We start from the raw sequence: 52,470 nt of genomic DNA on the forward strand, positions 1-52,470 counted from the left end.
CAGTCGCGCTGGACGGCCTCGCGTGGGCATCGCTCGCAATGCATCGATGCCGACTTCATCGAGCACCGCCTTCCACGTGTACGCGGTCTGCCGCGCCACACCCACGGCGTGTGCCGCTTGCGCAGGCGTCTTGCCCGCCAACAGCATCCGGCCGGCTCGCAAGCGCCGCCGCACCGATTCGTCCAATCGTTTTCTCGCCATGCTTCGCACCCAATTCTTGCCAAGTATCGGTACAACGCATGAACGGCTCAACGGTTGTCATGATTTACGGAAAGATCAATAGGTTGCGTGCGGCGGGATCGACGTGATGAGCAGTGGCGGTTCGATGGATGTCGCATGACTTTCCGGTCTTCCGCCGAAGCGCCGACTCGGTAACGCTCTGTTGAACAGCAGACTTTCTGCCACCAGCAGAAGTGGGTGATCAGCGCGATCGCCGTGCTTGACGATTGAGATTGGTTCAACCATCATGGGCTACGGCCAGCTCTAGGCACTGACGTCCGTCCGTGTTTGAACCTTGCCATAGCCAACTCCAGGAGACCCCATGTTCTACCGCCAAACGCCTGCGTCGCGTACGGGATCGTCAGGTGGCTGAAACCGAAGCGTTGCATGCACTGCGCCCGTTTCTGCGCAACTGGGTTTGGGAACACGGGCGGGTTGGAACCCGTTACCTTGACTGCACGCAGGGCGAGGTTCGGTTCGACGAGGGAAAGAAAGCGCATTTCGCCAGCGAGACACATCTCTACGTTTCGCTGCTCAAGGACGCGGCAGCGGCGGCAAGTGTGGCGCCCGTCATTCATGAAGGTGGGTTGGTTCGCTTATTGCGCGCCGCCCAGCAGGGACGCCCGGCCGAGGCGGGTTCACCGGCGGAAGTGCAGCGCGCGGTTCAGGACTGTGTCGAGTTGGCCGTCATCAGCGCTTATCAGCGCGACGCCGAAGAAGCCCGCACGCGTTACGCGCTGGAGCCCATGTTCGACGACGAAATTCGTGCCGCGGTCATCGAAGACGTGCGGCGCATCTGGGTCGGTGTGCGTGAGCAACTCTTGCGCTACGACTTCACCATTTTCCACGGTCTTCCGCAGCCCTTACTGATCAGCGACGCCCCATTCATCGACTGGCGGATGCGCGCCAAGCCGGCGTTGCCGTTGGTCTCCATGCCGCTCGGGCCGCACAGCCTGCTGGTGGGAACACCTTCGGCCCGGACCAGCCGCAGCGCACCGCTGCTGTGGAAGGAAGCGCCGGTCATGGGCCCGTTCCGCGATCACAATCAGTACCAGGTCGATAGCGCACGCCGCTGGCTGGTCGCCACGAGCGACGAGATGCTCGTCGCGATTCAGCCGCGCTTCGCACCGTCTGTTCGCGCCGATGCCGAATTGACCAGCAGGCCGACGAACGCGTGATCAGGAGAGTTCGCCCGGCACGTCCGTCACCACGAAGTCGGTGCTGGACAGCACCTGGTCACAGCGAAATCGGCACATCGCTCAAATGCGTGTCAGCCCGCACACTCAGATCACTTTGGCTGGTCCGTGCAGGCTGCGGATCGCCACTTCTGGGGCGGTCGCCACGATCTTGAGCAAAGCAGCCGCAGGACCGGTCGGGGTACGCCGATGCTGCTCCCAGTTCTGCAGGGTCTTGACGCTCACGCGCATGAGACGGGCGAAGTCTTGCTGTGACAGTCCGGTGTGCTCGCGCACCTGGCGCACATCCTCCGCTTCCAGCACGATGCGCCGACTTGGTTGCGCCTGGCCGTTGGTGATGGCTTTGGCCTCTTTGAGGCTTTGCACCAGGTCGTCGAACAGGGTCTTGTCCATGATTAGATCTCCTCGATGAACTTGCACAGGATGGCCAGCTCGACATCACTCAGGTCATCCTTCTCGGACTTGGGATAGGCCACCAGCATGAGCACCTGGTGCGCATCGTGCCGCCAGTAATAGATGGTTCGCATCCCGCCGCTTTTGCCGCGGCCCGGCAGGGCGTAGCGCAGCTTGCGTAGTCCACCACCGCCCACGATCAAATCGCCCCGTTCGGGGTTCTCCAGGATCAGGTTCTGCAACCCACGATAAGCACATCCGTGAGCCGCGCTGTGATCTGGCGCGTGAAGGTCGGGGTTTCGATGAACTCCATATCTAATCATACGCCATTGACGTACTTTCTGATGCAACAGCCGCCTCATCAACGCAGCTCCCATATTGCTCATGAATGGAGGTTGGCATCAGATGGATTGCGACAAAATTGCGACAAACTACCAAAATTACCTATGTAATCTATCCATTGAACTACGGCGAGGCAGGCGGCGATTGTAGAGGGCCGTGCTTGCCAAGCGCGGCGTTGTGCGCGCTCGCCAGAGCCTGGCTCAATGCTGACTTCACGGCCCCGGACAGGGCGCGGCGGTCGGTGTTTTCAAGTGCGCTCAGGAACTGGATCTGGACGCGCAGCGGCCCGGCGCAAGCCATGCGCCAGAGGGTGCCGAGCATGGTTTCGTCGCCCACATAGGCCGGAGCGCGGGCATAGCGCCCGCTGCGCGCGTCGAGGTAGCGCAGCAGCACGGGTTGCACCGGGGTGCAACTGCTGACGGCGGCCTGGAACAGGTTGGCGTGCAGCGGCAGGATTTCGCGGCCGTCGGACGTGGTGCCTTCGGGGAAGACGCTGAGGCGCTGGCCCTGGCGCAGCGCCTCGGCCATGTGGTGCATGACGCGCATGGCGTCGCGCGGGCGTTCGCGCTCGATGAACAGCGTGTCCGCACCGCGCGCCAGCGTACCGAGCAGGGGCCAGCGGTCGATGTCGGACTTGGCGACGAAGCGGGTGGGCTGGATGGCGTTCAGGGCGATGATGTCCAGCCACGAGACATGGTTGATGGCGAGCAGGCAGGGCGGCGGCTGCAGCTGGCCTCGCGTTTCAATCTCGACGCGGCACGCACGCAGCATGCGCTGCGACCAGTCGCGGATGGCGTCTTGCTGCTGTTGCGGCGTGCGCATGGAAAAGCGCCGCAGGCTGATGACCCCGCGGGTCATCAGCACGGCGATGCGCAACAGCATCCACACCAGGCGCAGCGCGCCCATCATGCGGCGGGATCGGGGTGGGTTGCAGCGCCAGAGGGTGTGTTCTGCGCGCCGTGCGGCGGGTTGTTGCGCTCATTGCGCAACGCGTTACCGGCTGGAGCATCGAAGATGATGCGTCCGTCGATGATGGTGGCGCGTACCCGGCCGCTGAGTTCCAGCGTGGCCAGTGGGGTGTGTTTGATGCCGCTGCGCAATTGCTCCGGAGTGGCATGCCAGCGGGCTTCGGGGTCGACGACGATGAGTTCCGCCGCCGCACCGGGCTGCAGTTGCAAGGGCGCCAGCCTGGCGGCCGCGGCGGCGCGGCTGGTGGCAACCGCCAGCGCCTGGGGCAGACCGAGCCGGCTTTGCCGCGCATAAGCCAGCACGGCGGGCAGCAGCAGTTCGAGCCCGGTGGCGCCGGGCGTGGCCTCGGCGAAGGGCAGGATCTTGTCGTCGCTGCCCACCGGGGTGTGGTCGGAGCACAGCGCGTCGATGGTGCCGTCGGCCAGGCCTCGCAGCAGCGCGGCGCGGTCGGCTTCCTGGCGCAGCGGGGGGTCGAGCCGCATGCGGGCGTCGAAATAGCCGATGTCCAGGTCGGTGAGCAGGAGGTTGTGCATCGACACGTCGGCCGTCACCGGGAGTCCCTCGGCCTTGGCCTGGCGCAGGAGTTCCACGCCGGCGGCGCTCGACAGTTTGCTGACATGCACGGCGCAACCGGTCGCGCGCACCAGCTCGAACAGGGTGTGCAGGGCGATGGTCTCGGCCATCACCGGCACGCCCGCGAGGCCCAGGCGCTGGGCGTAGGCGCCGCTTGCGGCCACGCCGCGGCCGAGGTGGGCATCCAGCGGGCGCAGCCAGACCTTGTAGCCGAAGGTGCTGGCGTATTGCAGGGCGCGGTAAAGCAGTTGCGTATCGGCCACCGGCATGTCGGCCTGGGACAGCCCGATGCAACTGGCCTTCACCAGCGAGGCCATTTCTGCCAGGCGTTCGCCTTTGAGCCCCACGGTGAGCGCGCCGAGTGGATACACCCGTGAGCGCTTGATGCGCCGCGCCCGCCAGCGCAGCATTTCCACCAGGCTGGGTTCGTCGAGCACGGGGTCGGTGTCGGGCGGGCAGACCACGCGGGTGACGCCGCCGGCAGCCGCTGCCGCGAGTTCGGAGTCGAGCAGGCCCGCGGCTTCGCCGCCGGGCTCGCCAAGACGGGCGCAGAGGTCGACCAGGCCCGGCATGATCAGGCAGCCGCGGGCGTCGATGGTCTGGTCGGGCACGAAGCCCTCGGGCGCGCGGCCGACCGTGACGATGGTTTCGCCGGCGATGGCGACATCGCCTGCAGCTTGCAGGCCGCTGGCCGGGTCGATGAGGGTGCCGCCGCGGACGAGGATGTGATGGGGATGGGTCATGGCGGCCTCAGGCGCTGGCGTTGGCGATGATGGACAGCACCGCCATGCGCACGGCGATGCCGAAGCGCACCTGCGGCAGGATGACGCTCTGGCCGCCGTCGGCCACCGACGAGTCGATTTCTACGCCGCGGTTGATCGGGCCCGGGTGCATGACGATGGCATCGGGCTTGGCCAGCGCCAGGCGCTCGGGCGTGAGGCCGTACATCATGTGGAACTCGCTGGCCGAGGGCAGCAGTCCGCCGGACATGCGTTCGTTCTGCAGGCGCAGCATCATCACCACGTCGGCGTCCCGCAGTCCCTCGCGGATGTCGTGGCACACGCGTACGCCCATCGGGCGCAGGTCGCCGGGCACCAGGGTTTTCGGTCCCACGGCGCGAACCTCCGGCACGCCCAGGGTGGTGAGGGCGTGGATGGCCGAGCGCGCCACGCGCGAATGCACGATGTCACCGACGATGGCCACGGTGAGCGCCGTGAAGTCGGGCTTGTAGTGACGGATGGTGGTCATGTCCAGCAACCCCTGCGTGGGATGGGCGTGGCGGCCGTCGCCGGCGTTGACCACATGCACATGCGGCGGGGTGTGCTGGGCGATGAGGTAGGGCGCGCCGCTCTGGGCGTGGCGCACGACGAAGATGTCGGCGTCCATCGCCACCAGGTTGGCGATGGTGTCGAGCAGGGACTCGCCCTTGGAGGCGCTGGAGCGCTGGATGTCGAGGTTGAACACGTCGGCCGAGAGCCGCTGCGCCGCGATCTCGAACGTGGTGCGGGTGCGGGTGGAATTCTCGAAAAACAGGTTGAACACGCTCTTGCCCCGCAGCAGCGGGACTTTTTTCACCTCGCGGTCGCCGAAGCTGACGAAGCCCTGGGCGGTGTCGAGTATGCGCAGCAGCACCTCGCGCGGCAGGCCTTCGGTGCTGAGCAGGTGGCGCAACTCGCCGTGGCTGTTGAGTTGGGGGTGCATCGTGTTCAAGCCTTGGACTCCAGGCGAAAGGCCAGGCGCATGGCCTCGGCCCGGGTTTCGTCGCGCTCCAGCGCCAGCATGTGGGCTGCGGGCAGCTCGATGTGGGCGGCGCAAAGCTGGGCGCAGATGGGCAGCTCGCGCCCGCCGCGGTTCACCAGCACGGCCAGGTCCACGCGTGCCGGACGGCCGAAGTCGTACAGCTCGTTGATCGCCGCGCGGGTGGTGCGGCCGGTGTAGAGCACGTCGTCCACCAGCAGGATGGCGCGGTCGTTCACGTCGAAGGGCAGGGTGGTGCGGTTGGCGCTGGGGTGCAGGCCGCGGGTGGCGAAATCGTCGCGATGGAAGGTGGACGAGACCACGCCGAAAGGAGTGGACAGCGCCAGATCGGCATGCAGGCGCTCGGCCAGCCAGGCGCCGCCGGAGTAGATGCCGACGATGGCGGGCTCCGCGCTTTGCCGCACCGCCCAGACGCGCACCAACGTCAGCAGGTGCGCGTAGAGGGCTTCGGCGTCGGGCGGGTTGGGCATCGTCATGGCGTGGCTTGGAGAAATTGTTCCAGAATCAGGCGGGCGGATTCCGCATCCACATCCTGCGCGCCGGCGTCTTCGGCGGCACGCGAGGTGTAGCGCTCGTCGACCATCGCCACCGGCAGTTTGAAGCGGCCGTGCAACTGGTTGGCGAAGCGGCGTGCCTGGGTGGTGCGCAATTGTTCTCCGCCTTCGCGCGACAGGGGCAGGCCGACGACGAGCTGCACCGGCTCCCATTGCGCGATGAGCTGGCCGATGGCGTCGAATTTGGCCTCGCGCCGTTCGGCCCGCACGCTTTGCAGCGCCCGGGCGCTGGCGGTGAGGGTGTTGCCGATGGCCACGCCGATGAGCTTTTCGCCGAAATCGAAACCCATGACCACGCCGGCAGCGGCAGGCGGGCTGCCGCTGCCGGCGGCTGCCAGGGTCTCAGGCATGTCCGGCCGTTTGCGACAGGCTCAAGGTGGAAATGCCCATCAGCGACATGGCTGCCTCGAAGCGGTGCTCCACCGGAATGTCGAACACGATGGCGGCATCCGCCTCCACGGTGAGCCAGCCGTTGTGGGCGATTTCGTCTTCCAACTGCCCGGCGCTCCAGCCCGAGTAGCCCAGGGCGACGAAGAAGCGCGCCGGGCCATCGCCCGCGGAGATGTGCTCCAGCACGTCCTTCGAGGTGGTCATCTGCAGGCCGCCGGGGATGGGCAGGGTGGAGGCGTAGCTCTTGTCGGTGGGGTCGTGCAGCACGAAACCGCGTTCGGTTTGCACCGGGCCGCCGTAATACACCGTCTGCGACGCGAGCTGGGGTTGGTCGAGCGGCAGGTCGACGCGGTCGAACAAGTCTTTCAGGGCGATGTCGGTCGGGCGATTCACCACCAGGCCGAGCGCGCCGCGCGATGAATGCTCGCAGACATAGATGACGCTGCCGGAGAAAGGGGAGTCAGCCATGCCGGGCATGGCGATGAGAAACTGGTGACTCAGATTGGAGGCGTCGGCACGGGGATTCATGCCGCCATATTATCGCGGCGCACGATTGCCAAGCAGGCTACAACCATCATGTCCATGCCGCCTCCCCAGACCGCTTCCCAGGTGCGTGGGCCCAATCTGGTCTGGCTGCGGCGCGACCTGCGGCTGAGCGATCACACCGCCTTGCATCGCGCGCTGGCGCAGGGCGCGCAAGTGGCGTTCGGCTTCGTGTTCGATACCGACATCCTCCAGCCCTTGCTGCAGCAGGGCGCGAAGGCGGATCGGCGCCTGACCTTCATCCACCAAAGCCTGCACGAACTGGACCTCGCCTTGCGCCAGATGGGTTCGGCCTTGCTGGTGGAGCACGGCCGGGCGGTGGACTGCATCCCGCGCCTGGCCGCCCGCATTGGCGCGAGGGCGCTGTACGCCAACCGCGATGATGAACCCAGTGCCGTACAGCGCGACACCGAGGTTGCCGGCCTGCTCGCCGGCCAGGACGTGGAGTTTCACGGCGTTCACGACCAGGTTCTGCTGCAGCCCGACGCGCTACTGACCGGCCAGGGCAAGCCCTACAGCGTATTCACGCCCTACAAAAATGCCTGGCTCAAGCGCGTGGGGCCGCAAGACCTGGCGGCGCGCGACGTGGCGTGCCTGCCGCATCAGCTCTGGCCCGTCTCGGCAGCGCAGACCATGCCAAGCCTGCACGAACTGGGCTTCGCGGCCGCCAGCTTGCCTCCGGGCCTGCTTGCAGGGGCCAGCGGGGCGCAAGCCCAGTTCGCGGACTTCCTGCAGCGCATCGACGCTTACGCCCAGGCGCGCGACTATCCCGCCGTCAAGGGCACGAGCTATCTGTCGGTGCATCTGCGCTTTGGCACCATCAGCGTGCGCGAACTGGCGCGCGAGGCCTGGCAGCGGGCGCAGGCCGGCAGCCAGGGAGCTGCCACTTGGCTGAGCGAGCTGATCTGGCGCGATTTCTACGTCCAGATCCTGCACCACCGCCCTCAGGTGGTGGGCCATGCCTTCAAGCCGGAGTACGACCGCATCGTCTGGGACGACGCCCCCGCCTTGCATGCCGCCTGGTGCGAGGGCCGCACCGGCTACCCGCTGGTGGACGCGGCCATGCGCCAACTGAACACCACGGGCTTCATGCACAATCGGCTGCGCATGGTGGCGGCCAGCTTTTTCACCAAGGACCTGGGGCTGGACTGGCGCCTGGGCGAACGCTATTTCGCCCTCAAGCTCAACGACTACGACCTCTCGGCCAACAACGGCGGCTGGCAATGGGCGGCCTCCACGGGTTGCGACGCGCAGCCGTATTTCCGCATCTTCAACCCGGTAGCGCAAAGCGAGAAATTTGACGCCCAAGGGCGCTTCATCCGGCGCTACGTGCCCGAGCTTGCGGGCCTGTCGGACGCGGACATCCATGCCCCGTGGTTGGCCGCGCCGCTGTCGCTGCAACAGGCTGGCGTGCGGCTGGGCGTGAACTATCCCACCCCAGTGGTGGACCATGCCGAGGCCCGCGCCCGCACCTTGCAGCGCTATGCCGTGGTGAAGGACAAAAGCCGGAGCTGAGTTGACTTCGCTCGAGGCGGCAGTGCACGCCGCTGTGGCACGCCGGCCAGGCCTGCTCCAGCGTCAGTGCAGCAGGGTCTGGGCCATGTAGCGCCGAATCAAGCCCAGGAGTTCGTCTTCCGAATAGGGCTTGCCGAGGTAGTGGTTCACGCCCAGTTCCTGCGCGTAGTTGCGATGCTTGTCGGCAATGCGCGAGGTGATCATGATGACCGGCAGGTGGCGGGTGCGTTCGTCGGCGCGAATGTTGCGCGTGAGGTCGAAACCGTCCATGCGCGGCATTTCGATGTCGGTCAGCACCACGTCGGGCAAGGCGCCCTGCAACTGCTCCAGCGCGTCCAACCCGTCTTTGGCCAGCACCACGGTGTAGCCGTTGCGGCTGAGGAAACGCTGGGTGACGCGGCGCACGGTGATGGAGTCGTCCACCACCAGCACGGTGTTGCCGGCAGCGTGCGCCGGCACGGCAGGAGCGGCGGTCCCGGCAAGAACAGGCGTGAAGGACGATGGCGACGGCGCCGTGGGTGCAGGCGCTGCCGCGGTTTGCGCGCTCGCGGCCTGTGCCATCAGGCCCACAGCTTGTTCGCCATAAACCGCGGCCAGCGCAACGGGGTTGTAGATCAGCACCAGATTGCCGTTGGGCAACACGGAAATGCCGGCCAGACCGGGCACGCGTGAGAGCTGCGGCCCCAGGTTCTTGACCACCACTTCCTGGTTACCCAGCACTTCATCGACTTGCAGCGCCAGGCGCTGCGCCGCACTGCGAATGAGCACGATCGGAATGGTGCGGCCGGGGGCTTCGGTGCTCGCACCCGAGTCGGCCGTGAGGGCGCCGAGCCAGAAGAAGGGCAGATCCTGGCCGGCATGCAGCAGTTGCTGGCGTGCGGCCGCGGCTGCCACATCGGCCGGTTTCAGACGCAGCACCAGGTCCACGAGACTGGCGGGAGCGGCAAACACTTTGGTGCCGGCGCGCAGCAGCACAACCTGGGTGACGGCCGTGGTCAGCGGTAGCACCAAGGTGAAGGTGCTGCCCAGCTTGGGCTTGGATTCAAGCTCGACACGGCCACCGAGGGCGCGCGTGTCGGTGCGCACCACGTCCAGCCCGACACCACGCCCGGCGATCTCCGAAGTTTGCTCCATGCTGGAAAAACCGGGACGGAAAATGAGTTCGCGCAGGTGGGCTTCGTCGGCAGTCTCGTCGCTGCCGAGCAGGCCGGTGGCGCGGGCCTTGCGCTCGATCGCGGCATAGTCAAGCCCGGCGCCATCGTCGGCGATGGACACCACGACTTCGCTGCCTTCCTGGCGCAGCTTGAGCGTGATGGTGCCCGCAGCCGGCTTGCCCGCAGCTTCGCGCTTTGCGGCGCTCTCCAGCCCGTGGGCCACGGCATTGCGCAGGATGTGCTCGAAGGTGCCGGCCATGCGGTCGAGCACGCCACGGTCGATTTCGATATTGCCGCCGAGGATGTCCAGGCGCACGGGTTTGCCGGCGTCCTTGCCGGCCTGGCGCACGGTGCGGTACAGCCGCTCGGAAATGCTGTCGAACTCGACCATGCGGGTGCGCAGCAGGTCGCGTTGCAACTCGCGTGTGAGCCGTGCCTGGCGGGCCAGGTTGTCGTCGGTGGATTGCAGCGTGCGGCTCAGGGTGGTCTGCACCAGCGCCAGGTCGTTCACCGACTCGGCCATCATGCGGGTGAGTTCCTGGAAGCGGGTGAAACGGTCGAACTCGAGCGGGTCGAAGTCGCGGCCATCTTCGCGGGCGGATTGCGCGCGCGCCGCCATTTGCGCGTCGGCCTGCAACTCGATGTCGCGCACCTGGGTGCGCAGGCGTTCGAGGTTGTCACCGAGGTCGCGGGTGCTGGAACGGATCAGGCCGAACTCGTTGTCCAGGCGGGAGCGGGCAATACTGACCTCGCCCACCTGGTTCACCAAGCGGTCGAGCAGGGCGGCACGCACGCGCACCGGCTGCGCGGCGACCCGGCCGGCACTGGGTGCGGCTTGCGTCATCGCCAGAGGCTGGGGTGCTGCCCTGCCTTCTGGCGCATTGGATGTGGATGCTGCGGCCACCTTCGCCGCCGGCGGCGAGGTTTGGGCAGCGGCCGCTGCAGACGTGGCGTGCAGAGCCGCAGTGGCCTGCTCCACGGCTTCATCCTGCAAGCCCTGCTCGATGTGAATCTCGCCCAGTTCGACTTCGCCGCGGCTGCTGGCTTCACGCAGGCGCTCGAAGCGGGTGTTCATCGCGTCTTGTCGCGCGATGAGTTCGATCAGGTCGGACTCGATCAGCGCCTCGGTGTCCAGACTCAGCAGAGCTTCGATGTCGGACTCCAGGCTGTGCGCCTGGTCGCCGAGCGCCATGGCTCCAGCCATGCGCGCACTGCCCTTGAAGGTGTGCAGCAGGCGCATGGCCTGCTTCGGCGCGGCAAGGTCGCGCGGGTTGTTTTCCCATTGCCGCAGCGCAGCTGAAAGTCCAGGCAGCAACTCGGAAGCCTCATCCTCGAAGATGGGGAAAAGCTCGGGGTCGATGCTGTCGCGCTGGGTGGGGTCGGCGGCGGCCGTCATCGTGCTTTCAGAGGGCGCCATGGGCGCAACTGCGCTGCCCAGCTCTTCCAGGGCCTCGGCAAGCTCGCTTGCCGCAATGGGCGCCACGTCCCCAGCGTGCTTCGTCACCGCCACATTCGCTTCCACATCGGCATGCGCGGTGCTGTCACTGTCATCAGCGCCATCGCCGCTTTGCGCCGTGCTGGCTTCGTGCGCGTCAGCCTTGGGTTGGGCGCCGAGATGCTGCATACGGTGCACCAGCGCTTGCAGTGCCTCGACCATATCTTGCTGGGCTGGGCGCAGGAAACCTGCAGCGAACTGGTGCAGCAAGCGGCGTATTTCTTCGGTGGCTTGAACCAGCAGTTCGACGTCCGCCGATCCAAATGCGGCAGGGTGGCCGTGCTGCAAGCGCAGCGCCTCTTCCATCTGCTCGGCCAACTGCCCCACGCTTTGCAGGCCCACGGTACGGGAACTGCCGCGCAGTTGGTGGGCCAGGGCGGTGACGTCTTCAGTCACGAGGCTGGATGGCTGCAATGACCAGGCGGCGATGTCGGCGCCGAGCCGGCGCACCAGTTCGTCGGCCTCGTTCAAGTAGATGTTGTAGAGCGGGATGGGGATGCGCAGATCGCCGACGACCTTGATGTTCTCGTCCGGCGTCGGCAGGGTGGGACGATGGACGTCGAGCGTGTAGACCTGCGCCAGCGGTGCGTCAGGCGCATGGGGGACATGGGGCGGTGACGTGGGCTGCGCAGCATGGGCAGCGGTTTGTGCCGCGTCGGGTTGTTCCGCGTTTGCGGGGCTGGGCGTGTCTGCGGCCTCGCCGGCAGCGTCGGGCCGATGGACGAAGGTCGCTGCTTGCGGCGTGAGAAGATCAGTCGGCGCGGGCGTCCCATCAGCGGGCGCGGTCGAAGGTTGTGCATCGAAGCCAGGCGCGCTGGGGAACAGACGGTCGAAGGCCAGCGCATCAAGTTCCTGCATTTCAACCGTGCCAGAGGCTTCGCTTGCTGGCGTGGCGCCCCCATGGTCATGGCCGGCGGCGGGCTCCGCTGGCTTCAACGCCGGGGCCTCGGCAGCTGTGGGAGTGAAGTCGAGATCCAGGAGCGCGGCGTCAGGCAGGTGCAGATCGAGCGCCGGCAAGTCCGGGGGTTGCAACTGCAGCGCAATGTCTACGGCTTGCTGCTCCGGCTGTGCAGGCGCGGTCCACGGCGTCAGCTCGAAGCTTGCCGATGCGTCGGTGAAACCATTCGCCTCAGCGACGGGCATCGGCACGTGGGCCGCAACCAGGTCTTCGACAGCGTCATCCTCTTCAACAACGGGAGGTAAGCCTGTGGACCAGGTATCGACAAAGTCGGGATCGGGAATCTCGACCTCGGGCATTCGTGCTTGTGCTTCAACCGGACTTGCGGCGCTGGCCATTGCCGTTGCCGCTGCCAGCGGCGCCGCAACGGCGGCGCCTTCCGCGGGCAGCCCGCGCAGACGGCGTGCCGCGGCGCGGATGGCGCTGCTCGAATGCTGCGCAGCCGTGCCCGTGCGCAGGGCACGCGTCCAGGCGTCCAGCTCGGTCAAGGTGTGCTGCGCGAGTTCGAGCGCGGGGGGCGTGATGGGCAGTTGCTCCGCCAGCACCTGGTTGAAGACCTGTTCCAGCGCCCAGGCGGCTTCGCCGAAATCGGTGAGCCCGACCATGCGCGAGCTGCCCTTGAGTGTGTGGAAGGCGCGGCGCACGGCTGTGAGCGTGCTGTCGTCGGAAGGATTGGTGGAGAGCTGGGCCACGCCAATCTGGCCTGCGGCGATGACTTCGTCAGCCTCCTCGAGAAAGATGTCGAGCAGGTCGTCGTCACCATCTGCGCCACCAGGCTCTGTGGGGGCGTCGAAGCTTGGTGCGGCCGGCGCGTCGGGCGCCGCAGTGGCGGGTGTGACCGGTGCGGCCGTTGCAACGGGTGTGGCGGCATCTGCTGCTTGCGTCCATGGGGCGCGCAGCAGCTCGGCCGCGGCCGAGACATCTTGCCCCGGGCCGAGCAGTTCGCGTGCCTGCGCCAGCTTGGCTGACAGGGTGCTTTCTTGTGCCAGCGCGGCCTCCATGCGCAGACGCTCGAACTGGCCGGCAGCTTGCGCGGGGTCGAGCCCGTGGTCGAGCGCGTCGGCGAGTTGCGTCGCCTGGTGCTGCAAGTCCTGGTGCGTACTGGGCGGTGCGGTGTGCGGAGTGCTGGGAACGATGGCGCGCAATTCGCCGCTCTGCGCATCGAAACTGAACAGGGATTTCGCCAGCTCGGGCTGGTACACCAGCATGTCGACAAGAAAACCCAGGGTGCCGATGTTCCCGGCGAGGCGATCGAACACGCCTCGGGGTTCGCGGGCCTGGTGCTCGTCTGGGGGACTGAGCATGAGGTCTTCAACCGTCTGGCGAATATGCCCCAGTGCGTGGGCCGCAACGTCCATGCCGAGCACGGACAGCACACCCCGCATTTGCGCCAGCAGCTTGGGCACGGGCGCGAGCTCCGACTGGGTGGCCGGATCGCGGAAATAGGCGTCGAGCAGGCGCTCGACGGTGCTCATGTCGTGGCGCAACTCCTGCACCACCGTCCCCATCGTCTGGCTCTCGGACGACTTGCGGTAGAGCTCTTCCATCCATGGTGCGAAAGTGCCGGCGGCCACGCCTTCGGCACTGCGGTCGAGTCGGCGAGCGAGTTCGCTGGCACGCTGCAGGAATTCAGCATCGTCAGCCTGGAAATGGCCGAACGAGGCTTCCAGGAACAGCAGGGCGGTCGCCACCTCGAGCACTCGCTCGGGAGTCAGCAGGTCGCGGCGCTCGGAGACGGTGCGCACCATGTGCTCGATGGCGGCGGTCAGGGACTCGGCGCCAGGGGCGATCTCGCGCAGCGCCTGTCCCAGCAACTGGGTGCCTTCCACCAACTTGCCGACGCGGGTGAAATCTTCGTTGCTGAGCTGCGACCAACCCTCCTTGACCAGCCCGATACGCTTGCGCACTTGCTGGATGAGTGATGGATCGACCAGGCCGAAGTAGGTGCGCTGGTAGTCCACGACCCCTGCAACGGAGAGATGCATGCGGGCCTGGATGGCGCCCAATGTTTCAACTCGCAGGCCTTGTGCACGCGCCTTTGCCAGGGCCTGGCTGCAGAAAAAGAGCAGTTCATGGGCGAGGCGCCTGGATGGCTGCTGCTGCCCGGCCATGAGGCCCTTGAGCTGCAGATTGAGCCGGTTGCACAAGCGCTTGGCGTACAGGTCCACAGGCAGTAGGCCCAGGGCCAGAGCTTCAAAAAAGCCCTCGGCCAACCACCACAGGGCCTGCTCATGCCCGCTTGCGCTTGCCGCGGCGCGCTGCGCCACGGATTGCAGCGCGCGCGCCGTCTGAGGCAGATCACGCTGGCGCAGCAGGTCGAGCAGGGCACGCTCGTAGTTGGTGCGGTCGTCGGGCTGCAGCATCGGGCTTGCCGCCGTGACATCAGGCAGATCGGGCCAGGTCCAGTCGATGTCCCAAAGATCGGCCGGATGGGCGGTCTCGCCACCCGCCAGTTCCATCAGGGCGTGGTACTGCTTGAACAACTTGAGCGCCGGTTCCCGCTTGCCGCTGCGCTGGGTTTCAAGGTAATCGAGGAGGGCGTACAGGCCGGATTCGAGCGTGGCCTGGACCGAGGTGTCGAAATCGGCCGGTTGTTCGATGAAACGTGTGAGCACCCGCTCCGCCGCCTGGGCCAGGCGCGCCGCCGAAAAATAGCCGAGCAGGTCGATGGCCCCCGCGGCCTGGTGCACCTGATGGCGCGCCTGCAGCAGATGACCCGCTGCGGGCTGGGCGTCGTCGCCCTGGGCCAAGCTGCGCAGTTGCAGTTGCTTGCGCACCGCAGCTTGCGCGGCGAGCAGGTTCTCGCGCACTTGCTCGATGACCCAGGCCAGGGGCCCGGGGTCCGGCTGCGGGGAGGGAAGCGGTGTCGAGACAGCGAGGTTCATGCCTTGGGGCGCGCAGGAAGGAGATCGTTGGACGGGCTGGAGTTGGCAGGCAGGATGCGGCGGATCAGGCGATCTTGAAGCGTGACACGGATTCGCGCAGCGCCTCGGCCACGCGTGCCAGTTCGCCGACCAGGTCGGCGGTGGAGCGCGTGCCCTGGCTGGTCTGCTCGGTCACGGCGAAGATGTGCTGGATGTTGCCGGCCACCTTGTTGGCCGACTGCGCTTCGGTCAGGGTCTGCTCGGAAATGCGCTGAATCAGCTCGGCAAGCTGTCGCGACACGCGGTCGATCTCGGTCAGCGCCGTGCCGGCGTTGTCCGAGAGCTTGGCGCCTTCCACCACGCCTTGCGTGCTCTTTTCCATGGCGGCCACGGCGTCTTGCGTATCGGTCTGAATCGCGCGCACCAGCGCCGAGATCTGTTTGGCGGCTTCGGCCGAGCGCTCGGCCAGACGCTGCACTTCCTCGGCCACGACCGAGAAGCCGCGGCCGGCGTCACCCGCTGAAGCAGCCTGAATGGCGGCGTTCAGCGCCAGCACGTTGGTCTGTTCGGTCAGGTCGGAAATCAGCTCGGTGATTTCGCCGATTTCCTGCGACGATTCGCCCAGGCGTTTGATGCGCTTGGAGGTGTCCTGGATCTGGGTGCGGATGGCGTTCATGCCGTCGATGGAATTGCGCACCGCCTGCAGGCCCTGTTCGGCGGCGGTGAGCGACTGGCGCGCCACGTCGGATGACCGTTGCGCCTGCGCCGAGACGGCATTGATGCGCTCGGCCATATCCAGCACCGACTGGCCGGTTTCACGAATTTCCACCAGTTGCTGCTCGGAGGTCTTGAGCAGGTTGCCCGACGTGGTTTGCGCCCGTGATGAGGCGTAGCTCACCTGGTCGGCGGTGGATTGCACTTGCGACACCAGATTGCGCAACTCCTCCACGGTGTAGTTCACCGAGTCGGCAATGGCGCCGGTGATGTCCTCGGTCACGGTTGCCTGTTGAGTCAGGTCGCCTTCAGCCACGTTCTGCAGTTCGTTCATCAATCGCAAAATGGCCGACTGGTTGGCCTCGTTGGTGCGGCGGGCATCGAGCTCCTGGCGTTCGGCCAACTGGCGCTGCATCTCGGACTGGTTCGCGCGTTGACGCGTTTCCTGCACATACAGCCTGGCCAAACCAGCCAGCGCCAGCAGCGCCAGCACCCCCATCGCAATCAGGAATAACAGGGCCTGTGTGCTCACGCCGGCATGTGACGCGTAGTCACTCTGCAAGGTTTGCAGCTTGGCCAGCAGCGGCACCGAGTCTTTCACCACCGAGGCTTGAGCAATGCGCGCGCTGCTCAAGCCCTGCAGATTGGACAGAATGCCGGTGGTGAGCTGGCGGGTCTCGCCGAAACGCTTCACCAGGTTTTGCAACTGGGCGCGCAGTTGCGGGCTTTTGGCGGCGGTCAGCTGCAAATTGGGGTCGCCATCGAGCAGACCTTTGGACAAGTCGTTGAAGGTGTTCAGATCCTTGCCGAGGGCGAAAACAGCCTCGGGGCTGACGCCTTCGAAGGACAGAAATTCATTGGCTGATTTGCCGATGCGCTGGGTCAGCATATTGAGCTGGCTGGCCGCGGCGATATTGGCCGCCGGCGCGTTTTCCTGCAGCATCAGCGATGAGATGGTTTCGGTCGTTTCAAGCAGGCTGTCGGACTGCCGGTTCACGGCGCGCAAGGACTTGTTCGTTTGTGTCAGCACCGGTTCAAGCTTGACCACGGACAGCGCGTTCTTCACCATGCCGTCGACCAAGGGTTGAATCGCGGCCAGATCTGAACTGGCAGCTGGATTGCCACCGCCAAGCGCTTGGAAGTCGGTGCTCAAAGCATTGGCACCCGTCTTGAGTTCACCGAATGAGCTCTCCGAGCCCAGCAAGGATGCACTGATGGACTTGGCGACAAGCTGCGACTGCATCATGGCGTCGCCGGTGGTATCCAACAACTTGGCCGAACTGGATGCAACACGCAAAGTGACCGCCAGGCCCAGGCCGACGAGGATCACAGCGACGATGAGCAGCAGGACCAGCACGCGCTGCTGCTGGGGCAAGGGCAGGTGGCCGATCACGGGAAGTGCGTTTTGCGTCTCCTGATGTGGGCGCTGTTCTTGCGTGTCCTGATCCATCTGGACAGTTGACGATATGGAGACGCTGGATTCGGCGATGGCCGTGGGGGCCTCGACGGGGTTTTTGGAACCGAACAGGGGAAACAGGGCCATGGGAACTCCGGCGTTACGTCTAGTGTGAAATGTGAGCGGGGAAGGCAGTCGGGCAGTCAGTGGCGGTCAGTGCATGGGCGCGATGCGGAGCACCTCGCACTAGACCACGGCAAGAAATCGGGTGTCATCCGCCAGCAAGGCCAGGTTCAGCTCGCGCCAGGTCAGCCCCGAGGCGTCGAGCAGACCCGGGCCGAGCCAAGGCTCCGTGGCGGCGGGCGAGTGCTCGTCCATGACGAATTGTCCGGGGGTGCGCAAGCCGGCAAGTTGATCGACCAGGAGCACGGCGTTGATTTCGAGCTGGGGTGTGAACTGGATGTAGCGGCTTTGGGCATTGCTGCGCGGGCTGCTGGCGAGGCGCGCACCGAGAAAAGCCGCGAGGTCGACCACGCCGCACAACACGCCACGCAAGTTGACCAGGCCGGCGAACCAGGCTTGAGCATGCGGCAAAAGCATGGGTGGCTCATAAGCCGAGATTTCGCCCGCTTGCGACAAGGGCAACAAGATGCGCTGCTGGCCAGCGACCACAGCCAGCCAGCGTGACTCGCTCTGCGTCAACTGCGCGGCCTGCAGGCGCGATGCAAGCTGGCTCTGGAATTCGATCAGACTGCTGCGTGCCATGTCTTGGACTGAGGGGCAAGGGCGTGTGGTGGGCGCGGCTCAGGACAGCGCCATGATCTTGCTCAACAGATCATGCGGGTCCACGGGCTTGGTGACGAAGTCGCGCGCGCCCTGGCGCATGGCCCAGAGTTTGTCGGTCTCCTGGTTCTTGCTGGTGCAGATGATGACCGGAACCTCGCTGAACGCCGGGTTGCGGGTGATTTGGCGCGTGAGCTGAAAGCCGTTCTGGCCCGGCATCACCACGTCCATCAGAATCAGATCGGGCTTGTCGGCTGCCAGCGCACTCATCGCCTGCTCGCCGTTTTCGGCGGTGCTCACGGTGTAGCCGTTCTTGCTCAGCAAATCGGACAGAAAATAAAGCTCAGTGCGGGAGTCGTCGACGACCAGAATTTTTTGGATGCTCATGGGTGTGCGGCGTTGGCGCCTGAGGGAGTGTTGCGATATTGATCGACCGCCTGGAGCAGTTGGTCTTTGGTGAAGGGTTTGGTGAGATAGGCCTCTGCGCCCACCATTTTGCCGCGAGCCTTGTCGAACACACCGTCCTTGGACGAAAGCATGATCACCGGGATGCCTGCATGGCGCGGGCTGCGCTTGATGATGGCCACGGTCTGGTAACCGTCAAGGCGCGGCATCAGGATGTCGCAAAAGATCATGTCGGGCAGGGTGTCGTTGACTTTCGACAAGGCGTCGAATCCGTCTTCCGACAACAGCACCTGGTAGCCAGCCTGTTTGAGGAAAATTTCCGCGCTGCGGCGGATGGTGTTGCTGTCATCGACCACCAACACCTTGAATGAACCATTGGCCGTGCTCAAGCAGGGTCTCCAGAGAATATGCGGTGATGTGAATGCACAGAAAACTGCACGCAGGAGTCAAGACGTGCAGCTGCTTGAAGTTTGAAGCTAGATCTGCACCATTTCGAAGTCATCCTTGCGCGCCCCGCATTCCGGGCAAGTCCAGTTCATCGGGATGTCTGCCCAGCGTGTGCCAGCGGCCAGGCCACTTTCTGCATGTCCTTCTTCTTCGCTATAAATAAAGCCGCAGATCAAGCACATCCAGGTTTTGTAGTCAGGTTGTGTCACAGCGTATCGCCCTCTGGCATAAGATTCAATCATTCTATGAAGAGGTTGTGCAGGGCTGTGGCGTCTTGCATACCAAGCGCGGCTGTGGGTTTGGCCGCCCCCGTTTGCTTCATCACCCGAACCCATCATGCCCAATCCGACCGAAGCTCCCGAATCTCCACCAGCCGTGATGGCCTTCAACGCCGCCGACCCCAGCGGTGCCGCAGGGCTGGCGGCGGACCAGGCGGTTTGCGCTGCCGTGGGTTGCCACGCTCTGCCGGTCACCACGTCCATCTGGGTGCGCGACACGGCCGAGATTTTCGACATCGTCGAGATCGAGGCCGACGCCGTGATCGAGCAGGCGCGCGCCGTGCTGGAAGACGTGGAGCTGGCCTCCTGGAAAGTGGGTTTCCTCGGCAGTGTCGAGGTGGTCAGCGCCGTGGCCGAACTCCTGGCCGATTACTCCCAGGTGCCGCTGGTCACTTATGTCGGCAATCTGCAGGTGTTCGACGAAAGCCAGGCCGAGGAATACATCAAGGCCATGCAGGAACTGGTGCTGCCGCAGACCCGCGTGTTGTGCGGCAACGTCACGGCCCTCACCCAGTTCCTGTTCCCCGACGTCGAGCGCGAAGAGCCGCCCACGCCCGAGGCGCTGATGCATCAGGCGCAGGGCATGGGGGTGCAATACCTGCTGGTGACGGGCATTCTGGTGCCCGAAAACCATGTGGAGAACGTGCTGCTGAGCCCGCGTCGCCAGTTGCTGCGCGAGCGCTTCGAGATGTTCGATGCGGGTTTCTCCGGTGCCGGCGACACGCTTTCGGCCGCCGTGGCGGCGTTGCTGGGCACGGGCGCCAAGCTTGACCAGGCGGTGCATGAGGGGCTGGAGTTCCTCGACCAGAGCCTGGATTTCGCCTACCGCCCGGGCATGGGCCATCTCGTTCCCGACCGTTTTTTCTGGGCTCAGACCAGCCCCGAGGCCGACGACGATTCCATCTCTCCGGTGGGTCTGCAGTAAGCCTCCTGCTTCGTCCTTTCTCTCCCAATCAGCCGCCCGCCCCGGGCGGCGTTTTCTTGCAGTCGCCATGTCCAGCAACGCCCAACTTTTCGACCGCGCCCAGCGCACCATTCCCGGCGGGGTGAACTCCCCCGTGCGCGCCTTCCGTCAGGTGGGCGGCGTGCCGCGCTTCATCGACCGCGCCGAAGGCCCGTACATGATCGACGCCGAGGGCACGCGCTTCATCGACTACATCGGCTCCTGGGGGCCGATGATCGCCGGCCACGCCCATCCCGAAGTCATCGAGGCGGTGCAGCGCGCCGCCACGCGCTCGCTGAGCTTCGGCGCACCGACGGCCGACGAAATCGACATGGCCGAAGCCATTTGCAGGCTCATGCCGGCCGTGGAAATGGTGCGCCTGGTGTCCAGCGGCACCGAGGCCGGGATGAGCGCCATCCGCCTGGCGCGGGGCTTCACCGGGCGCGACGCCATCGTCAAATTCGAGGGCTGCTACCACGGCCACGCCGACAGCCTGCTGGTGAAAGCCGGCTCTGGCCTGCTCACGTTCGGCAACCCGAGTTCCGGCGGCGTGCCGGCCGATCTGGCCAAGCACACACTGGTGCTGGAGTTCAACAACATCACGCAGATCGAGGCCTTGTTCGCAGCGCGCGGGCATGAGATTTCCTGCGTCATGGTCGAGCCCATTGCCGGGAATATGAACTTCATCCGTGGCTCGAAAGCGTGGCACCAGCGCCTGCGCGAACTCTGCACCGAGCATGGCGCGCTGCTGGTGTGGGACGAGGTGATGACCGGCTTTCGCGTCGCTTTGGGCGGAGCGCAGCAGGTCTACGGCATCAAGCCCGATCTGGTGGTGATGGGCAAGGTGATTGGCGGCGGCATGCCGCTGGCGGCTTTCGGTGGCCGCGCCGATGTGATGCACAAGCTTTCGCCGCTGGGCAACGTCTACCAGGCTGGCACGCTGTCGGGCAACCCGGTGGCCGTGGCCGCCGGCATGGCGCAGTTGCGCATCATCCAGCGTCCCGGCTTTTACGACCGTCTGGCTGCCACCACCCGGCAACTGATGCAGGGGCTGGACGCCGCGGCGGCGCGTCACGGCATCACCTTCCGCACCGACAGTGAAGGCGGCATGTTCGGCTTCTATTTCGCCGACACCTTGCCGCGCAACTACCCGGACGTTGCCGGCGCCGATGTCGAAACCTTCAAGCGCTTTTTCCACGCCATGCTCGACCGCGGGGTCTATCTCGCTCCCAGCATGTACGAGGCCGGCTTTGTTTCCGCCGCGCATGGGCCGGACGTCATTGCCGCCACGCTGGACGCAGCCGACGCCGCCTTTGCGCGACTTGCCAAAACCTGAGCGCCGCTGCCCGCGCTTCAGCGCGGAATCTGCACCTGGTAGGCGCGCGCGGCGATCACCCCGGTGCGGCCGTTGATGTAGGGACCGTACAAGTGGTTCTGGAAAAAGCGCGGCGCCGGCAGCATCACCGCCAGGCGCGCGGCCTGCCAAGGTGACAGCCGCGCCGCCGACACATGGAAATAATGCTGCGCGGCCGCTTCGGCACCGTAAATGCCCTCGCCCCACTCCACGCTGTTGAGGTAGATCTCCAGGATGCGACGCTTGCCCAGAATGCCTTCGAGCATGTAGGCGATGACCAGTTCCTGCGCCTTGCGCACATAGCTGCGCTGCGGTGAGAGAAACAGGTTCTTCGCCAGTTGCTGGGTGATGGTCGAACCGCCGATGATGCGGTGCAGACGCTCGTCGCGGCGGCTGTGGTTTTTCTGCCAGGCTTGTTGAATGGCCGTCCAGTCGACGCCGTCGTTGGTCAAGAATGTGGCGTCTTCCGAGGCCACGGCCGAGCGCTTGAGCCAGGGGCTGATGCGGTCGTAGGGTACCCAGTCGTGCAGCCAAGGCGCATCGAGCCAACGCTGGGCCGCGCTCAGCCTGTCTTGGCGCCCAGCCGGCTGGGGTGACGCCCCTGGGTCGCCCTTGAGAATGCGCAACTGCGCGGCGCGCATGAAGGCCGTGCTCGACGGCGGGATCACCGTCCACAGCGCAATGCGCAACGCGAAATAGCCCTGCAGAACGACGACGGCCCAGAAACACAGCCACAGGATGGGGCGCAAGCTGGAGCGTTTGGATGACTCGGCCATGGCAGGGCAGGTGCGTGTTTGCGAGAAGTTGGGGATGCAAAGGGGGCGGTCAGTCCGAACGCCCGCGCAACTCGGCCTGCAGCGTGGCCAGAACCGGTGCGGTGTCGGGGCGCACGCCGTGCCAGAGCCAGAAGCTCTCCGCCGCCTGTTCCACCAGCATGCCCAGGCCGTCTTGCGCCTCGGCACCGGCCTTGCGGGCCTGGGCGATGAAGGCTGTGGCTTGCGCGGCGTACATCAGGTCGTAGGCCAACATGCCGGGGCGCAGCACGCCGGGCGGCAGTTCCAGCGTGGCGCCGCCCAGGCTGGACGCGGTGGCGTTGATGACGAGATCGAACCCCGGCGCGGGCTCGGTCACGGCCGCGAGCGCCACGCCATGTTCGCGGGCGACGCCGGCATGGCGCGCGACCAGAAGGTGGGCTTTGTCGGCGCTGCGGTTCCACACGGCAATGGCTTGCGCGCCGGCCTCGATCAGCGCGCCCAGGACGCCGCTGGCGGCGCCGCCCGAGCCCAGCAGCAACATCGTTCTGCCCGCGAGCGGATGGGCTTCAGCACTGCCCGCCTGCCGACTTCCGGGCGCGCGCGTCAAGATGCGTGTCAGGTCACGCGCCAGGCCGATGCCGTCGGTGTTGTCGCCCCAGAGTTCGCCGTCATCGCCCCAGCCCAGGGTGTTGGCGGCCTCGGCCAGGGCCGCGCGTGGCGACAGGCGGCGGGCAGCGCGCGCGGCCTCGAACTTGAACGGTACGGTGACGTTGCAGCCGCGCCCGCTCTCGGCACGAAAGGCCTGCAGCCCGTGCGCGAAGCCGTCCAGCGCGATCAGGCGCTTTTCATAGTGCAAGGACAGCCCGCATTGCGCCGCGAACAGCGCATGGATGCGCGGCGACTTGCTGTGTTCCACCGGGTTGCCGAGCACGGCGTAGAGGTCGGGCAGGTGCGTGGCGATGGGCATGGGTGTGCGCGGGGTCGGGCTGCTCATGGCGCGGGGCTGCCGTCTTGCCCCGGCTGAGCCTGCATGTGGGTTTCCAGGCCGCCTTCACGGGTGAAGTCGAAGCCGGCGACGATGACGAGCTGATCGGCATCGCGTCGCATGGCGGCGTTGAAGCGGCCGTAGGGCTGGGCTGCGTTGACGATGGCCCGCGCCATGCGGTCGAGCTGTGGGTTGCCCGAGCTGCGCACCACCTCGCTCTTGGCCAGCCGTCCCGAGGCATCCACGGTGATGGCCATGATGAGCTTGCCGTAGAGCTTGCTGCCGTCGCGTTGCGGAAAATCGATCGTGCCCAGATGCTCGATTTTCTGCCGCATGTGGTCGTAGTACAGCGCATACGGCACGCTGCGGGTGTTGGGGCCGACGAAGCGGCGGCGCGGCTTGGCGTTTTGCTGGTCGATGTGGCGCTCGATGGCGCCGAGCAGGTCCAGCAGGCGCTTGCGCTGATCTTCCAGCGCCTGCGCAGCCGCCGGCTTGGTCTGCTGCGCGGCCAGGCGCTGCAACTGCACCATCTGGCTCTTCACCTGGGTGATGAGTTCACGCTGCTTCTGCTCGTCCTGCGCCAGCGAGCGGCTCTGGTTTTGCAGCGCGTTGCCATCGACCACGGTGGCCGTTGCCGGCAGCGGCGTGGTGGCCAGGCCTTTGGCCGCGTCACCCCCGCCGGCGAGGTTGACCTGGGCCAGCGCCTGCGGTTTTTCGGGGGCTTCGGTGGACGACTGGTTGACCAGCACCACCGACAGCGGCGTGTCCTGGAACATGCGGTTGAAGGTCTCGGGCGCGCCCACCTTCAGCGCCAGCAGCGCCGCGTGCGCCGCCACCGAAATGAGCAGCGCCCACTGCAGTTTGCCGAGATGAATGGCGCGGAGCGAGGACATGCGCAAGGGGCTGGCGGGGAAGGGCGGGTGACGCTGGCCGCGGGGGCAGATCGGTGAGGTGGCCGGCTGGATCAGGCAGCGGCGGAGGCAGCGCCCGGCTCGGCTGCAAGCTCGGTTTCAACCTCGGCTTCGTCCACGGCCAGATGCAGGCCCGTGGCCAGGGTGGCGGCGTCTTCTTCCTCGGCCGGTTCATCCACCGGCGCCGCTTCACCGACGGCGGCCGACACGTCGCGCAGCACCTCGACCACCTTGCACGGCTGCTCCAGCGTGATGAGGTCGGGCTGGCCGAACTGCACGCGCACGCGGGTGCCGCGCGGCTGGTCCTGCGCCCCCAGCGCCTGCAGCACCAGCGGCAGGCCGTCCACCCGCACCAGCCCGTCGCGCAGCACGGCGGCTTCGCGCTCGGCAATGCCTTCCTGCTGCAAATAGCGCAGGGTCCAGTAGCGTTCCATGCCGTTCTGGAAATCGGCATAAGCCTTGTAGGCGTCTTCGAACGCGCCGACGATGGCGAACAACTGCGCGTCCTTCGGCTTGTAGGGCACGGCCAGCAGGGCGGTGCGGCCATGGCGCGCGGCGGCGATGATCTGGCCCTGGTTCACCAGGTCGGTGTAGCGCCGCAGCGGCGAGGTGCACCAGGCGTATTGCGCCACGCCCAGGCCCTGGTGCGGCGCCGGCTTGGTGCCCATGCGGGTGCGCAGGTTGGCGCCCATGCCGCTCTGGCTGCGGTAGATGCCGGGCAGGCCCAGCTCGGCCAGCCAGCCGCCCCAGGTGGCGTTGGCCAGAATCATGAGTTCGGCGACGATGAGGTCGAGCGGCGCGCCGCGGCGGCGCGGCACGATGTCCACCCGCGCCGCGTCTTCGCCCTGCTCCAGGCCGGTGACGCGGAAGCTGTAGTCCACCCCGCCCGGGCGCTCGGGCCGGCCACGCACCGCTTCGCGCCCGGTCTTGAGTTTGTTCGCGATGCGCCACAGCAGCGCCAGCTCCGTGGCGAAGGCAAAGCTGGGTGCGGCGCCGACGCCATTCAGCGCATCTTCCGTGACTTCGGCGTCCAGCAGGTCGTGGCGCAGATTGGCGGCAATGGGCACGCGCTCCACCCGCGTCTCGTGGCTCTGCATGGCGAGGTTCGCGTCCAGCGTGACATACAGGCTCACGGCAGGGCGGCTGCTGCCTTCGGCCAGCGTGAAGCTCTGCACCAGCGCGTCGGGCAGCATGGTGATTTTGTCGCCGGGCATGTAGACGGTGGACATGCGCGCGCGTGCCGCCTGGTCCCAGGCGCTGTCGCGCGCCAGGGCCAGCGCCGGCGCGGCGATGTGGATGCCGAGCACCACGCCGCCACCTTCCAGCGGCTGTACCGACAGCGCGTCGTCGATCTCGGTCGTCGCCGAATCGTCGATGGAAAACGCCTGCACCTCGGCCAGCGGCAAATCCCCGGCGTCGGCCGCCGGCAGCGGCAGGTCGGCGAAGCCGGTGCCCTTGGGGAAATGCTCCAGCAAAAAGCGCTGCATGTGGAAATGCCAGGGCGATGCAATGGCACCCGCCGCGCGCAGCAAATGCAGCGCGCCATGGCCGCTCTGCTTCACCGCCAGCGCCAGGGTCTTGTATTCCACGCCGTTCTTGTCGGGCTTGAACAGCAGGGCGTAGAGCTTGGCGGCAATGGCTTCGGGGCAGTGGCCGTCCACCAGGGCTTGCGCATCGGCCTCGATCTGCCGTTGCTGCGCCTCCTTGCGAGCCATGCCGGCCAGCGCCGCCTGCACCGTCTCCTGGCTGGCCTTGCGGAACAGCCCCTTGCCACGGCGCTGGAAGTAGTGCGGCGCGCCATGCAGGCGCAGCAGCACGGCGGCCTGCTGTTGCGGCGTGGGCTTGCCGCCGTAGTAATCGGCCGCCGCCACGCCGAAGCCGAATTCGTCTTCCGGCGCGAACTCCCACAACAAGTCGAGCTCGATGCCGTCCTGCTGCGCCTGCGCCCAGGCCAGCAGTTCATCCGGTGCGGGCGCATCGAACGGCAGCAGCGCCTGCTGGGCCTTGATTTTCTGGCGTTTGCCGCTGGCCAGTTCCACCTGCATCGAGGTGTCGGCCTGGCTCATGATGCGGCCGGTGGCGAGCTTGCCGGCGTCTTCGAAAAGGATGTAGGTCACGTGGGTTGGAATGGTGAGGGTCACGCCGCGTCGGCATGAATGCCGAGAAAATCCAGCACGGCGTCGAGATGATGCGTGGCGTAATCCGTGAGCGCGTGGCCGCCGTGCGGCACGATGCGCAAATGGCCGCCGGCGTAGCGCGCGGCCATTTCGCGCCAGTCGAGCACTTCGTCGTCCTGCGCGATCACGGCAAGGTAACGCGAAGCCTCGGGCACGGCGCTGGCAAGGTCGCCGACTTCCAGCGCATGGAGTTCGTGGACATGCGCCGCCGTGAAATGAAACGCTGATTGCGGGTCGTGCCAGGCCGTGAGCTCGCCAATTTGCGAGCGCAAATCACGCGCCGGGTTCACCGCAGGGTTCAGCAGCGCGGCGCGGGCTTGCAGGCGGTGCGCCAGATACGTGGCGTAGAAGCCGCCCAGCGAACTGCCCACCAGCGCCAGGCGCCCCGGCGCGACACCTCGCACCAACGCCAGCACCTCGGCCATGGCCTGCGCCGGGGAGGGCGGCAGTTGCGGGCACAGCCATTGCACCGGCCCCAGCCCGCGCGCGCGGCGCTCGTTTTGGATGGCCTGCAGGCGCGCGCCGGTGACAAGCGCCTTGGCCGACTGGGGCGAGGAGCGAAAGCCGTGCAGATACAGCAGATGGGAGGGTGCGGGCATGCGGGAGTGTTCGCGCGGGTGTGCCAGCGCAAAACCCGCAATGCTAGCGGCTGGAAACCAGGGTTACGGGGCTGGGTGTCGGCCCGGAGGGCGGGCACCGTCGATGGTGCCCTGGGCTCTCCTGAGGAAGCAGACGGTCAGCCGTCGTTTCCTCAACTCCCTTGGGGGAAGGGCGCCCTGGGGGCTTGGATCAAATGCTGCGCGAAAGCGGCTGGATGGTTGCCGATGTGGGCGGCGTCCCTGCCGATGGGCTCGGGGTCTGTGCGTCGTCCTGCGGCCAGTCACGGATATAGGCCTTGAGCATGCGGTTCTCGAAGTCCTGTTCCTGCACCACGGCGCGAGCCACATCGTGGAAGGAAATCACCCCGAGCAGGGTGGTGCCCTCCATCACCGGCATGTAGCGGGTGTGGCTCTCCAGCATCAGGCGGCGCAACTCGTCCAGGCTGGTCAGCGGGGTGCAATGCACCGGCTCGCCCAGCATCACGTCGGCCACCTGGGCTTCGCCCGGCTGCGCGCCGGCCAGCGCGGCAATGACTTCGCGGAAGGTGAGCATGCCCGCCAGATGGCCAGCCCGCATCACCACCAGCGAGCCCACATCATGCTGCGTCATGGTGCGGGCCGCTTCGAGCAAGGGCGTATCCGGCGCCACCGTGAACAGCGCGCCGCCCTTGACCCTCAAAATATCGCTAACTTGCATGGCTGTCTCCTCGTCGCTGCATCTGCCCGATGGCTATGCAACCAATATAGTCCAGCCAGCGGCAGGCTTCCATGGGGAACAACGTTGATGTGCCGGTTAGCGGCACCTTGTCGTGCTCGGTGCCCAACCGAGTCAGCCAGCATTCATGCTTGGGTGCGGGCCTCGTTCCTTGCATGAGGTCTTGCCACGAGAGCATGTCTGCTTGCAGGGCCGGGCGGCGTGATGCTCCGCCTAGACAGATCGGCTTCGCCCAATGCTTCGTACTTCTCAAAACTCGCTTGCACGACATATGCAGATCGTGAGCCATCGAGAATGGGAAACGAGAACGACAAATTGTTGATTCAAGGCGCCGGCGATTCTCGATTCAAGCGTTCTCGGAAACGGTGGTTTTCAATAGTTTTTTGAAGGCTCAGTTGCCGAATAGCGGACGACTGTGCGGCCTAACGAACTAATTCACCGGTCTGTCTCGGCAAGCCGCGCCAAGCCGATGGAACGATGGGTTGGTCCACCTGCTCATTTGCGGATTTCGATTACAGTGTCTGGTCTCTTCTGTAAAGGCTGTGCGGTGCCTCCTGGTGCTACGCACTTGAAATCCAACTCTGTTGATCCTAGTTGGGCTAGCCGCGCTGGGGTCGTAGTTACCTCCAAAGTTTGGACCTCAAGACCCTTCGCTCGGCAAAATTCATCGGCCTCACGATAGACCTCTGCTTTGTTGGTTAGTGAGACGCCAAGGCCTGGCATGCCATCCTTCTTGCCAATCATGTATGAATCCTGACCCGTTGGAATGACGCCTGTGCTCTGGCAACCGGAGACAACAAATGTTGTCAATATGGTGAAAAGGTAGGCGAGTCGTTTCATTTTGGCTAATCGTGGGTTTGCGGTCATTGCTTGATAGGGACTTCGGCCCATTCGGCGAACTGCGGCTTGTAGAGGATTATTCTCTCGAACGGTGAAGGGAATCGAGAGTCTGGGTCTGGCCATTGAATGCCTTGATCTTGTGCGCTATCGAAGAAGTCAACAACGAGCAGGAGCCAGAAGGCGTTGCACGGCACGTATGCACGAAGCTTGTCATGCTTCGCGGTAGCAACTGCGGCGACACGAGATAGTGAGAGACTGGGCACGGTGTAGCACTGAGATGCGCGCCAGACTGCGTCAGGGTACTCGACTGGGTTGTAATAGATGGAGCAGACCTCTGGCATGTGTGCGAGCAAGGTCCGACTAACTGGACCGGCAGGCGACCTCTCAATTGGTTTCGCTGCTGCGGCTAAAGCCGATGCCAGTGCTTTGGGACTCGTGATCGGATGTGTTGGATCGAAGGAGATCGTCAATTCAATCTTCCGGCCTCCGGCGGCCAAGTACTGGGCCTGCGCTTCCTGTAATACCCTTTTTCTGAAGCGGCGCTGTGCTTGCTCGCTGCTCGAATCGCCACCGTCCGAAAGGTATAAGTTCGCGATCTCGACGCCAAGCTTGCGCGCACCGTGAATGATGACGTCGGGCTTGTCGGTGTACTCCACGCTCCCTGCCGGGAGAGGGAAGTGAGCCCTGAACTGCTCAAAGTAGCCGCGTTCGATGGCTTGGTTTGAGGCGCGGGTCATGGATGACGGCTAACGTTTGGCATTACGCCCGCGACCAGGAAATGAGATCAGTGCGACTCGGACGCGCATTTGAAAACAACTTGGTTATTTTGAGGAGTCCACATTTGAACACCGGTGGACTTGGTGTTTAGCGCGACTGCGTGTAGACCTTTACCGGCACAAAACGCATTTGCGTTCTTAATGCTTTGTGCCAAAAGCTCCCCATCATTTTTGAATCCGCCGCGAGCATTCAACGAAATCATGTAGCGACCTTCGCCCATAGATACAGGCGCGGTCGTCGTGACACAGCCACACAACAACAATGTAGCGGCCGAAAAGATAAGCGCTTTGGATTTCATTGTTCGTTCGGCTCCGCTTCTTCAGAATTGTTTATAGTGCAGCACGCGACAATACGCTCAACGTAATGCATCCAGAAAGCCTGCTGGATAAGCCGAAGGGTGCGGAATATTTTTGTCATCGCTTGCTCCGGGAGGTGGCTTGAAGCCAGGGTTTCAGGCCGATTGACTGCAAAAATACAGGTATAAACAAACTGCCAAACAACGCCACGCTGGTTCTTGAGCGTGGCCCGCGTCAAGGGGCTTCGCAAAAACGACACCTTTTGCACCATTCTGTCTCATCATTCTACTTCTCAAAATGGTGATTTGTGTAGAGTACTAGCCTGCTTGGCGATTACTTGGAAACACATTTGAACTGAAGCGTGGCGCTTCCTTCCCGCACAAACGGAATGGCGCCACTTATTTTGGCGTTCACGGTTTCAATGGTCTTTCCTGTGCGCGCGCAATATGCGTTTGCTTCTTTATAGATGTCTGCCATAACGCCATTAGGCGTACCGAAGATGCCGGCAGCGCTCTGCTTTGAGATCATGTAAGTGTCGCTATCTATGGGAACGACCCCTGTGGATGCGCAACCAGCGAGCGCGATTGAAATGAAAAGAATTGTGTAGATGAATCTAAATTGCATGAGTTGTCTTTCTTGATTTTTTGGTGTCGAATGGCAGCGGATCATAGGAGGGCAGCAAAAAACGAGACCTTTTGCGCCATTATGTCTGATAAGCAGTTTACAAAGATTAGCACAAAAACTACCATTATTCGAGCCAGATGCTTGATCCTATCCGATTCATCGTTCATAACACAACACAATTCACATCGCATGCATTGTTTCCCAGAGGCATCGCCAATGCTCTGGCAGCGTGAGCGGTTTGAACCGGGTCCATCGGGACGAGGTCGAGCATCCGGAGTGCCGACTATGGCTTGCAGCGCGCTATCTTTCAGGCCTTGGTCCAGCCGCTTGGACACTCAGGAGTTCTCCCATGCAATGCCTAGTTGACGGCAGCGCCGTTCATGTCGAATACACCGAGCCGACGGTCATCGCGGGCGCTGCGGCGCCCATCGCCATCGTGCTCTTGCATGGAGCGGCGAACGATCACCGCGCCTGGTTGCCGGTTGCGCCCGGGCTGGCGCGGGCGGGGTATGCGGTGTATGCGCCCGACCTTCCCGCGCATGGCGGCAGCGGCGGGCCGCTTTGCACGGACGTGGCGCAAATGGCCGCTTGGGTGCTGAAGTTGTTGGACGCCTGCGGTCTGGAGCGCTGTGCACTGGCGGGGCACAGCATGGGTTCGCTGGTGGCGCTGCATGCGGCGGGGCTGGCGCCGCAGCGCATCGGCCATCTCGCGCTGGTGGGCACGGCATGGCCGATGCGGGTGGCGCCGGCTTTGCTGGATTCGGCGCAGAACCAGCCTGATGTCGCTTTGCGCAATATGGCCATGTGGTCGCACAAGCAGCAGGACGGCCAGCCGCTGCAGCCCGAACTGGTGCAGCAAACCCTGGCGTTGATGCAGTCGGTGCAGGCTGGCTGCGCCCAGGGCAATGTGCTGGCCACCGATCTGGCCGCCTGCAACGCCTATGCCGACGCGCCGGACATGGCGGCGCGGGTGCGCGCGCCAGTGGCCTTCATCCTTGGCGAGCACGACCGCATGACGCCGACAAAAGCCACGCAGCGCCTGCGCGAGGCCCTACCCCAGGCCCGGGTGACGACCCTGGACGCCGGCCACGCTTTGATGAGCGAAGCGCCGGCCGCCGTGGTGCAGGCCTTGACCGCGTTGCTCGCGCAGGCTGCGGAGCAGCGCTGATTCACGGTGGGGGTTGCGCGAGGGGGCAGGTCATCAACCCACCCGGCGCGCGTCGTTTCCGCCCCCCTCCCGCCCCCTTCCCGAATCCGCACAGCTTCAGCCAGCCGCAGCCTTGCCCGGATTCCACCCCACATGCAGCACCAGGGCCAGGGCCGAGAACGCGGCGCCGGTGAGCACCACAGCGGGCCAGCCGCCCAGCGCCCAGGCGTGGCTGGCGGCGAAGGTGCCGGCGGCACCGCCGATGAAGTATTGCGTCATGTACACCGCGTTGATGCGGCTGCGCGAGGCTGCGTCGAGCGCGTAGATGCGCGTCTGGTTGGCGATTTGCGCGCCTTGCACCCCGGCGTCCAGCACCACCACGCCCAGCACCAGCCAGATCAGGCCGTGGCCGCCGAAGGCGAACAGCGCCCAGGCCGCGAGCACGCCCACCAGCGCCACCAGCAGCACACGGCGCGGGCCGCCGGGGTGGTCGCAATGGCGGCCTGAAACCGGGGCGACCAAGGCACCGGTCAGCCCCAGAATGCCGAACAGGCCGGCCGCCGCAGGCCCGAGACCATAGGCCGGGCTGCCCAGCAAGGGCGTGAGCCCCACCCAGAACACACTGAAGGCGCCGAAGAACAGGCCGCCGGTGACGCCGGCCGCGCGCAGCTCGGCATGCTTGCGGAACTGGCCGAGGGTGGACGCCACCAGATGGCCATAGCTTTGCGCCGTGGTGTCGTTCGCTGGCAGGCGCGGCAGGGTGCGCCACAGCATGACGAGCGATGCGGCGTTGAGCAGAGCCGCCAGCGCGAAGACGGCACGCCAGCCAAGGGCCTGGCCCACCAGCCCGCCCAGCACCCGGCCGCCGAGGATGCCCACCAGCAGGCCGCTCATCACCAGGCCCACGGCGCGGCCGCGCTGTTGCGGCGGCGCCAGGTGGGCCACCAGCGGCACGATTTGCTGTGCGATGGACGCCATCAGCCCCACGCCGAGGCTGGCCGCTGCCAGCAGCGCGATATTGGGCGCGGCCGAGGCCAGCAGCAGCATGAACACCAGCGCCGCGCCCATGCCGAGAATGACGCGGTGGCGGGGGTAGCGGTCGCCCAGCGGCCCCAGCCCGATGAGCCCGCAGGCGAAGCCCACCTGCGTGGCGGTGGGAATGGCGGCGATGCCGGCCACCGTGGTGTGGAAGGACAGCGCCAGTTGCTCCAGCAGCGGTTGCACGTAATAGATATTGGCCACGGCCACGCCGCAGGCCAGGGCCATGAGGGGCAGGAACAGGCGGGGCAATTCCGGGGTGTGGGGCGTGGCTTGGGCGAGGGTTGGGGAGGACATGGGTCTTGGGGCGGCGACAGTCAGGTGCTCGGCGGCGATGGCAAAGGGCCGATGGGCGCCAGGCGATGGGTAGCCACCCGTGGGCTTCAAGCGCAACCGGCGGGTGAGAGCGGAACGGTACGTCGATCAGCCTAGCGCCCGGGCTGAGTGTGAGCAGATGTCAATCCGAATTCCCCGCCTCTCCGGGGAGATGCAGATCGCGTGCCACGCGTTGGTCGATTTGCCCCACCAACGCGGCTTCGACACCGATCAGGTTCAGGCGGCGCAGCAGCGGGTCGGGCGTCGTGTCCGCTTCGGGCGTGATGGAACCGGGCACAGGGTTGGCGCGCAGGGGCACGGGCATCGCCACAAGTGTTGGCGCAGCCTTCAAACCGAGCTGCTGCAGCACCCAGGCGCGGGTCGGCGCAATCAGGGTTTCGATCGCCTCCGGGCTCAGGCGCCGGGTGCGGCGCGCGCGCAGCACGCGCATGGACGCCAGGTGGGCCGCGAGCAGGTAGCTGTGGGTGATGAGCCGCGCCAGCTCGCGCAGGGCGCGGCGCTTGGCGACGGGCTCTTCCAGCATGCGGCTGTACAGCCCGGTCATGGAAGCCAGGGCGTCGAACAGGCGCTTGCGGGCGATGCGAAAGGCGCCTTCGTCCTGCTGCTGCGCTTCGAGCACCGCCAGGGCATAGTCGCGCTGCGCCTGCATCAGGCTGGAGAGCTGGCGCGGCACGTCCTGGTATTCCCAGCGCGGCAGCACATAGCTGAAGCCCCAGGCCAGGGTGGCGCCGATGAAGGTGTCGATCAGGCGCTGGTCCACGAGAAAGCGAACGTCGCCTTCCAGCAGCCGCGCCAGCAGCAGCGACAGCACGCTGGCCGCCATGGCGGTGAAGCGGTAGTTGGTGGTGACGAAGGTGCGGGCGAAGGTCAGCGCCAGGAATAGCGCGGCGAGCAAGGCGGGCAGGCCCAGGTGCAGGTCGAGCAGCACGGCGGTGAACAGGCAGCCGAGCAGCGTACCCAGCAGCCGGTCTTTCAGGCGCTGGCGGGTGACGCCGTAATTGGGCCGCAGGATGACGGCGATGGTCAGCAAGATCCAGTAATCGTGCGCCTGATGCACGAACAGGCTGCGCGCCACCACCAGCCCGCACAGCAGCGCCAGCCCCAGACGCACGGCGTGGCGGAAGATGGGAGAGCCCCAACGCAAGTGGGCGCGGATCTGGCGTGGGTCGTAGCGCCAGGTGCTGACGAAGGGGCGCAGGTCCGGCAGGGACGGGAGCGCGCCGCCGTCGCGCGCCGCGTAAGTGGTTTGAAGGGTGGCGACGAGGGCGTCGATCTCGCGCTGGGTGTTGAGCAGCGAGGCCAGCGCGGAGCGCGCATGCGCCAGTTCGGCCGTGTTGCTTCGCGTCAGTGTCGACGCTTGTTGCTCCGCCCGTGCCCAGCGCGTGGCGTCCAGCGGCCGGGCTTCATTGCGACGGCTGTGCAGCATGGCCAGGGCCAGGGCGGAGAGCGCGTCGGCCGTTTGCAGCGTGCCGGCCTGCAGTGTGTCCAGCACCTCGGTGCCCTCGAACTGGCTGCGCAGCAGGGCGGAGTCGGTCTGCGCCGCGAGCTGCGCCTCGAACAGATCGAGGGACTCCAGCAGCATGCGCGTCCAGAGCGCATCGCTCGGCTTCCTGCCTTCGCGCAGCACCAGATCGCGTGCCGATTGCAGCGCGTCGTTCACCGCGCCTTGCAGCACGGCGGCGCGGCCGTAGGCTTCGTCCTCGGCCATCTGCCGGGCGTAGAACTGGCTTTGCCAGCGCATGTAGGCGGCCAGCGCGTCCAGCACTTCGGCCAGCGCCTGCTGCTTGGTGCGGCTTTGCAAGATGCGGCCGAGCGCCAGCGCATAGGCGGTGAACAGCAAGCCGCCCAGCACGAACAGCGCCACGCCCAGCAGCAAGGTGTGCAGGTTGGGCGCCGGCGGCACCCCGAGCGTGATGACGGTGATGAACAGCAGGCTGAAGCTCAACGCCAGCGCCCGCTTGCCCCACAGGCTCACCAGTCCGGCGCCGAAGCCCAGCAGCGGCACCAGCAGCAACTCAACCCAGGGATGGCCGACGCTGGCCCACACCAGCAAGAAGCACAAGGCACTGCCAAAGGTGGAAAACAGCAACTCGAAAGCCTTGACCCGCATGGGCGCCGGATTGTCGGCAAAACAGATGGTGAGTGCCCCGGTGCCCAGCAGCACCGCCATCTGCATGCCGCCGGCGGCATAGCCCAGCAAGCCCAGCGCCAGAACACCTGTGGCCGAGACCAGGCCGCTGGTGAAGTAGCGGCTGAAGACAACGCGACTGAGCAGGGGGATGGGGTTCATGCGGCCAAGCATTTTGGCATGGCCCAAAGCTTAGGGCGATGCGCACGAGGGACTTGTTCAGCGTCGCCTTAGGATCTATCCGTCGATCATATGGATGGTCAATGGCACTTTGCGGAAAGCGAGGATGGCGGCCGCAAGGTGGTTGAGCGCGAGGAAGCTGCGTTCAAGCTTGTCGTCGCGCACGAACCGTTTGCGCAAGCGGTTGAACCCGCCATGGCAAGCCTCGACCTCCCAGCGCCTGGCTTGCTTCTTTGGATCGCGCCGTTCGCGGCCGATCGGTTGGCCGGCTTCACGTTGCCCACACCCGGGGCGGGCAGGGCGGCAGATTCCAGGCGATGTGGCGCCACGCTGCCCACACCTCGCGCAGCAGCGCCGCCACGGGCTCGATGCGGTCGGCCAGCACGCGCAGCACCACCACTTGCGCATGAGGCGCGGTGGCTCCGGCTGGCAGTGCAGCCGGCTGGGCTTGCGCGAGCTGGCGCGCAGCGTCCAGCAGGGCGTCGCGGCGCTGCGGGGCGATGGGGCTGCCGGCGGCGAAGAACAGGGTGCCCAGGGCTGCGCGCCCGCTCAAACCGCCCGGGCTTTGCAGTAAAACCGCGTCGGCAGCGGCGATGCGCCCGCGTTCCAGCCACACGCCCGGCAGTTCCAGGTGCTGCACCATCTGCCCTTGCTGGAAGGGTTTGCCGGCGGCGGGCAGACCCAGGGCCAGCATGTCCCAGCCGAACATCTCGGCCCCCGCATCCAGTGTGAACACGGCGCGGTTTTCCGCCAGGCAGGCATCGAACGCCAGGGTTTCCAGCGGCAACCATTCCAGCCGTCCGCCCGCGCGCACACACGCCTGGACTTGCTGCACCGCCGGCTGGCCCAGGCTGCGGTAGAAGCGGGTGGCCCCCGGCGTGGTGACGAGTGCATGCGCCTGCGCTTGCACGCTCAGATCGATGTCGATGCGGTCGCCGCCCACCAGGCCGCCGGGCGGATGCACCAGCACATGATGGCAAACCCCCGGCCCTTCGGGATACAGCGCCGCCAGCACCCGCACCGCGCCGCGGTGTTGCGCGTGGCCGTTGCAGCGCCCAAGCGTGGCGGTGTAGCGCAGGTCGAGGCTGGAAGCCCAGACGGCGGTGGCCGGGCCGGGCTGTTGCGCGGCCGGATGGACTTGGGGAAGTGGCGCGGGTGGCTTGGCGGACATGGGCGATGGCAGCGGGCTGAATCAGCGCCGGGCTTGCAGGAATCTCTGGTCATGGGCCGGGCTTCAGGAGCCAGGACTGTGGCTCGTGCGGCGAGGTGACAGGGTTTGAAATCGGGCTTGTGCAGGGCCATGATCGCACAGGCCGAGGCCGGGCTTGAACAAACTGTGACTTTCGTGAACCAGTTCACGCTGCCCTGCATTTCCTTCGACAAGCGGACTGATTCGCCGTCGGATCGTCCCCATAATGGAAACCACCAACACCGTGCCTTCGCCGCATCCTGCCGCAAGGGCTAACAGCCCACTCACCGAGATTCATGGACGACCCCGCCACCCTGCCGCTGCTGCCAACCGTCCCTCGGGCGGAGGCCCGCGCAGCCGCGATGCGCAAGCCCTCCGCGCCGACCCTGGCGCGCCTGGGCTGGCGGCTGATGGCGTCGGCTGCGGGCCTGTTCGCCACGCTGGTGGGGCTGTGGTTGTGGTCGTCGTGGGAAGCCACCCGGCACGACCTGGAGCAGCGCAGCGAATTGACGGCGACGCTGCTGGCGGTGAATGCCGAAACCACGTTTTTGCGTATTCAGGACGATTTGCAGCAACTGGGTGACACCCTGCAAAACCGCGGTGCGCTGCATGACCCCGTGGGGATGTTCATCGCCCTTGACGCCTTCAAGTCGAGCCACCCCGAGCTGGGCGGCGCAACGGTGTTCAGCCCCGACGGGCAAATGCTCGCCAGCACGGCCAGCCGTCAGGCGCGCAGCCTGCCCAATGTGCTGCAGGAGCCGGCCTACGCCGGCTATCACGACGATTTCAATCTTGCCCTGGCAACGCAAGGCTTGAGCGTTGGCCGGCCCCAATACGGGCTGCTGCTCAAGCAGTGGTTCATTCCCCTGCGCTATGCCGTGCGCGGCGCCGACGGCCAGGTGCGCTTCGTCGTGCAAACCAGCATGTTGCTGGAGCGCCAACAGGCCCTGTGGCGCGGCTTGCCGACGCAGCCCGGCGTGGCCATGGGTTTGCTGCGCACCGATGGCTGGCTGATCAGCCGTTACCCCGATCAACCAAGCCATGTTTCCATCTATGGCCAACCCGCCAAAGGAGCGCTGGTTCGAGCGTTGCGCAGTGCTGGCGACGCGCGGCGGGGCATTTACGCCGGCAAGACTGCTGACGGCGAGCAGCGCGAGGGGGCCTGGGCGCGGCTGCGCGATTTCCCGATGGTCGCTTTCCTGTCCTACACGCACGACGAGGTGATGCAGATGTGGTGGGCCGATGTTCGCACCCCGCTGCTCGCCCTCGGCGGCATGCTGGCCCTGCTGATCACGGCCTACACCTTGCTGTTGCGCAGCTTCGTGCGGCGCATGGTTCGCATCCGCCGGCAAATGGATTTCGTGCGGGCCGAGGAACTGCCCAGCAGCGGTGTGGCCGAGATCGATGCGCTGCTGCGCCAACTCGTGCGCAGTCGCGAGCACATGCGCCGCTTTGCCCGCAACCGTGAAAAAACCCTGCTCGAAGCGGCACAGGCCGGCACCTACACCCGCTCCCTGCGCGACGGCGTGCTGGTGGCGGCCGACTCCAGCTTCGCCCGCATGCTGCAACGTCCGGTGCGCCGCCTGATCGGGCGCGAATGGGATGAGTTGTTCAATACCGTGGACGAGGTGCCAGTGGGTGAAGCCATTGGCGATGCCAAGACCCAGAAGCGGGGCGGCCGCCGCCTGGTCTGGACCCGTGGCTTGCATGGCGAAACCATCTGGTTGTCCCTGGCCGAGCATGCCGAAACCACGGCACAGGGCCATAAGGTGATCCATGGTTTGGCCATCGACGTGAGCGAGCGCGAGAACCTGCTGCGCGCGGTCGAGCGCCAATCCCAGCGCCTGCAAACCCTGTGGGAGCTGGCGACGGGTTCGAGCGTGGAAGACCCGGGCGCCGAAGCCGGCGACGCCATCTCGTACATGCTGGCCCAGGGGCGCGATGCCCTGGACATGCAGGCGGCCATCATCTGCCTGCGCCTGGGCGACGAGTGCCACATGCTGTACGTGCAGGACCTGCATGGCCGCTTCCGCCAGGGCCAGACCCTGTCGGCCAACCATCCGCTGTGCGCCTGCGACGACCACGAAAACGGCGCTTTGTGGATTGCCGACACCAGCCTGCATCCCAACCTCGCCGCGACTGCCGGCGTGCGCTCGGTGATCCGTTTGCCCCTGGTGCAGGCGCACCAAACCCTGGGTTGCCTGCTGCTCCTGGGCGATGAGCCCCAGGGCGAGGAATTCGATCCAACCGACCGGCAGTACGCCGAGTTGCTGGCCGCCTGGTTCGCCCGCGTGCTGCACGACCGCAACCAGCGCGACACCTTGCTGGCGCAGGCTTATACCGATGGCCTGACCGGCCTGCTCAACCGCCGCGCCGCGCAACTGCGCCTGGACGAAGCTCTGCAGTCCATGCGCCGTGGCGGCCAGTCGTTCAGCCTGGCGCTGTGCGACCTCGACCACTTCAAGCTGGTGAACGACGAATACGGTCACGCCGCCGGCGACGCCGTGTTGCGGCAGCTGGCCAGCACCCTGCGCCAGGGCGTGCCACGCGGCGGCTGGGTCGCACGCTGGGGCGGCGAGGAGTTCCTCATCATGCTGCCCGGCCTGGACACCCAAGCCGCCAGTGCCGCGATGGACGTGCTGCGCCAACGCGTCGCGCAGCGTCCCTTCCTGGTGTCCGAACGCAGTCTGCACATCACTCTGAGCATCGGCATCGGTGGTTTGCAGGGCCCGCAGGACGAAGTCGTGCGCGTGCTCACCGAAGCCGACGACAGCCTCTACGAAGCCAAGCGCCAAGGCCGCAACCGCATCATCACGATGCGGTAAGCCGCGACCAGCGGGTGTGCCCGCGCGCACCCGCGCGCGGCGAACGGCCTGCCGGCCTGCGAGCCGGCAGGCCCCGAGTGCGGTGGAAGGCTGTTGCAGTGCCTGCGCACTGCCGCGCGACGCAGCGGTCGTTTCAGTTCTCGTCCAGACCCTGGCCCGCCTGCGCCTGCAGCCAGCGATACAGGGTCTTGCGGTCCGCCCCCAGCATCTCGGCCACCACGGCGGCGGCGCGTGATGCTGGCAACTCACGCGCCAGTCGCAACAGCCAACGCTGCGCCTGCGCGTCCATCGGCTCGGCGTCGCGGGCGGCTTGCAGCACCAGCACGAACTCGCCTTGCACGCGCCGCGCATCCGCCGCCAGCCAGCCCAGCAACTCGGCCGGGCTCCCCGGCACGATGGCCTCGAACTGCTTGGTCAATTCCTTCGCCAGAATCAAGTCCGGCGGCTTGGGCAGGGCGGCTGCCAGTTGCGCCAGTTCCTCCAGGCTCTGAACGATGCGATGCGGCGCCTCGAAGCATACCCAGGCGCGCGGCGAGGCCAATGCCTCGCGGTAAAAGGCCGCACGTTGTTGCTGTGTCGCCGGCACATAGCCGGCGAAGGTGTAGCCGGCGTCCAGGTCCAGGCCCGAGGCGCTCAATGCCGTTGTCACGCTGCTGGCGCCGGGCAACGCAATCACCGCATGGCCGGCCGCGCGCGCGGCACGCACCAGCACCGCGCCGGGGTCGTTGATGCCGGGTGTGCCGGCGTCGCTCACATAGGCCACACGCTGCCCGGCGGCCAGCAGCGCCAGCATTTCGGCAGCGGCCGTCTGCTCGCGGTGGCGGTCGGCCCGCAGCAGGGGCTTGGCCAGGCCATGGGCTTGCAACAGGCGCTGGGCCATGCGGGTGTCTTCCGCTGCCACCAGGTCGCAGCGTTCCAGCATGGCCAGGGCGCGCAGGCTGATGTCGGCAAGGTTGCCGATGGGCGTGGCCACCACCAGCAGGCAGCCCGGCGGCAGCGACTGGCCCGCGCATAATTGCCGCGCCGCGGCCAGCGCCGCAGGCGCGCCGTGGTCCGCTGGCGATGGGGAAATGGGCATGGAGGATGTGGGAGACATGAGGCAAGACCCGGCAAAGCCCGCCACCCGCCCGCCAGGACAGGTGGGCGCCCTGGCGGAGGATGCGGCCTGGAACTACCTGCAGCGGCAGGGGCTGCAAATGGTGGAGCGCAATTATCGGGTGCGCGGCGGCGAGATCGACATCATCGCCCGCGATCCCAAAGGCCCGCTGGTGTTCGTCGAGGTCCGCGCACGCGCCAGCGCGGCCTTCGGTGGCGCCGCCGCCAGCGTGGACGCGCGCAAACGCGCCCGCATCCTGCTGGCCGCGCGGCATTACCTCATGCGCTTTCCCGGCGAGATGGCCTGCCGTTTCGACGTGGTCGCCATCGAAGGCGGGCAGCTGCACTGGATTCGCGACGCCTTCGATGCCGATGGTTGAGGGCTGGCCTGTCAGCTTGTTTCAAGTGCAAGCGAGTACACCCGGCACTGACAGAGCGACGCCGGCGCATGGGCTTGCATCCGCCAAGCCATCCGGACCCAGGGAATAATGGAGGCCTTTGCTTTTCTTCCTGGTACTCGAACCATGCTTGAACAACGCATCCAACAGCAGTTTCGCGAGAGCGCAGAACTGAAGCAGCAGGCAGCCGCCCTGATGGCCGAGCCTGTGGCGCAGGCCGTGGCCTGCATCGCCAATGCGGTGAGCAACGGCGGCAAGGTTCTGGTGTGTGGAAACGGTGGCTCGGCTGCCGACTCGCAGCACTTCGCCGCCGAGCTGGTGGGCCGCTTCGAGCGCGAGCGCATGGAGCTCGCGGCCATTGCGCTGACCACCGACACGTCCGTCCTCACCGCGCTGGCCAACGACTTCGGCTTCGACCAGGTGTTCTCGCGCCAGGTGCGCGCCCTGGGCCAGCCGGGCGATGTACTGGTGGCCATTTCCACCAGCGGCAATTCGCCCAGCGTGCTGGAGGCCGTGCGCGCCGCGCAGGAGCGCGACCTGCTGGTGGTGGGCCTGAGCGGCAAGGGCGGGGGCCAAATGACCGCGATGCTGCGCGAGCAGGACGTGCATCTGTGCGTGCCGCACGACCGCACCGCGCGCATCCAGGAGGTGCACCTGCTCATGCTGCACTGCATTTGTGACGGCGTAGACTGGACCCTGATGGGCGACCCGGAGGATTCCAATGACTGACCGCACGACTTTCCGCTTGAGTACATGGTTCAACGCCGCATGCCGCAACGCGGGCCGCGTGTCTCGCAAGATGCCCTTGTCCCGCGCCGGCCTGGTGCTCATGGGCGCCATTGCCGCCACCCAGTTGCAGGGTTGTTTCATCCTGGGCGCCGCCGCCGTGGGCGGCGCTGCGCTGGTGGCGACCGACCGCCGCACCGTCGGCGCCCAGCTCGAAGACCAGACCATCCAGGTCAAGGCCGCATCGCAGATCAGCAATGCCCTGCGCGGCAATGGCAATGTCAGCGTCAATTGCTACAACCAGCAGGTGCTGATCACCGGCCAGGTGCCGACCGAGGCCTACAAGCAGCAGGTGCAGCAGATCGTGGCCGACATTCCCAACGTCAAGGCCGTGCTCAACGAGGTCGTGGTCGGCCCCAATTCCACCTTGGGCCAACAGGCCGAAGACACCTTCATCACCTCCAAGGTTCGCGCCTCGTTCATCGACGACAAACAGCTGTACTCGCAGGCCTTCAAGATCACGACTTCGGCCGGCGTGGTGTATCTGCAGGGCATCGTCACCCAGGCCGAGGCCGATCAGGCCAGCGCCGTGGCCAGTGCGGTGTCGGGCGTGAAGAAAGTGGTGACCCTGTTCAACATCATCACGCCGCAGCAGCTGCAGGGCATCTACAAGAACACCTCGCAGACCCCGGTCACGCCTCCCGGCAATCCGCCCACAACTCCGGCAACGCCCTGAGCAGGGCCGCGTGCGTGTGGCGCCCGCGGCCGTCTTTTTCTCTTCCACCCAGGTGAACTTCCCATGAGCTTGCTTCACGTTCCCGCAGGCAAAAATCTGCCCGACGATTTCAACGTGGTCATCGAAATTCCCGCCGGCGCCCCGCCGGTGAAGTACGAGGTCGACAAGGCCAGCGGCGCGTTGTTCGTCGACCGCTTCATGTCCACCGCCATGCACTATCCGTGCAACTACGGCTACATCCCGCAAACCCTGTCGGAAGACGGCGATCCGGTGGATGTGCTGGTGGTCACCCCCATTCCCCTGGTGCACGGCTGCGTGGTGCGCTGCCGCCCGGTGGGCATGTTGAAGATGACCGACGAGGCCGGCCCCGACGCCAAGCTCATCGCCGTGCCGGTGGACAAGCTGCTGCCCATGTACCGCAACATCCACAAGCCCGAAGACCTGACGCCGGAATTGCTCAAGCAGGTCGAGCATTTCTTCAACCACTACAAGGATCTCGAAGCCGGCAAGTGGGTGAAGACCGAAGGCTGGGCTGACGCCGACGCCGCCCGCGCCGAAATCAGCGCCAGCGCCAAGCGCTACAGCGAACACGCCAAGGGCTGACGCCTTGCGCACCGTCGCGCACACGCAACGGGCACATGACGGGTGCTTGACGTGCGCATAGCGGGCACATCGTGGGCCTAAGGGCATGAGTGCCGCTACTGCACCGAACAACGCCAGCAACGCCGCCGCCCGCTCCGGCCTGATGCTGGCGGCCAGTGCGGTGCTCGGTCTGGTGCTGATGAACAGCCCGCTGGCCGCCCTCTGGCAGGGTCTGCTGCAAACCACCTGGGGCGTGCATCTCGGCCCGCTGCATCTGGTGGAAAGCAATCTGCTGTGGATCAACGATGCGCTCATGGCGCTGTTCTTCCTGCAGGTGGGCATCGAGATCAAGCGCGAATGGCTGTTCGGCGCCCTGGCCGACCCTCGTGCCCGCGCGCTGCCGGTGGCCGCCGCACTCGGCGGCATGGTGGTGCCGGCGCTGGTGTTCGTCGCGCTCAATCTTGGCGACTCGGCGGCCCTGGGCGGCTGGGCCGTTCCCGCTGCCACCGACATCGCTTTCGCTCTCGGCCTCATGGCCTTGCTGGCACGCGGCTTGCCGCCACAGGCACGGGTCTTCCTCACCGCGGTGGCGGTGCTCGACGATCTTGGCGCGGTGCTCATCATCGCCGCGTTCTACACCGCGCAAATCTCGGGTGCCATGCTGGCCGCCGCGGTGGCCACCGCGCTGCTCATGGTGCTGCTGCAAGGCTTCGGCGTGCGTCGCGCCTGGCCCTATCTGCTGCTCGGCGTGCTGCTGTGGCTGTTCGTGCTCAAGTCCGGCGTTCATGCCACCGTTGCCGGCGTGCTCACCGGCTTGCTGCTGCCGCAGACCCGCGCGGGTGGCGCCGGCGCCAAGGTCGAGCATGCGCTCGCACCCTACGTCTCCTGGCTGGTGCTGCCGCTGTTCGCGCTGGCCAATGCCGGCGTGGCGTTGGGAGCATCGGGCCTGGCCTTGCTGGGCCATAGGGTGACCTGGGGTGTGGCGCTGGGGCTGGTGCTGGGCAAACCCGTCGGCATTCTCGCGGGCGTGGGTGTGGTGGCGTGGCTGGCCGACGGCCTGCCGCGTGGCTATTCCTGGCGCTTGATGGCTCCGGTGGCCGCGTTTTGCGGTGTGGGCTTCACCATGTCCTTGTTCATCGCCGGCTTGGCTTTCAACGCCGATGCGCAGGAATTCGACGCCGCCAAGATCGGCGTGCTGCTGGGCACGGTGCTGGCGTTGGCGGCCGGGGCGTTGATTGCGCGCCGGCTCTACCCGGCCGCCCCTCGCGCTGCCTGAGGCTCGCGTCATGCCACATGCCGATCCGCCCGCGAAAGCCGCCGAACTGCTGCGCCACTGGTTTGGCGAGGCGCCGCACGACGTCCAAGCCACCTGGACGGCGCGTCGTGCGCTGTGGTTCGGCAAGGACGCCGCTGTGGACGCCGACATCCGCGCCCGTTTCGGTGCCTTGCAGCTGCAGGCGGCTGCGGATGCGCTGGCGAGTTGGGCGAACTCCCCGCGCGGCGCCCTCGCGCTGCTCCTGCTGCTGGACCAGTGCCCGCGCAATCTGTTTCGCGCCACGCCGCGGGCCTTCGCCACTGATCCGCAAGCCCTGCGCCAGGCGTTGGCGATGGTGGACGCGGGGGACGATGCGCGCCTGTGGCCCATCGAGCGCGTGTTCGTTTATTTGCCGCTCGAGCATGCCGAGGAGCTTGCGGTGCAGGAGCAGTCGGTGGCCTTGTTCGCCGCGCTGCGCGACGCCGCGCCGCAAGTCAACCGTGCGCGCTTCGAAGACTTCCTCGATTTCGCCCAGCGCCACCACGCCATCATTGCCCGCTTCGGCCGTTTTCCGCATCGCAACGCCATCCTCGGCCGTGCCAGCAGCCCGGAAGAACTCGTCTTTCTCCAGCAGCCGGGTTCGGGGTTCTGATCGGTGGGGTGCAATCCCGCGAGACTGGCGCGGTCGTTGCGCAGGGCATGCTCGGTGCGGCCTATACTTGGCTTTGCTTGTCGGAGTGCCGTGCATCGGAAGTTGCCTGGCTGAGATCGCAACACTGCGAAATCCGCTGAACCTGATCGGGACCATCCCCGCGTAGGAAACCAAGTCGCCCCATGCGCTTCGGCAGGCCAACCACTCCAGGAGGCCACCATGTCCGAAGTTCGCCGCGCCGTCGATCCCGAGCGCCTGTCCAGCCGCATCACCCGCACTCCGTTTCCGGCCTCGAGCAAGGTCTACACCGAAGGCCCGCAAGGCGTCAGCGTGCCCTGGCGTGAAATCGCGCTGTCCGACACCTTGATGCAGGAGTCGCCCACCGTCACGCGCCTGCTGAAAAACGCGCCGCTGCGGGTGTACGACACCTCGGGCCCCTACACCGACCCGCAGGCCGCCATCGAAGTGCGCGCCGGCTTGCCCAAGCTGCGCGCCGCGTGGATCGCCGCCCGCGCCGACACTGAACAGCTCGCCGGCCCCAGCAGCACCTTCGGCCAGCAACGCGCGCACGATCCCGCCACCGCCGCGCTGCGCTTCGCCGCGCCTCCGGCGCCGCGCCGCGCCAAGCTTGGGGCCAACGTCAGCCAGATGCACTACGCGCGCCAAGGCATCGTCACCCCCGAGATGGAGTACATCGCGCTGCGCGAAAACCTGTTGCGCGCGCAGTTGCCCGACACCCTGACGCAGAACGGCGGCCAGCACCGCGGCACCTGGTTCGGCGTGCGGCATGAGATTTCCGGCGAATTCGTGCGCCAGGAAGTGGCCGCGGGCCGCGCGGTGGTTCCGGCCAACATCAACCATCCCGAGATCGAGCCGATGATCATCGGCCGCAACTTCCTCACCAAGGTCAACGCCAACATCGGCAACTCGGCCGTCACCTCCGACATCGAGGACGAGGTGGACAAGATGGTGTGGTCCATCCGCTGGGGCGCCGACACCGTGATGGACCTGTCCACCGGCAAGCACATCCACGAAACCCGCGAATGGATCGTGCGCAACAGCCCCGTGCCCATCGGCACCGTGCCCATCTACCAGGCGCTGGAAAAGGTGAACGGCGTGGCCGAGGACCTCACCTGGGAGCTGTTCCGCGACACGCTCATCGAGCAGGCCGAGCAGGGGGTGGATTACTTCACCATCCACGCCGGCGTGCTGCTGCGCTACGTGCCGCTGACGGCCAACCGCATGACCGGCATCGTTTCGCGCGGCGGCTCCATCATGGCCAAGTGGTGCCTGGCGCATCATCAGGAGAACTTCCTCTACACGCATTTCGAAGAGATCTGCGACATCATGAAGGCTTACGACGTCACCTTCTCGCTGGGCGACGGCCTGCGCCCCGGCAGCATTGCCGACGCCAACGACGAGGCGCAGTTCTCCGAGCTGCGCACCCTCGGCGAGCTGACGCAAATCGCCTGGAAGCACGACGTGCAGGTGATGATCGAAGGCCCCGGCCACGTGCCGCTGCACATGGTGGCGGTGAATGTGGAGGAGGAGCTGAAGCACTGCTTCGAGGCGCCGTTCTACACCCTGGGTCCGCTGACCACCGACATCGCCCCCGGCTACGACCACATCACCAGCGCCATCGGCGCGGCCAACATCGGCTGGGCCGGCACCGCCATGCTGTGCTACGTCACGCCCAAGGAACACCTCGGGCTGCCGGACCGCAACGACGTCAAGCAGGGGCTGATCGCCTACAAGATCGCCGCCCACGCCTCCGACCTCGCCAAGGGCTACCCCGGCGCGCAACTGTGGGACAACGCCATTTCCCGCGCCCGCTTCGAGTTCCGCTGGGAAGACCAGTTCCGCCTCGCGCTCGACCCCGACACCGCGCGCGCCTTCCACGACGAGACCCTGCCCAAGGAAGCGGCCAAGACGGCGCATTTCTGCTCCATGTGCGGTCCCAAGTTCTGCTCGATGAAAATCAGCCAGGACATTCGCAGCGCGGCGCAGGCGCAAGTCGCGGCGGGAGATCTGAAGCAGGAGCTGGCGCGCAAGGCCGAGGAGTTCCGCAAGACTGGAAGCGAGATCTATCTGTGAACACCACGCCGGGCCGCGCCGAGGCCTCCCCTCCCCAACCCTCCCCACCCTGTGGGGAGGGAGCGCTGGAGCCTGCTTCGCGCAGCGCGGTGCTCACCTCCCCCACCGGTGGGGGAGGCCGGGAGGGGCAAGCTGAAGTTGCGCGCAGCGGTGTGCTCACCTCCCCCACTCGTGGGGGAGATCGGGAGGGGCAAGCTGAAGTTGCGCGCAGCGGTGTGCTCACCTCCCCCACTGGTGGGGGAGGCCGGGAGGGGGAGGCGCCCCGCATCGGCATCGCCGGCGCGGGACTCGCCGGCCGGCTGCTGGCCTGGCGCCTGCTGCGCGCGGGCTATGCCGTCGAGCTGTTCGACGCCCACGCCCGCGCCGACCGCAGCAGCGCCGGTCCCACCGCCGCGGCCATGCTCTCGCCCACCGCCGAGCTTGCGGCGGCCGACGCGGACATCCACGCCCTGGGCGTGGCCTCGCTGTCCATCTGGCCGCAGTGGCTGGCCGAGCTGCACGCGCAGACCGGGCGCGAGGTGTATTTCCGCCGCGAGGGCACGCTGGTCGTGGCGCACGCCGCCGACCGCGGCGCGCTCGACCACTACGCCGCGCTGCTGCGCGCCCACCTGCCGGCAGGTGGCGAGGAGGCGTCGATGCAGACGCTCGGCGGCGCGCAGATTTCCGCGCTCGAACCCCTGCTCGCCGCGCGCTTCGCGCAGGGCCTGTTCCTGCCGCAGGAAGGCCAGCTCGCCAACGACCAGCTCTATGCCGCCCTGGCCGCCGCGCTCGACGCCGGCCTGGCCGCCTGCGGCGGCGCCTGGCACGAGGGCGCGGCGATCGACGCCGTGGAGCCCGCCGCGCTCGTCGACGCCCAGGGCAGGCGCCACGGTTTCGACCTCGCGGTGGACTGTCGCGGCATCGGTGCCAGGAACGGCGTTCCCGGCCTGCACGGCGTGCGCGGCGAGGTGCTCACCGTGTTCGCGCCCGGAGTGAGCCTGCGCCGCCCGGTGCGGCTCATCCATCCGCGCTACGCCATCTACGTCGCCCCGCGCCCCGGCGGGCAGTTCGTCGTCGGCGCCACCGAGCTCGACAGCGAGGACGCCGGCCCGCCCACGCTGCGCTCCACGCTCGAACTCGGCAGCGCCCTCTACAGCCTGCACCCCGAATTCGGCGAGGCCCGCGTGCTGCGCCTGGCCGCCGCCCTGCGTCCGGTCTTGCCCGACCACCATCCCGTCGCCGGGCCGGATGCGAGCGGGGTGTGGCGCATCAACGGCCTGTTCCGCCACGGTTACCTCATCGCCCCCGCGCTGGTGCGGCAGGTGGAGCAGGGCATCGCCGAGCTGTTGGGCAGGCCCGGCCCGCAGGAGGTCTTGCGCCATGCCGCCTGAGTCCGCCGCGCGCACCCTCTGGCTCAACGGCCAGGCCGTGCAGACGTGCGCAGGCACGCTGCACGCGCTGCTCGCCGAGCGCGGGCTCGACGCCGCGCCGCGCGCCTTCGCCTGCGCCGTCAACGGCGCCTTCATCCCGCGCGCGCGCTGGGCCGAACAGCCGCTGGCCGCGCAGGACCGCATTGACATCGTCGCCCCGGTGGTGGGCGGCTGAACCGAGGAAGATTGGCCATGGACACCGACATCACAGCCCCCGAACCGCTGGTGCAGACCAGCTTGGGCCAGCCTGCGCCGCGCAACTTCCCACCCGGTGGGGGAGGCCGGGAGGGGCAAGCTGAAGTTGCGCGCAGCGGTGTGCTCACCTCCCCCACCGGTGGGGGAGGCCGGGAGGGGCAAGCTGAAGTTGCGCGCAGCGGTGTGCTCACCTCCCCCACCGGTGGGGGAGGCCGGGAGGGGGAGGACCGGACGCCGGCCACCGATCCCTGGAGCGTTGCCGGCGTCGCCCTGCAATCCCGCCTGCTGCTCGGCACCTCGCGCTATCCGAGCCCGCAAGTCCTCGACGACGCGGTGGCCGCCAGCCGCGCCGAGGTGCTCACCGTCGCCCTGCGCCGCCTGCAGCCGGAAAGCGGCGGCGGCCAGGCGTTCTGGCAGCGCATCGCCGCGCTGGGCTGCCACCTGCTGCCCAACACCGCCGGCTGCCACACCGCCGAGCAGGCCGTGAACCTGGCGCTGATGGCGCGCGAGTTGTTCGGCACCTCCTGGATCAAGCTCGAGGTGATCGGTGACGACTACACCCTGCAGCCCGACCCCTTCGGCACCCTGGAGGCCTCCGAGCGCCTGGTGCGCGAAGGTTTCGCCGTGTTCGCCTACACCACCGACGACCTCGTGCTCGCCCGCCGCCTGTTTGACGCCGGCGTGGCCGCCGTCATGCCCTGGGCCGCGCCCATCGGCTCCGGCCGCGGGCCGCAGAACCTGCACGCGCTGCGCACCCTGCGCGAGCGCCTGCCCGATGCCGTGCTCGTCGTCGACGCCGGGCTGGGCAGGCCCTCGCACGCGGCCCAGGTCATGGAACTGGGCTTCGACGCCGTGCTGCTCAACACCGCCGTGGCCGAGTCTGCCGACCCCGTGCGCATGGCCGTCGCCTTCGCCCAGGCGGTGCAGGCCGGCCGCCTCGGGTTCCTGGCCGGCGCCATGCCCGAGCGCGACACCGCGCAGGCCTCCACCCCCACGGTGGGCATGCCGTTCTGGCACGAGGCAGGGGCGTGATGCAGGGCCGTTCGCACGAAGCGCCACTGTCCCACCGTTTTCCGCACGCTTTCCCGCATCCCTGCTGCTTCGTGCCTACGCGCTTTCCTACCCAGACCGGCATGGAGCCCGACCTCGTCACCGAAGACCGCCTGCTGCCCATTCTTCAAGAACTGATTGCGCGCGAACCCATCTTTCACCATCCCGAGCATGGGGCCACGCGCGCGGACTTCGAGGCCATGACGGACGCTGGCTTCTGGGAAGTCGGCGCCTCGGGCCGGCGCTACAGCCGCGCCCACGTGCTCGACGTTCTCGATCAGCGCCGCATGAACCCGCAAGAAGATGTCTGGGAAGCGCGGGATTTCCACTGCCGGGAAATCGCCCAAGGCAGCTACTTGCTGACCTATACCCTCGTCCAGGGCGCCCGGGTCACGCGCCGCTCGACGATCTGGCGCCGGACGGCCGAGACATGGCAGATCCTCTTTCATCAGGGCACGGTCGTCGAAGCCGATGGCGCATAGAGCGATGGGGAGGCCGGAGCCGAGTCCCCGCAGCGGGATGCGCCACGGGCTTGCGCCGAAACAGGGTGGCGGTTGCCCGACGCTGGTGGCCCGCCGGCGTCGTCGCACATCGCTCGATGCGTTCTCACGCTGGCGTGGGAGCACGCTCCGCAAACACTTCCTTCGCCGCGAACAGGCCGTTGAGTGCGGCGGGGAAGCCGGCGTACACCGCCATCTGCATGATGATCTCGACCACCTCCTGCTGGCTCCAGCCGACGTTGAGCGCGCCGTGGATGTGAACCTTGAGCTGCGGCGCGGCATGGCCGAGCGCGGTCAGCGCCGCCACCACGCCGATCTCGCGCGATTTCAGGTCGAGCTGCGGACGGGCGTAGATGTCGCCAAAGCCGAACTCGATGATGTAGCGCGCGAAATCGGGGGCGATGTCCTTCAGCGCGTCGATCACGCGCTCGCCGGCCTCGCCGTCGATTTCGCGCAGCTTGGCCCAGCCGCGCGCATAGCGCGTGTCGGGGTCGTGGCGGGCGGGCTGTTCAGTCGCTTGCGGGTTCATGGTTCGGGGTCCTGGTGCGCGCCGGCGGTTCGTCCATCATCGCCAGATAGGTTTGAATCTTGGCGTCGAGGGCGCCGGCGCAAGTCGACAACTCAAGCATCCTGGTGGCCAGACGTTCGCGATGGAGTTGAAGCATCGCCAGCCGCGCGGGCGAGGTCACGTCCCCCTGGGCGCGGAGTTCGGCGTAGCGCCGAATTTCCTTGATCGGCATGTCGGTACGCTTGAGCCTGAGCACGAACGCAAGCCACAGCACGTCCTCATGCGCATAGCGCCGATGGCCGCTTGCCGCGCGCGCCACCGGCCTGAGCACGCCTTCGGCCTCGTAATAGCGAAGCGTGTGCGTGCTCAGGCCCGTTTGTCGCGCAAGCTCCCCGATGGAGATGAAATCGCTGGTCACGGGCGCATCCTAGGAATTGAAGCGGACTTGAAGTCAAGCGACAGATTCTTTCCATGCATCATCGCCCCGAACGGGCGTCCGCGCCACCATCGTTCTTGAATCCCTGTTGAATCACGGTTCTCCTCCCATGCCCAGCCCCGCACCCGCTCCGCTCCTACTCACCCTCGCCGGCCACGACCCCACTGGCGGCGCCGGGCTCACCACCGACCTGGCGGCCTGGCAGGCCATGGGCTGCAGGGGCGCCAGCGTGTGCACCGCGCTCACGGTGCAAAACGCCCAGGGCGTGCAGCAGGTCGTGCCCACCGGGGTGCCGGTGCTGCGCGCGGCGCTGGCCGCGTTGACGGCCGAGGGGCAGCCGGTTGCGGTGAAGGTCGGCATGCTGGGCGAGGCGGACGTGGCGGCTGAAGTGGCCGCCTTCTGCGCCGCGTTCACCGACGGCCCCGTGGTGTGGGACCCGGTGCTGGCCGCGAGCGCCGGCGGCGTGCCGCTGCTGCAGGCCGGCGCCGGCGCGCTGGCCGCCATGGCGCGGGCCGCCACCGTCATCACCCCCAATCGCGTCGAGGCCGCGCAGTTGCTGGGCCTTCCCGCATGGAGCGACGGCGGCGCGATGCCGCCCGGCTGGCTGGCCGCCATCCGCGCGCAGTGGCTGGGGCAGGGGCGCACCCAGGCGGTGGTGCTCAAGGGCGGGCATGCGCAAGGCCCGCACAGCGTGGACTGGCTGCTCACCCGCGACGGCGCGCAGGCCTTCGCCGTGCCGCGCCTGGCCCGCGGCGCCCACGGCACCGGCTGCCTGTACGCCGCCGTGCTGGCGGCCATGCTGGCGCAGGGCTGGAGCGTGGCCGACGCGGTGGTCGAGGCGCAGTGGCGCACCCATGCCGGCATCGCTCAGGCCTGGCGCGCGGCACCCGAAGCCCGCCCGCTGGTGAACCCCGCTGCCGTGCTGGACAGCGGCAGCTTTCCCCGGCATCCCGCGCCAGGCGGCTTGCCGCAGACGGATGCGCCGGCCTTCGCCCCGCTTGCCGCGCCGCCCGGCTTCTACCCCATCCTGCCCGGGGCCGACTGGGCGCTGCGCGTGCTCGACTGGGGCGCGCGCACCCTGCAACTGCGCATCAAGGATTTGCAGGGCGCGGCCCTGCGCGCCGACATCGCCCGCGTCGCCGAAGCCGCGCGCCAGGCCGGGGCGCAGCTGTTCGTCAACGACCACTGGCGCGAGGCGCTGGACGCCGGCGCCTACGGCGTGCACCTGGGCCAGGAGGACCTGCTGCTGGCCGACCTCGCCGCGCTGCGCGCCGCCGGCATGCGCCTGGGCGTGAGCACCCATACGCCGGGCGAAATGGCGCGGGCGCACGCGCTCGGCCCCAGCTACATCGCCCTCGGCCCGGTGTATCCCACCACGCTCAAGGTCATGCCCTACCGCCCGCTGGGCCTGCAGCGCCTGGCCGACTGGGTCGCGCGCTGCCGCCCGCGCTACCCCACGGTGGCCATCGGCGGCATCAGCCTGGAGCGCGCCCCCGGCGTGATGGCCGCCGGGGCCGACGGCTACGCCGTGGTCAGCGCCGTGACCCAGGCCGCCGACCCGCAGGCCGCCGTGCGCCGGGGCCTGGCCATCGCCCAGCAGGCGCAGGACTGCCGCGCGGCGGCGGGCTGATCCGGCACAAGCCACAAGTCCCATCGCCGGCCGCCCCTGCCGTGCCCTCGACCCTTTCAAGCCAGCTGTCCGTGCCAACCGCCCATTCCACGTCCGAACCGGCTGCCGACGCCGATCCGTCCTTCGTGCTGTTCGACCCCGCCGATGCGCCCGCGCGCCTGTACACCGCGTCCATCGCCCACCGCATCGCCCGCACCGACGCCGAGGCCGCCGCCATGCCCGCCTGGGCGGGCGAGGAACTGGCGCGCGGGCGCGAAGTGGCGCTGTTCGCCGCGTTCGAGGCGGCACGAGCGCTGGCCGGGCTGCCGCTGGCGCACGCGCCCGTGACGCCGCTGGTGGAGGGCTTGAGCTTCGCCCAGGCCACCATGCTGGACGGCGGCGACGCGGTGGACGCCTGGCTGGTCCGCCAGCTCGCCGCCCTCGGCGGGAGATCGGAAGA

General features: G+C 67.0%; 52 protein-coding genes, 2 pseudogenes and 1 riboswitch. Of the genes and pseudogenes, 20 read left to right on the forward strand and 34 right to left on the reverse strand.

Translation table 11 applies throughout. The annotated features are described in order from the left end of the window. On the reverse strand, positions 1-201 hold a 201-nt coding region (locus ACYCUK_RS09445; protein ID WP_461594525.1), incomplete at its 3' end, for a helix-turn-helix domain-containing protein. 75 nt (positions 202-276) lie between these two features. Then, positions 277-468: a hypothetical protein gene (locus tag ACYCUK_RS09450; RefSeq protein WP_461594526.1), complete on the reverse strand. Its 192-nt coding sequence runs from the start codon at positions 466-468 to the stop codon at positions 277-279. A gap of 116 nt (positions 469-584) precedes the next feature. Here ACYCUK_RS09450 and ACYCUK_RS09455 point away from each other — a divergent pair, with 116 nt between their 5' ends. Beyond that, on the forward strand, positions 585-1,397 hold the full coding sequence (locus tag ACYCUK_RS09455) for a hypothetical protein (RefSeq protein WP_461594527.1): 813 nt from the start codon (positions 585-587) through the stop codon (positions 1,395-1,397). A gap of 105 nt (positions 1,398-1,502) precedes the next feature. On the opposite strand, the gene nadS is transcribed toward ACYCUK_RS09455, so the two are convergent. The 8 genes from nadS to ACYCUK_RS09495 all read right to left on the reverse strand — a co-directional run bounded on the left by nadS (position 1,503) and on the right by ACYCUK_RS09495 (position 6,922). Continuing rightward, positions 1,503-1,808: a NadS family protein gene (nadS, locus tag ACYCUK_RS09460; protein ID WP_461594528.1), complete on the reverse strand. Its 306-nt coding sequence runs from the start codon at positions 1,806-1,808 to the stop codon at positions 1,503-1,505. Positions 1,809-1,810: 2 nt separating this feature from the next. Further along, a complete protein-coding gene (locus tag ACYCUK_RS09465; protein ID WP_461594529.1) occupies positions 1,811-2,050 on the reverse strand; it encodes a type II toxin-antitoxin system RelE/ParE family toxin in 240 nt (79 codons plus the stop codon). A gap of 223 nt (positions 2,051-2,273) precedes the next feature. Continuing rightward, on the reverse strand, positions 2,274-3,059 hold the full coding sequence (locus ACYCUK_RS09470; RefSeq protein WP_461594530.1) for a lysophospholipid acyltransferase family protein: 786 nt from the start codon (positions 3,057-3,059) through the stop codon (positions 2,274-2,276). Further along, positions 3,056-4,435 carry a dihydroorotase gene (locus ACYCUK_RS09475; RefSeq protein ID WP_461594531.1) on the reverse strand — a complete coding sequence of 460 codons (1,380 nt, stop codon included), beginning with the start codon at positions 4,433-4,435 and terminating at the stop codon, positions 3,056-3,058. The genes ACYCUK_RS09470 and ACYCUK_RS09475 overlap by 4 nt, the downstream gene beginning before the upstream one ends. A 7-nt stretch (positions 4,436-4,442) precedes the next feature. Beyond that, positions 4,443-5,393 carry an aspartate carbamoyltransferase catalytic subunit gene (locus tag ACYCUK_RS09480; protein WP_461594570.1) on the reverse strand — a complete coding sequence of 317 codons (951 nt, stop codon included), beginning with the start codon at positions 5,391-5,393 and terminating at the stop codon, positions 4,443-4,445. 5 nt (positions 5,394-5,398) lie between these two features. Further along, positions 5,399-5,926 carry a bifunctional pyr operon transcriptional regulator/uracil phosphoribosyltransferase PyrR gene (gene pyrR, locus ACYCUK_RS09485; RefSeq protein WP_461594532.1) on the reverse strand — a complete coding sequence of 176 codons (528 nt, stop codon included), beginning with the start codon at positions 5,924-5,926 and terminating at the stop codon, positions 5,399-5,401. Then, positions 5,923-6,354, reverse strand: a complete 432-nt coding sequence (gene ruvX / locus ACYCUK_RS09490) for a Holliday junction resolvase RuvX (RefSeq protein WP_461594533.1) — start codon at positions 6,352-6,354, stop codon at positions 5,923-5,925. Before ruvX ends, pyrR begins: the two co-directional genes overlap by 4 nt. Then, on the reverse strand, positions 6,347-6,922 hold the full coding sequence (locus ACYCUK_RS09495; protein ID WP_461594534.1) for a YqgE/AlgH family protein: 576 nt from the start codon (positions 6,920-6,922) through the stop codon (positions 6,347-6,349). Before ACYCUK_RS09495 ends, ruvX begins: the two co-directional genes overlap by 8 nt. A 48-nt stretch (positions 6,923-6,970) precedes the next feature. Between ACYCUK_RS09495 and ACYCUK_RS09500 the strand changes: the two genes are divergently transcribed. Next, on the forward strand, positions 6,971-8,452 hold the full coding sequence (locus ACYCUK_RS09500) for a cryptochrome/photolyase family protein (RefSeq protein WP_461594535.1): 1,482 nt from the start codon (positions 6,971-6,973) through the stop codon (positions 8,450-8,452). Positions 8,453-8,515: 63 nt separating this feature from the next. Here the strand turns inward: ACYCUK_RS09500 and ACYCUK_RS09505 are convergent, their stop codons facing one another. The 6 genes from ACYCUK_RS09505 to ACYCUK_RS09530 all read right to left on the reverse strand — a co-directional run bounded on the left by ACYCUK_RS09505 (position 8,516) and on the right by ACYCUK_RS09530 (position 18,850). Beyond that, a complete protein-coding gene (locus tag ACYCUK_RS09505) occupies positions 8,516-14,944 on the reverse strand; it encodes a hybrid sensor histidine kinase/response regulator (protein ID WP_461594536.1) in 6,429 nt (2,142 codons plus the stop codon). 64 nt (positions 14,945-15,008) lie between these two features. Continuing rightward, positions 15,009-17,087: a methyl-accepting chemotaxis protein gene (locus tag ACYCUK_RS09510; protein WP_461594571.1), complete on the reverse strand. Its 2,079-nt coding sequence runs from the start codon at positions 17,085-17,087 to the stop codon at positions 15,009-15,011. Positions 17,088-17,279: 192 nt separating this feature from the next. After that, positions 17,280-17,798: a chemotaxis protein CheW gene (locus ACYCUK_RS09515; RefSeq protein ID WP_461594537.1), complete on the reverse strand. Its 519-nt coding sequence runs from the start codon at positions 17,796-17,798 to the stop codon at positions 17,280-17,282. Positions 17,799-17,837: 39 nt separating this feature from the next. Then, positions 17,838-18,203, reverse strand: coding sequence for a response regulator (locus ACYCUK_RS09520; protein ID WP_112485697.1), 366 nt, complete (start codon positions 18,201-18,203; stop codon positions 17,838-17,840). Next, a complete protein-coding gene (locus tag ACYCUK_RS09525) occupies positions 18,200-18,610 on the reverse strand; it encodes a response regulator (RefSeq protein WP_461594538.1) in 411 nt (136 codons plus the stop codon). The genes ACYCUK_RS09520 and ACYCUK_RS09525 overlap by 4 nt, the downstream gene beginning before the upstream one ends. An 87-nt stretch (positions 18,611-18,697) precedes the next feature. Continuing rightward, positions 18,698-18,850 carry a rubredoxin gene (locus ACYCUK_RS09530; protein WP_112488233.1) on the reverse strand — a complete coding sequence of 51 codons (153 nt, stop codon included), beginning with the start codon at positions 18,848-18,850 and terminating at the stop codon, positions 18,698-18,700. Between the two features lie 154 nt (positions 18,851-19,004). Here ACYCUK_RS09530 and thiD point away from each other — a divergent pair, with 154 nt between their 5' ends. Next, on the forward strand, positions 19,005-19,871 hold the full coding sequence (gene thiD, locus ACYCUK_RS09535) for a bifunctional hydroxymethylpyrimidine kinase/phosphomethylpyrimidine kinase (protein ID WP_461594539.1): 867 nt from the start codon (positions 19,005-19,007) through the stop codon (positions 19,869-19,871). A gap of 67 nt (positions 19,872-19,938) precedes the next feature. Continuing rightward, on the forward strand, positions 19,939-21,225 hold the full coding sequence (hemL, locus tag ACYCUK_RS09540) for a glutamate-1-semialdehyde 2,1-aminomutase (RefSeq protein WP_461594540.1): 1,287 nt from the start codon (positions 19,939-19,941) through the stop codon (positions 21,223-21,225). 17 nt (positions 21,226-21,242) lie between these two features. Here the strand turns inward: hemL and mtgA are convergent, their stop codons facing one another. The 11 genes from mtgA to ACYCUK_RS09595 form a co-directional block, all read right to left on the reverse strand. Beyond that, entirely contained in the window at positions 21,243-22,019 is a 777-nt protein-coding gene (gene mtgA, locus ACYCUK_RS09545) for a monofunctional biosynthetic peptidoglycan transglycosylase (RefSeq protein ID WP_461594541.1), read from the reverse strand. Positions 22,020-22,068: 49 nt separating this feature from the next. Next, complete coding sequence (gene aroE, locus ACYCUK_RS09550) at positions 22,069-22,992, reverse strand: shikimate dehydrogenase (protein WP_461594542.1); 924 nt, start codon at positions 22,990-22,992, stop codon at positions 22,069-22,071. Next, positions 22,989-23,876: an energy transducer TonB gene (locus ACYCUK_RS09555; RefSeq protein ID WP_461594543.1), complete on the reverse strand. Its 888-nt coding sequence runs from the start codon at positions 23,874-23,876 to the stop codon at positions 22,989-22,991. Before ACYCUK_RS09555 ends, aroE begins: the two co-directional genes overlap by 4 nt. A 71-nt stretch (positions 23,877-23,947) precedes the next feature. Then, positions 23,948-25,960 (reverse strand): ribonuclease catalytic domain-containing protein, encoded by a 2,013-nt coding sequence (locus ACYCUK_RS09560; RefSeq protein WP_461594572.1) that lies wholly within the window; start codon positions 25,958-25,960, stop codon positions 23,948-23,950. A 71-nt stretch (positions 25,961-26,031) separates the two neighbouring features. Continuing rightward, positions 26,032-26,670, reverse strand: a complete 639-nt coding sequence (locus ACYCUK_RS09565) for a YqiA/YcfP family alpha/beta fold hydrolase (protein ID WP_461594544.1) — start codon at positions 26,668-26,670, stop codon at positions 26,032-26,034. A gap of 190 nt (positions 26,671-26,860) precedes the next feature. Next, positions 26,861-27,367, reverse strand: a complete 507-nt coding sequence (locus ACYCUK_RS09570; RefSeq protein ID WP_461594545.1) for a CBS domain-containing protein — start codon at positions 27,365-27,367, stop codon at positions 26,861-26,863. Positions 27,368-27,880: 513 nt separating this feature from the next. Continuing rightward, positions 27,881-28,225, reverse strand: a complete 345-nt coding sequence (locus tag ACYCUK_RS09575; RefSeq protein WP_461594546.1) for a hypothetical protein — start codon at positions 28,223-28,225, stop codon at positions 27,881-27,883. Between the two features lie 23 nt (positions 28,226-28,248). Then, complete coding sequence (locus ACYCUK_RS09580) at positions 28,249-28,962, reverse strand: hypothetical protein (protein ID WP_461594547.1); 714 nt, start codon at positions 28,960-28,962, stop codon at positions 28,249-28,251. A 47-nt stretch (positions 28,963-29,009) separates the two neighbouring features. Further along, complete coding sequence (locus ACYCUK_RS09585) at positions 29,010-29,300, reverse strand: hypothetical protein (protein WP_461594548.1); 291 nt, start codon at positions 29,298-29,300, stop codon at positions 29,010-29,012. After that, positions 29,297-29,569: a hypothetical protein gene (locus ACYCUK_RS09590; RefSeq protein ID WP_461594549.1), complete on the reverse strand. Its 273-nt coding sequence runs from the start codon at positions 29,567-29,569 to the stop codon at positions 29,297-29,299. Before ACYCUK_RS09590 ends, ACYCUK_RS09585 begins: the two co-directional genes overlap by 4 nt. A 62-nt stretch (positions 29,570-29,631) precedes the next feature. Further along, complete coding sequence (locus ACYCUK_RS09595) at positions 29,632-29,922, reverse strand: hypothetical protein (protein WP_461594550.1); 291 nt, start codon at positions 29,920-29,922, stop codon at positions 29,632-29,634. A gap of 349 nt (positions 29,923-30,271) precedes the next feature. Here ACYCUK_RS09595 and ACYCUK_RS09600 point away from each other — a divergent pair, with 349 nt between their 5' ends. Further along, complete coding sequence (locus ACYCUK_RS09600; protein ID WP_461594551.1) at positions 30,272-31,090, forward strand: alpha/beta fold hydrolase; 819 nt, start codon at positions 30,272-30,274, stop codon at positions 31,088-31,090. Positions 31,091-31,186: 96 nt separating this feature from the next. On the opposite strand, the gene ACYCUK_RS09605 is transcribed toward ACYCUK_RS09600, so the two are convergent. The 4 genes and pseudogenes from ACYCUK_RS09605 to ACYCUK_RS09620 all read right to left on the reverse strand — a co-directional run bounded on the left by ACYCUK_RS09605 (position 31,187) and on the right by ACYCUK_RS09620 (position 35,922). After that, entirely contained in the window at positions 31,187-32,404 is a 1,218-nt protein-coding gene (locus ACYCUK_RS09605) for an MFS transporter (RefSeq protein WP_461594552.1), read from the reverse strand. A gap of 160 nt (positions 32,405-32,564) precedes the next feature. Further along, entirely contained in the window at positions 32,565-34,733 is a 2,169-nt protein-coding gene (locus tag ACYCUK_RS09610) for an FUSC family membrane protein (protein ID WP_461594553.1), read from the reverse strand. 75 nt (positions 34,734-34,808) lie between these two features. Next, a pseudogene (locus ACYCUK_RS09615) lies at positions 34,809-35,000 on the reverse strand (transposase); the annotation flags it as partial. Between the two features lie 22 nt (positions 35,001-35,022). Then, complete coding sequence (locus ACYCUK_RS09620) at positions 35,023-35,922, reverse strand: urease accessory protein UreD (protein WP_461594554.1); 900 nt, start codon at positions 35,920-35,922, stop codon at positions 35,023-35,025. Positions 35,923-36,051: 129 nt separating this feature from the next. Here ACYCUK_RS09620 and ACYCUK_RS09625 point away from each other — a divergent pair, with 129 nt between their 5' ends. Both ACYCUK_RS09625 and ACYCUK_RS09630 read left to right on the forward strand, forming a co-directional pair. Beyond that, on the forward strand, positions 36,052-36,216 hold the full coding sequence (locus ACYCUK_RS09625; protein ID WP_461594555.1) for a hypothetical protein: 165 nt from the start codon (positions 36,052-36,054) through the stop codon (positions 36,214-36,216). 20 nt (positions 36,217-36,236) lie between these two features. Continuing rightward, on the forward strand, positions 36,237-38,765 hold the full coding sequence (locus ACYCUK_RS09630; protein ID WP_461594556.1) for a diguanylate cyclase domain-containing protein: 2,529 nt from the start codon (positions 36,237-36,239) through the stop codon (positions 38,763-38,765). 133 nt (positions 38,766-38,898) lie between these two features. Here the strand turns inward: ACYCUK_RS09630 and rsmI are convergent, their stop codons facing one another. Further along, positions 38,899-39,861 (reverse strand): 16S rRNA (cytidine(1402)-2'-O)-methyltransferase, encoded by a 963-nt coding sequence (rsmI, locus tag ACYCUK_RS09635; protein ID WP_461594557.1) that lies wholly within the window; start codon positions 39,859-39,861, stop codon positions 38,899-38,901. Between rsmI and ACYCUK_RS09640 the strand changes: the two genes are divergently transcribed. The 11 genes from ACYCUK_RS09640 to ACYCUK_RS09690 all read left to right on the forward strand — a co-directional run bounded on the left by ACYCUK_RS09640 (position 39,860) and on the right by ACYCUK_RS09690 (position 49,439). After that, complete coding sequence (locus ACYCUK_RS09640; RefSeq protein ID WP_461594558.1) at positions 39,860-40,240, forward strand: YraN family protein; 381 nt, start codon at positions 39,860-39,862, stop codon at positions 40,238-40,240. The genes rsmI and ACYCUK_RS09640 overlap by 2 nt on opposite strands. Positions 40,241-40,384: 144 nt before the next feature. Next, on the forward strand, positions 40,385-40,987 hold the full coding sequence (locus ACYCUK_RS09645; protein ID WP_112485709.1) for a phosphoheptose isomerase: 603 nt from the start codon (positions 40,385-40,387) through the stop codon (positions 40,985-40,987). Continuing rightward, on the forward strand, positions 40,980-41,720 hold the full coding sequence (locus ACYCUK_RS09650; protein WP_461594559.1) for a BON domain-containing protein: 741 nt from the start codon (positions 40,980-40,982) through the stop codon (positions 41,718-41,720). The genes ACYCUK_RS09645 and ACYCUK_RS09650 overlap by 8 nt, the downstream gene beginning before the upstream one ends. Before the next feature lie 63 nt (positions 41,721-41,783). Beyond that, positions 41,784-42,323, forward strand: a complete 540-nt coding sequence (gene ppa, locus ACYCUK_RS09655; protein WP_461594560.1) for an inorganic diphosphatase — start codon at positions 41,784-41,786, stop codon at positions 42,321-42,323. Between the two features lie 85 nt (positions 42,324-42,408). Continuing rightward, positions 42,409-43,578, forward strand: a complete 1,170-nt coding sequence (gene nhaA, locus ACYCUK_RS09660) for a Na+/H+ antiporter NhaA (RefSeq protein WP_461594561.1) — start codon at positions 42,409-42,411, stop codon at positions 43,576-43,578. 10 nt (positions 43,579-43,588) lie between these two features. After that, positions 43,589-44,209 (forward strand): DUF924 family protein, encoded by a 621-nt coding sequence (locus ACYCUK_RS09665; protein ID WP_461594562.1) that lies wholly within the window; start codon positions 43,589-43,591, stop codon positions 44,207-44,209. Between the two features lie 71 nt (positions 44,210-44,280). Then, positions 44,281-44,396, forward strand: a riboswitch (TPP riboswitch). Between the two features lie 32 nt (positions 44,397-44,428). Next, positions 44,429-46,303: a phosphomethylpyrimidine synthase ThiC gene (thiC, locus tag ACYCUK_RS09670; RefSeq protein WP_461594563.1), complete on the forward strand. Its 1,875-nt coding sequence runs from the start codon at positions 44,429-44,431 to the stop codon at positions 46,301-46,303. Then, on the forward strand, positions 46,300-47,673 hold the full coding sequence (locus ACYCUK_RS09675; protein WP_461594564.1) for an FAD-dependent oxidoreductase: 1,374 nt from the start codon (positions 46,300-46,302) through the stop codon (positions 47,671-47,673). Before thiC ends, ACYCUK_RS09675 begins: the two co-directional genes overlap by 4 nt. Beyond that, positions 47,663-47,887 (forward strand): sulfur carrier protein ThiS, encoded by a 225-nt coding sequence (gene thiS, locus ACYCUK_RS09680; RefSeq protein WP_461594565.1) that lies wholly within the window; start codon positions 47,663-47,665, stop codon positions 47,885-47,887. Before ACYCUK_RS09675 ends, thiS begins: the two co-directional genes overlap by 11 nt. Before the next feature lie 203 nt (positions 47,888-48,090). Next, a complete protein-coding gene (locus tag ACYCUK_RS09685) occupies positions 48,091-48,939 on the forward strand; it encodes a thiazole synthase (RefSeq protein WP_461594573.1) in 849 nt (282 codons plus the stop codon). 101 nt (positions 48,940-49,040) lie between these two features. Further along, complete coding sequence (locus tag ACYCUK_RS09690) at positions 49,041-49,439, forward strand: nuclear transport factor 2 family protein (protein ID WP_461594566.1); 399 nt, start codon at positions 49,041-49,043, stop codon at positions 49,437-49,439. Between the two features lie 124 nt (positions 49,440-49,563). On the opposite strand, the gene ACYCUK_RS09695 is transcribed toward ACYCUK_RS09690, so the two are convergent. Then, complete coding sequence (locus tag ACYCUK_RS09695; protein WP_461594567.1) at positions 49,564-49,986, reverse strand: carboxymuconolactone decarboxylase family protein; 423 nt, start codon at positions 49,984-49,986, stop codon at positions 49,564-49,566. Further along, positions 49,967-50,383 (reverse strand): MerR family transcriptional regulator, encoded by a 417-nt coding sequence (locus tag ACYCUK_RS09700; protein WP_461594568.1) that lies wholly within the window; start codon positions 50,381-50,383, stop codon positions 49,967-49,969. The genes ACYCUK_RS09695 and ACYCUK_RS09700 overlap by 20 nt, the downstream gene beginning before the upstream one ends. A gap of 127 nt (positions 50,384-50,510) precedes the next feature. Here ACYCUK_RS09700 and thiE point away from each other — a divergent pair, with 127 nt between their 5' ends. Continuing rightward, positions 50,511-52,031 carry a thiamine phosphate synthase gene (gene thiE / locus ACYCUK_RS09705; protein WP_461594569.1) on the forward strand — a complete coding sequence of 507 codons (1,521 nt, stop codon included), beginning with the start codon at positions 50,511-50,513 and terminating at the stop codon, positions 52,029-52,031. Positions 52,032-52,102: 71 nt separating this feature from the next. Next, a pseudogene (locus ACYCUK_RS09710) lies at positions 52,103-52,470 on the forward strand (hypothetical protein); the annotation flags it as partial.

It is taken from the genome of Thiomonas sp., assembly GCF_054608695.1.

What these genes read in the sequence shown, in the direction of transcription:
- ACYCUK_RS09450 (WP_461594526.1), bottom strand. Translation starts at nt 468, where the DNA reads ATGATGGTTGAACCAATCTCAATCGTCAAGCACGGCGATCGCGCTGAT.
- nadS (WP_461594528.1), bottom strand. Translation starts at nt 1,808, where the DNA reads ATGGACAAGACCCTGTTCGACGACCTGGTGCAAAGCCTCAAAGAGGCC.
- ACYCUK_RS09470 (WP_461594530.1), bottom strand. Translation starts at nt 3,059, where the DNA reads ATGATGGGCGCGCTGCGCCTGGTGTGGATGCTGTTGCGCATCGCCGTG.
- ACYCUK_RS09475 (WP_461594531.1), bottom strand. Translation starts at nt 4,435, where the DNA reads ATGACCCATCCCCATCACATCCTCGTCCGCGGCGGCACCCTCATCGAC.
- ACYCUK_RS09480 (WP_461594570.1), bottom strand. Translation starts at nt 5,393, where the DNA reads ATGCACCCCCAACTCAACAGCCACGGCGAGTTGCGCCACCTGCTCAGC.
- pyrR (WP_461594532.1), bottom strand. Translation starts at nt 5,926, where the DNA reads ATGACGATGCCCAACCCGCCCGACGCCGAAGCCCTCTACGCGCACCTG.
- ruvX (WP_461594533.1), bottom strand. Translation starts at nt 6,354, where the DNA reads ATGCCTGAGACCCTGGCAGCCGCCGGCAGCGGCAGCCCGCCTGCCGCT.
- ACYCUK_RS09495 (WP_461594534.1), bottom strand. Translation starts at nt 6,922, where the DNA reads ATGAATCCCCGTGCCGACGCCTCCAATCTGAGTCACCAGTTTCTCATC.
- ACYCUK_RS09500 (WP_461594535.1), top strand. Translation starts at nt 6,971, where the DNA reads ATGTCCATGCCGCCTCCCCAGACCGCTTCCCAGGTGCGTGGGCCCAAT.
- ACYCUK_RS09505 (WP_461594536.1), bottom strand. Translation starts at nt 14,944, where the DNA reads ATGAACCTCGCTGTCTCGACACCGCTTCCCTCCCCGCAGCCGGACCCC.
- ACYCUK_RS09510 (WP_461594571.1), bottom strand. Translation starts at nt 17,087, where the DNA reads ATGGATCAGGACACGCAAGAACAGCGCCCACATCAGGAGACGCAAAAC.
- ACYCUK_RS09515 (WP_461594537.1), bottom strand. Translation starts at nt 17,798, where the DNA reads ATGGCACGCAGCAGTCTGATCGAATTCCAGAGCCAGCTTGCATCGCGC.
- ACYCUK_RS09520 (WP_112485697.1), bottom strand. Translation starts at nt 18,203, where the DNA reads ATGAGCATCCAAAAAATTCTGGTCGTCGACGACTCCCGCACTGAGCTT.
- ACYCUK_RS09530 (WP_112488233.1), bottom strand. Translation starts at nt 18,850, where the DNA reads ATGTGCTTGATCTGCGGCTTTATTTATAGCGAAGAAGAAGGACATGCA.
- thiD (WP_461594539.1), top strand. Translation starts at nt 19,005, where the DNA reads ATGCCCAATCCGACCGAAGCTCCCGAATCTCCACCAGCCGTGATGGCC.
- hemL (WP_461594540.1), top strand. Translation starts at nt 19,939, where the DNA reads ATGTCCAGCAACGCCCAACTTTTCGACCGCGCCCAGCGCACCATTCCC.
- mtgA (WP_461594541.1), bottom strand. Translation starts at nt 22,019, where the DNA reads ATGGCCGAGTCATCCAAACGCTCCAGCTTGCGCCCCATCCTGTGGCTG.
- aroE (WP_461594542.1), bottom strand. Translation starts at nt 22,992, where the DNA reads ATGAGCAGCCCGACCCCGCGCACACCCATGCCCATCGCCACGCACCTG.
- ACYCUK_RS09555 (WP_461594543.1), bottom strand. Translation starts at nt 23,876, where the DNA reads ATGTCCTCGCTCCGCGCCATTCATCTCGGCAAACTGCAGTGGGCGCTG.
- ACYCUK_RS09560 (WP_461594572.1), bottom strand. Translation starts at nt 25,960, where the DNA reads ATGAGCCAGGCCGACACCTCGATGCAGGTGGAACTGGCCAGCGGCAAA.
- ACYCUK_RS09565 (WP_461594544.1), bottom strand. Translation starts at nt 26,670, where the DNA reads ATGCCCGCACCCTCCCATCTGCTGTATCTGCACGGCTTTCGCTCCTCG.
- ACYCUK_RS09570 (WP_461594545.1), bottom strand. Translation starts at nt 27,367, where the DNA reads ATGCAAGTTAGCGATATTTTGAGGGTCAAGGGCGGCGCGCTGTTCACG.
- ACYCUK_RS09575 (WP_461594546.1), bottom strand. Translation starts at nt 28,225, where the DNA reads ATGAAACGACTCGCCTACCTTTTCACCATATTGACAACATTTGTTGTC.
- ACYCUK_RS09580 (WP_461594547.1), bottom strand. Translation starts at nt 28,962, where the DNA reads ATGACCCGCGCCTCAAACCAAGCCATCGAACGCGGCTACTTTGAGCAG.
- ACYCUK_RS09585 (WP_461594548.1), bottom strand. Translation starts at nt 29,300, where the DNA reads ATGAAATCCAAAGCGCTTATCTTTTCGGCCGCTACATTGTTGTTGTGT.
- ACYCUK_RS09590 (WP_461594549.1), bottom strand. Translation starts at nt 29,569, where the DNA reads ATGGTGCAAAAGGTGTCGTTTTTGCGAAGCCCCTTGACGCGGGCCACG.
- ACYCUK_RS09595 (WP_461594550.1), bottom strand. Translation starts at nt 29,922, where the DNA reads ATGCAATTTAGATTCATCTACACAATTCTTTTCATTTCAATCGCGCTC.
- ACYCUK_RS09600 (WP_461594551.1), top strand. Translation starts at nt 30,272, where the DNA reads ATGCAATGCCTAGTTGACGGCAGCGCCGTTCATGTCGAATACACCGAG.
- ACYCUK_RS09605 (WP_461594552.1), bottom strand. Translation starts at nt 32,404, where the DNA reads ATGTCCTCCCCAACCCTCGCCCAAGCCACGCCCCACACCCCGGAATTG.
- ACYCUK_RS09610 (WP_461594553.1), bottom strand. Translation starts at nt 34,733, where the DNA reads ATGAACCCCATCCCCCTGCTCAGTCGCGTTGTCTTCAGCCGCTACTTC.
- ACYCUK_RS09620 (WP_461594554.1), bottom strand. Translation starts at nt 35,922, where the DNA reads ATGTCCGCCAAGCCACCCGCGCCACTTCCCCAAGTCCATCCGGCCGCG.
- ACYCUK_RS09625 (WP_461594555.1), top strand. Translation starts at nt 36,052, where the DNA reads ATGATCGCACAGGCCGAGGCCGGGCTTGAACAAACTGTGACTTTCGTG.
- ACYCUK_RS09630 (WP_461594556.1), top strand. Translation starts at nt 36,237, where the DNA reads ATGGACGACCCCGCCACCCTGCCGCTGCTGCCAACCGTCCCTCGGGCG.
- ACYCUK_RS09640 (WP_461594558.1), top strand. Translation starts at nt 39,860, where the DNA reads ATGAGGCAAGACCCGGCAAAGCCCGCCACCCGCCCGCCAGGACAGGTG.
- rsmI (WP_461594557.1), bottom strand. Translation starts at nt 39,861, where the DNA reads ATGTCTCCCACATCCTCCATGCCCATTTCCCCATCGCCAGCGGACCAC.
- ACYCUK_RS09645 (WP_112485709.1), top strand. Translation starts at nt 40,385, where the DNA reads ATGCTTGAACAACGCATCCAACAGCAGTTTCGCGAGAGCGCAGAACTG.
- ACYCUK_RS09650 (WP_461594559.1), top strand. Translation starts at nt 40,980, where the DNA reads ATGACTGACCGCACGACTTTCCGCTTGAGTACATGGTTCAACGCCGCA.
- ppa (WP_461594560.1), top strand. Translation starts at nt 41,784, where the DNA reads ATGAGCTTGCTTCACGTTCCCGCAGGCAAAAATCTGCCCGACGATTTC.
- nhaA (WP_461594561.1), top strand. Translation starts at nt 42,409, where the DNA reads ATGAGTGCCGCTACTGCACCGAACAACGCCAGCAACGCCGCCGCCCGC.
- ACYCUK_RS09665 (WP_461594562.1), top strand. Translation starts at nt 43,589, where the DNA reads ATGCCACATGCCGATCCGCCCGCGAAAGCCGCCGAACTGCTGCGCCAC.
- thiC (WP_461594563.1), top strand. Translation starts at nt 44,429, where the DNA reads ATGTCCGAAGTTCGCCGCGCCGTCGATCCCGAGCGCCTGTCCAGCCGC.
- thiS (WP_461594565.1), top strand. Translation starts at nt 47,663, where the DNA reads ATGCCGCCTGAGTCCGCCGCGCGCACCCTCTGGCTCAACGGCCAGGCC.
- ACYCUK_RS09690 (WP_461594566.1), top strand. Translation starts at nt 49,041, where the DNA reads ATGGAGCCCGACCTCGTCACCGAAGACCGCCTGCTGCCCATTCTTCAA.
- ACYCUK_RS09695 (WP_461594567.1), bottom strand. Translation starts at nt 49,986, where the DNA reads ATGAACCCGCAAGCGACTGAACAGCCCGCCCGCCACGACCCCGACACG.
- thiE (WP_461594569.1), top strand. Translation starts at nt 50,511, where the DNA reads ATGCCCAGCCCCGCACCCGCTCCGCTCCTACTCACCCTCGCCGGCCAC.